Source organism: Sphaerospermopsis sp. LEGE 08334 (assembly GCF_015207205.1).
Taxonomy (GTDB): Bacteria; Cyanobacteriota; Cyanobacteriia; order Cyanobacteriales; family Nostocaceae; genus Sphaerospermopsis.
In genome coordinates, this window is record NZ_JADEXH010000004.1 from 115344 (window position 1) to 158236 (window position 42893).

35 protein-coding genes and 2 pseudogenes (1 of these 37 only partly in view) are annotated in these 42893 nt (G+C 37.4%); 15 read left to right on the plus strand and 22 right to left on the minus strand.

What is annotated here, in order from left to right; all coding sequences use genetic code 11:
- A protein-coding gene (locus IQ237_RS03670) for an NAD(P)/FAD-dependent oxidoreductase (RefSeq protein ID WP_194052433.1) crosses the window boundary here: on the plus strand, window positions 1–31 show its 3' portion. The gene continues 1421 nt to the left of window position 1, outside the view; the window shows 31 of its 1452 coding nt (coding positions 1422–1452); its start codon lies off the left edge, out of view; its stop codon occupies window positions 29–31.
- Here IQ237_RS03670 and IQ237_RS03675 read toward each other — a convergent pair whose 3' ends face one another.
- From IQ237_RS03675 to IQ237_RS03700, 6 genes are all read right to left on the minus strand, one after another.
- The gene (locus tag IQ237_RS03675; RefSeq protein ID WP_194052435.1) at window positions 32–514 is read right to left on the minus strand and encodes a DUF29 domain-containing protein; all 483 of its coding nucleotides are present in this window, start codon (window positions 512–514) and stop codon (window positions 32–34) included.
- Window positions 515–886: 372 nt separating this feature from the next.
- Window positions 887–3016, minus strand: coding sequence for a xanthine dehydrogenase family protein molybdopterin-binding subunit (locus IQ237_RS03680; RefSeq protein WP_194052437.1), 2130 nt, complete (start codon window positions 3014–3016; stop codon window positions 887–889).
- Window positions 3017–3018: 2 nt separating this feature from the next.
- Complete coding sequence (locus IQ237_RS03685) at window positions 3019–4011, minus strand: xanthine dehydrogenase family protein subunit M (protein WP_194052440.1); 993 nt, start codon at window positions 4009–4011, stop codon at window positions 3019–3021.
- Window positions 4008–4727: a 2Fe-2S iron-sulfur cluster-binding protein gene (locus tag IQ237_RS03690; RefSeq protein ID WP_194052442.1), complete on the minus strand. Its 720-nt coding sequence runs from the start codon at window positions 4725–4727 to the stop codon at window positions 4008–4010. Before IQ237_RS03690 ends, IQ237_RS03685 begins: the two co-directional genes overlap by 4 nt.
- Before the next feature lie 229 nt (window positions 4728–4956).
- On the minus strand, window positions 4957–5721 hold the full coding sequence (gene map, locus IQ237_RS03695; RefSeq protein WP_194052444.1) for a type I methionyl aminopeptidase: 765 nt from the start codon (window positions 5719–5721) through the stop codon (window positions 4957–4959).
- 4 nt (window positions 5722–5725) lie between these two features.
- The gene (locus IQ237_RS03700; protein WP_194052510.1) at window positions 5726–6727 is read right to left on the minus strand and encodes a Gfo/Idh/MocA family protein; all 1002 of its coding nucleotides are present in this window, start codon (window positions 6725–6727) and stop codon (window positions 5726–5728) included.
- A 367-nt stretch (window positions 6728–7094) separates the two neighbouring features.
- Here IQ237_RS03700 and IQ237_RS03705 point away from each other — a divergent pair, with 367 nt between their 5' ends.
- Window positions 7095–7394, plus strand: coding sequence for a ferredoxin (locus IQ237_RS03705; RefSeq protein ID WP_194052446.1), 300 nt, complete (start codon window positions 7095–7097; stop codon window positions 7392–7394).
- Between the two features lie 109 nt (window positions 7395–7503).
- On the opposite strand, the gene IQ237_RS03710 is transcribed toward IQ237_RS03705, so the two are convergent.
- Window positions 7504–9126 (minus strand): SpoIID/LytB domain-containing protein, encoded by a 1623-nt coding sequence (locus IQ237_RS03710; RefSeq protein WP_194052448.1) that lies wholly within the window; start codon window positions 9124–9126, stop codon window positions 7504–7506.
- A 183-nt stretch (window positions 9127–9309) separates the two neighbouring features.
- On the opposite strand from IQ237_RS03710, the gene IQ237_RS03715 reads away from it, so the two are divergent.
- Window positions 9310–9573, plus strand: a complete 264-nt coding sequence (locus tag IQ237_RS03715; protein ID WP_194052450.1) for a ParB N-terminal domain-containing protein — start codon at window positions 9310–9312, stop codon at window positions 9571–9573.
- A gap of 82 nt (window positions 9574–9655) precedes the next feature.
- Window positions 9656–10147 (plus strand): Dps family protein, encoded by a 492-nt coding sequence (locus tag IQ237_RS03720; RefSeq protein ID WP_187041034.1) that lies wholly within the window; start codon window positions 9656–9658, stop codon window positions 10145–10147.
- Window positions 10148–10235: 88 nt separating this feature from the next.
- Here IQ237_RS03720 and IQ237_RS03725 read toward each other — a convergent pair whose 3' ends face one another.
- The 3 genes from IQ237_RS03725 to IQ237_RS03735 all read right to left on the minus strand — a co-directional run bounded on the left by IQ237_RS03725 (window position 10236) and on the right by IQ237_RS03735 (window position 13250).
- Entirely contained in the window at window positions 10236–11429 is a 1194-nt protein-coding gene (locus IQ237_RS03725; protein WP_194052512.1) for a HetZ-related protein 2, read from the minus strand.
- A gap of 1099 nt (window positions 11430–12528) precedes the next feature.
- Complete coding sequence (locus tag IQ237_RS03730) at window positions 12529–12879, minus strand: carbon dioxide-concentrating mechanism protein CcmK (protein WP_096569894.1); 351 nt, start codon at window positions 12877–12879, stop codon at window positions 12529–12531.
- A gap of 59 nt (window positions 12880–12938) precedes the next feature.
- Window positions 12939–13250: a carbon dioxide-concentrating mechanism protein CcmK gene (locus IQ237_RS03735; protein ID WP_194052452.1), complete on the minus strand. Its 312-nt coding sequence runs from the start codon at window positions 13248–13250 to the stop codon at window positions 12939–12941.
- Between the two features lie 127 nt (window positions 13251–13377).
- Here IQ237_RS03735 and IQ237_RS03740 point away from each other — a divergent pair, with 127 nt between their 5' ends.
- Entirely contained in the window at window positions 13378–14262 is an 885-nt protein-coding gene (locus IQ237_RS03740; protein WP_194052454.1) for an alpha/beta fold hydrolase, read from the plus strand.
- A gap of 98 nt (window positions 14263–14360) precedes the next feature.
- Here IQ237_RS03740 and IQ237_RS03745 read toward each other — a convergent pair whose 3' ends face one another.
- From IQ237_RS03745 to IQ237_RS03755, 3 genes are all read right to left on the minus strand, one after another.
- Window positions 14361–14972, minus strand: coding sequence for a hypothetical protein (locus IQ237_RS03745; RefSeq protein ID WP_194052456.1), 612 nt, complete (start codon window positions 14970–14972; stop codon window positions 14361–14363).
- A gap of 226 nt (window positions 14973–15198) precedes the next feature.
- Window positions 15199–15624 carry a hypothetical protein gene (locus IQ237_RS03750; RefSeq protein ID WP_228019624.1) on the minus strand — a complete coding sequence of 142 codons (426 nt, stop codon included), beginning with the start codon at window positions 15622–15624 and terminating at the stop codon, window positions 15199–15201.
- 117 nt (window positions 15625–15741) lie between these two features.
- Window positions 15742–17550 carry an ABC transporter ATP-binding protein gene (locus IQ237_RS03755; RefSeq protein ID WP_194052458.1) on the minus strand — a complete coding sequence of 603 codons (1809 nt, stop codon included), beginning with the start codon at window positions 17548–17550 and terminating at the stop codon, window positions 15742–15744.
- Window positions 17551–17792: 242 nt separating this feature from the next.
- On the opposite strand from IQ237_RS03755, the gene IQ237_RS03760 reads away from it, so the two are divergent.
- From IQ237_RS03760 to IQ237_RS03770, 3 genes are all read left to right on the plus strand, one after another.
- On the plus strand, window positions 17793–18641 hold the full coding sequence (locus IQ237_RS03760) for a prohibitin family protein (RefSeq protein ID WP_194052460.1): 849 nt from the start codon (window positions 17793–17795) through the stop codon (window positions 18639–18641).
- Between the two features lie 357 nt (window positions 18642–18998).
- Window positions 18999–19418: a DUF1824 family protein gene (locus IQ237_RS03765; RefSeq protein ID WP_194052462.1), complete on the plus strand. Its 420-nt coding sequence runs from the start codon at window positions 18999–19001 to the stop codon at window positions 19416–19418.
- A 119-nt stretch (window positions 19419–19537) separates the two neighbouring features.
- Window positions 19538–21463 (plus strand): ABC-F family ATP-binding cassette domain-containing protein, encoded by a 1926-nt coding sequence (locus tag IQ237_RS03770; RefSeq protein WP_194052464.1) that lies wholly within the window; start codon window positions 19538–19540, stop codon window positions 21461–21463.
- Between the two features lie 123 nt (window positions 21464–21586).
- Here the strand turns inward: IQ237_RS03770 and IQ237_RS03775 are convergent, their stop codons facing one another.
- Window positions 21587–21961 (minus strand): hypothetical protein, encoded by a 375-nt coding sequence (locus IQ237_RS03775; RefSeq protein ID WP_194052466.1) that lies wholly within the window; start codon window positions 21959–21961, stop codon window positions 21587–21589.
- 626 nt (window positions 21962–22587) lie between these two features.
- On the opposite strand from IQ237_RS03775, the gene IQ237_RS03780 reads away from it, so the two are divergent.
- Window positions 22588–23811, plus strand: coding sequence for an RNA-guided endonuclease TnpB family protein (locus IQ237_RS03780; RefSeq protein WP_194052468.1), 1224 nt, complete (start codon window positions 22588–22590; stop codon window positions 23809–23811).
- 220 nt (window positions 23812–24031) lie between these two features.
- On the opposite strand, the gene IQ237_RS03785 is transcribed toward IQ237_RS03780, so the two are convergent.
- The 4 genes from IQ237_RS03785 to IQ237_RS03800 form a co-directional block, all read right to left on the minus strand.
- Entirely contained in the window at window positions 24032–24361 is a 330-nt protein-coding gene (locus IQ237_RS03785; RefSeq protein ID WP_194052470.1) for a ribulose bisphosphate carboxylase small subunit, read from the minus strand.
- A gap of 59 nt (window positions 24362–24420) precedes the next feature.
- On the minus strand, window positions 24421–24837 hold the full coding sequence (locus IQ237_RS03790) for a chaperonin family protein RbcX (protein ID WP_194052472.1): 417 nt from the start codon (window positions 24835–24837) through the stop codon (window positions 24421–24423).
- 98 nt (window positions 24838–24935) lie between these two features.
- On the minus strand, window positions 24936–26366 hold the full coding sequence (locus tag IQ237_RS03795; protein WP_194052474.1) for a form I ribulose bisphosphate carboxylase large subunit: 1431 nt from the start codon (window positions 26364–26366) through the stop codon (window positions 24936–24938).
- 803 nt (window positions 26367–27169) lie between these two features.
- Window positions 27170–31684, minus strand: coding sequence for an AAA domain-containing protein (locus IQ237_RS03800; protein WP_194052476.1), 4515 nt, complete (start codon window positions 31682–31684; stop codon window positions 27170–27172).
- A gap of 446 nt (window positions 31685–32130) precedes the next feature.
- On the opposite strand from IQ237_RS03800, the gene IQ237_RS03805 reads away from it, so the two are divergent.
- Complete coding sequence (locus IQ237_RS03805) at window positions 32131–33210, plus strand: two-component regulator propeller domain-containing protein (protein WP_194052478.1); 1080 nt, start codon at window positions 32131–32133, stop codon at window positions 33208–33210.
- 221 nt (window positions 33211–33431) lie between these two features.
- Window positions 33432–34205, plus strand: a complete 774-nt coding sequence (gene panB / locus IQ237_RS03810) for a 3-methyl-2-oxobutanoate hydroxymethyltransferase (RefSeq protein WP_194052479.1) — start codon at window positions 33432–33434, stop codon at window positions 34203–34205.
- Between the two features lie 117 nt (window positions 34206–34322).
- Here the strand turns inward: panB and IQ237_RS03815 are convergent, their stop codons facing one another.
- Entirely contained in the window at window positions 34323–35012 is a 690-nt protein-coding gene (locus IQ237_RS03815) for a Uma2 family endonuclease (protein ID WP_194052481.1), read from the minus strand.
- Between the two features lie 344 nt (window positions 35013–35356).
- Here IQ237_RS03815 and serA point away from each other — a divergent pair, with 344 nt between their 5' ends.
- Together serA and prmA are read left to right on the plus strand one after the other, a co-directional pair.
- Entirely contained in the window at window positions 35357–36937 is a 1581-nt protein-coding gene (gene serA, locus IQ237_RS03820; protein ID WP_194052483.1) for a phosphoglycerate dehydrogenase, read from the plus strand.
- Between the two features lie 124 nt (window positions 36938–37061).
- Window positions 37062–37982, plus strand: coding sequence for a 50S ribosomal protein L11 methyltransferase (prmA, locus tag IQ237_RS03825; RefSeq protein WP_194052485.1), 921 nt, complete (start codon window positions 37062–37064; stop codon window positions 37980–37982).
- Between the two features lie 146 nt (window positions 37983–38128).
- Here the strand turns inward: prmA and trxA are convergent, their stop codons facing one another.
- Complete coding sequence (gene trxA, locus IQ237_RS03830) at window positions 38129–38446, minus strand: thioredoxin (RefSeq protein WP_194052487.1); 318 nt, start codon at window positions 38444–38446, stop codon at window positions 38129–38131.
- A gap of 761 nt (window positions 38447–39207) precedes the next feature.
- On the opposite strand from trxA, the pseudogene IQ237_RS03835 reads away from it, so the two are divergent.
- Window positions 39208–39501 (plus strand): annotated as a pseudogene (locus tag IQ237_RS03835) (element excision factor XisH family protein); the annotation flags it as partial.
- Here the strand turns inward: IQ237_RS03835 and dcm are convergent.
- Window positions 39493–40608 (minus strand): DNA (cytosine-5-)-methyltransferase, encoded by a 1116-nt coding sequence (dcm, locus tag IQ237_RS03840; protein ID WP_194052491.1) that lies wholly within the window; start codon window positions 40606–40608, stop codon window positions 39493–39495. The pseudogene IQ237_RS03835 and the gene dcm sit on opposite strands and share 9 nt — an antisense overlap.
- A complete protein-coding gene (locus tag IQ237_RS03845) occupies window positions 40577–41851 on the minus strand; it encodes a hypothetical protein (RefSeq protein ID WP_194052500.1) in 1275 nt (424 codons plus the stop codon). Before IQ237_RS03845 ends, dcm begins: the two co-directional genes overlap by 32 nt.
- A gap of 544 nt (window positions 41852–42395) precedes the next feature.
- Between IQ237_RS03845 and IQ237_RS03855 the strand changes: the two are divergent.
- Window positions 42396–42764: pseudogene (locus IQ237_RS03855) on the plus strand (Uma2 family endonuclease); the annotation flags it as partial.
- Between the last annotated feature and the right edge of the window lie 129 nt (window positions 42765–42893).

Sequence of the window (42893 nt, forward strand, 5' to 3'; positions counted from 1 at the left end):
ATTGGGTATTTTGATGATTAACAAATTATAATTAATTCTTGCTTTTGTCTGAATCAGGAAAATAATCACTATTTAAAATTTGTTCAGGAGTAAAAGGACATTGTTCAGGAAAAGTTGCACTCGGTAAACCTGTTTTATTAATTGCTTGTTTTCTGGCTTTGAGATAAACCGAGTCTAAACAACCCAAAAAATAATTATACAGTGTTTTAGAACGACAAGAAAATTCTAATTCATCTCGAAAATTAGCAATTTCATTTTTCCAACCGCGCTGACAAAATTCTCGTTCACTTTCCCAATAACAATACAGCAGAAGATGAATTAATAACTGCTTCAGGTAACTTTCTACTTTTCGTCTTTGTTCAATTCCCAATGCTTCAATCTCTTCTGCTAAATGTTGCCAATCTAAATTTTCAATATCTTGATTTTGTATTTGTTTGAGTGTGGTTTCTATCCACAAATAATAATCTTCTTCATACAGGTTAGGTTCAATAGTTAATAATGTCTTGTTTGTCATACCTAAACCTTAAATACAATATACATTGAATTTTAACATTTTTTGTCAGAATCAAGATATCCAGGATTTAAGGATGTGCAGGATGTATAGGATGCGATCGCCAAATTTCAATACTCACAGAAAAAATCTCTCAAACTCTCTTACCTTCGTGTCCTTTGCGTCCTTCGTGGTTCATTCCCTGAAAAAATTAAACTTGAGTTTTTCAAAACCCGTTATATATGGGCGCACTCTTTCCCACCCATAACATAAGCATACAACATCAATAAAATCTTGTCAAGTCTTAACAACATTTTTCTAAAAAACTCCGTTCCTCTTCCTCTGCGCCTCTGCGTCTCTGCGTGAGAAAAAAGAAAATTTCCCACACAGACACAACTAAACCAACTTATCCGGTGTAATAGGTAACTCCCGCAACCGCTTACCCGTAGCATGAAAAACAGCATTACAAATAGCCGCAGAAACACCAGTAATACCAATTTCACCCACACCACGCACCCCAGCCCGGTTAAAATTCAAATCAGGATCACCCACAAAAGTTACATCAATTCTGGGAATATCTGCATGGGTAGGATAATGATAAGTAGCCAGATCATAAACCACCGGATAACCGATCTGAGGATCAAACAGACACTCCTCCATCAAAGCATGACCAATACCCATAATCACACCACCACGGATCTGAGAAGCGGCGGTTTTAGCATTCATAACTTTGCCAATATTCATCACCGACACCCAGCGCGTCACCTGTAAACGCCCAATTTCCTCATCCACGCTCACCTCACAGAAATGAGCGCCCCAAGACTGAAAAGCCCATTTCCTAGCCGCTTGACTACCAGCAGAAGTACCCGTAGCTTCAAAAGCAACCCGTTGAGACTGACGCAGAGTTGCAAACGCTTCCTGAGCATTTTTCGCCTGAGCAGTTTTCAGCACTTCCTCACAAGCAGTCATCACCGCAGGTATCAAATTTGCTGTCATCTGTGAACCACCAGCAATACCACCATTAGGAAACAACGAGTCACCTAATTCTACCTTCACTTTTTCCACCGGTAGCCCCAAAAACTCCGCCGCCGTAGCAGCCACAATAGTATATGCACCAGTACCCATATCATTACCACTGGTGAGAACATGGGCAGTACCATCAGCTAAAAGCCTGACTTTTACCGTTGCTGTACTTTGTAAACCGGGAAAAGTTGATGCAGCCATACCCCAGCCTATCAGTTTACCATCACGGTTGAGCGATCGCACCTTTTTCGGTCTATTTTGCCAACCAAACTTCTCTGCACCCACCCGCAGACATTGGGCAAAATGTTTAGCAGAGAAAGGTAAACCCCGACTTTGATGTTCCTTAGTTTCATTCCTTAACCGTAATTCTACCGGATCTATCTCCAACTCCCAAGCTAACTCATCCATAGCCGACTCTAAAGCATACATACCGGGGGTTTCTCCAGGCGCACGCATAAAAGTCGGTGTACCCACATTCAACACTCCCAATAATTGCTGAGTTCGCAAATTTGGAGTAGCATACATCACTGGCGTAATATTTGTACAAGGTTCAGCAAAAACATCAACCTCAGATGTAAAAGATTTTGCTGTATGTTCAATTCCCTGTAAACTCCCATCCGCATTAGCAGCTAAACTCACTGTTTGCTCAGTTTGCGAACGGTGTCCAGAATTTGCCGTCATTTGTCTTCGACTAAGAACTACTTTTAGCGGACGTTGTAATTTACGTGCTGCTGCTGCACAAAGAATACCATGAGGCCAAGGAAATGCTTTAGAACCAAAACCACCACCCAAAAAAGGCGTAATAATTCTTACCTGTTCCGCTGCTAGTCCGAAAAGTTCTGAATAGGTGCGTTGACTACCCCCTACCCACTGACTAGGTTCATAAATAGTCAGCGAGTTGGAATTTTGCCACTGGGCGATAATGGCATGAGGTTCCATTGGGGCGTGTAGTTCCGTGGAAGTTTTATAATTCGCTGTAACTTTCGCTGCTGCACCTGTCATCGCATCTGTAGAATTACCAGTAGCAAAGCTCCCTTTTTCAAATTTCAAGTCTTCCCCAAACATGGAAGGAGCATTTTTCAAAGAGACTTTTTCCGGGTCTAAATTCGGTGTATCTTTGATATATTCAACCTTGACTAAATGGGCTGCGTCTCTAGCTCGTTCAAAGGTATCCGCTACTACCAGACCTATTATTTGCCCTGCGTAATGAATTTGCTCATCTGCTAAAGGTAGACGAGCTTCGTAAATTTTGGAATTGATAAAATTGTTACTAGGTTTAGAAATTTGCGGGGCGTTTTTATGGGTGAAAACTGCTATCACACCTTTTGCTTTTGCTGCTGCTTGGGTATCAATATTTTTGATCCGTCCTTTGGCAATACTAGCAGTGACTAAATAACCGTGTACTAAATTAGGTATTTGGTGTTCTGCCGCGTAGGTTGCTGCACCTGTTACTTTTGCTAGTCCATCTTTGCGGTTAATGCCAGTTCCTATAACCTTATTCATAACTATACTATACCTCCACCTTGAGCAGAAACCATGAGGGCGCGACGAATTGCCCGTTTTGTCATTTCTATTTTGTAACCGTTGTGAGCTAAAGGTTTCGCTCCTTGTAAGGCGATATTTGCAGCTTGGGTAAATGTGTTAATATCCGCAGGTTTACCAATTAAAAACTTTTCTGCTTCGTTAGCACGCCAAGGTTTATGTGCTACTCCACCCATTGCCAAGCGTACATCTTTTATTTTGTCACCCGCAACTTCTAAAGCTGCTGCCACAGATATTAAAGCAAAAGAGTAGGAAGTGCGATCGCGCAGTTTTAAATAAACTCCTGATTTTGCCCAGGATAAAGGCGGTAAAATGATGGCAGTGATTAATTCCCCCGCTTCTAAATTACTATCTTTTTGGGGTGTGTTTTCTGGTAAACGGTGAAAATTAACAAAAGGTATTTGTCGTTTTCCTTTTGGTCCTTCAACTTCTACCACCGCATCTAAAGCAGACAAAGCTACACACATATCTGAAGGATGTACAGCTACACATTGTTCACTTGCACCGAGAATAGCGTGCATCCGATTTATCCCCGTTGCTGCTGGACAACCGCTTCTCGGTTCACGTTTATTACAAGCAAAAGCAGTATCGTAATAATAAGGGCAGCGAGTTCTTTGTAAGAGATTACCACCCACAGTAGCCACGTTGCGAATTTGTTGCGATGCACCAGAAAGAATTGCTCTGGATAAAAAAGGATAATTGCGGCGAATTTCCGGATGATCAGCCAATGCTGTATTTGTTACCAAAGCTCCCACCCGCCAACCATTAGCTATCTTTTCTATACTTTGCATCTGCAAGCGAGAAATATCTATCAGTTGGGATGGTTCATCTAGAAAGGCTTTGAGTCGATCAACCACATTTGTTCCCCCACCAATAAACAGGGAATTTTTATCACTCGTTGCTTGTTGAACGGCATCTTTTACAGAGGTAGCGCGAGTATAGGTAAAGTTATTCATGATGCTTGCACCTCCTGATATTCACTGGCCATAATATGGGCGTTGGGAGAAGGGGGTTTTTGTCCTGTTACCTGTTGGACAGCGGCGACAATGCCATTATAAGCACTACATCGGCAAAGATTACCACTTAATCTTTCTCTTATTTCTGTTTCTGAAAGTTCTGCTAATTGTGGTGGTTTGTTTAAATCAGCCGTAACATAACTAACACAACCCTTTTTAACTTCTTCTAATAAAGCCACAGAGGCGCAAATTTGACCAGGGGTACAGTAACCACACTGAAAACCGTCATTTTCAATAAAAGCGGTTTGCATGGGATGGAGAGTATCACCCTTTGCTAGTCCTTCTATGGTGACTATTTCCTTTCCTTCCTGCATCACTGCCAAAGACAGACAAGAATAAACTCGTTGACCATCTATAAGAACTGTACAAGCTCCACATTGTCCATGATCACAGCCTTTTTTACTACCTACTAATCCCATGTTTTCCCGTAGAGCATCCAGGAGGGTGACACGGGGTTCAATGGTTAAAGATTGGGTTTTACCATTGATTTTGAGTGTGATATTCATGTCACCCGTGTTGGAATGGGTAGTATTTTTGGCTACATTAGTTTGAGGTATTAAGGCTGGTGCTGCTATGACTGTACCAGCTGTAGTTAATGCCTTTCCCAAAAAACCACGTCGAGAGGTTTTTCCACGTTCATGCTGAGGTTTTTCCATAGTAATAGCGGTATACAAATTGATATACTAAAACATTTTTAACTCTGTTCCCTGGGGAGCATCCCAAATGTTTAAGTTTATTTTCAACTGGGGAAATAAAATGATCCAAGGGACTGATATGATTGAACCGCAAAGGACGCAAAGGACACAAAGGTAAGAGGTTTTAAGAGATTTTTTAGTGTTGCTGCGGTTATTTTTTCAAAATTGGGCTGTTCCCGTTCCCTATTTCCTATTCCGGTAAAGTCAGTATTTCTACTCCATCTTCTGTTACAGCAATGGTATGCTCAAATTGGGCGGAAAGTTTGCGATCGCGTGTAACCGCAGTCCAACCATCAGCTAACATTTCCATTTCCTGAGTACCTTCATTGATCATCGGTTCAATGGTAAACACCATTCCGGGTCTTAACCGTTTACCTTTACCCCTTGTACCAAAATGGGGAATATCTGGGGCAGTGTGAAAAATATTACTAATTCCATGTCCCACAAACTCCCGCACCACGGAAAAACCCTCAACTTCAGCATACTCTTGAATAGCCGCACCAATATCACCTATTTTCGCCCCTGGTTTTACTTCCGCAATACCCAAATAAAGACATTTTTCGGTTACTTCTACCAATTTCTGCGCTTTCGGTCTAGTATTACCAACAATAAATGTCTTGGATGTATCGCCATGATAACCATCCACGATAGGTGTCACATCAATATTAATAATGTCCCCTTCTTTGAGAATTTGTCTAGCATGGGGAATACCATGACAAATAACTTCATTTACACTGGTACAAATTGACTTAGGAAAACCTTTATAACCTAGAGGTGCGCTTTTAGCCCCCTGTGCTTGTGTCCATCTTTCTGCTTCATCATTGAGTTGCTGGGTACTTACCCCTGGTTTAACCATCGGTTCTAGATGCTGTAACAGTTTTGCTGCTAAACGTCCAGCCCGACGCATTTTTTCTATTTCTCTTTCGGATAAAATAACAATTTGTTCAGTTCTCATCTATCTAGTCTTTTGTTAGAAATATAGTTAAACCTGTTTGGGCAGCTTTACGAGTAGCATCTGCCACTTTTAAAGTATACAAACTTTGTTCCGGGGTGACATACAAAGGCGTACCATAAAAAAGATGGTCTAATGCCATTGTCGTATCTTTAGCAAATAATCCCCGACGAGTACCCATATCTATCAATGTTGTTTTTTCTGGCTGTACGAAAATTCCTGTGTTACCATCGAGGATTAAACCGCCTTTTTCACCGTGAATTTCAAACTTTCGTTCTGACTGCCAGATGGTTTCACCTTTACCATAAATCACTTGTGCTAACAAACCATTACTAAAGCACAACTGCGCTACACAGATACAGCTTTGATAATAGTTTGTTTCTGTTTCCCAATATCGCTGATGACAGTTAACAGATAACACCTCACCAAACAAGTCAGTTAGACGATGTAAGCGAGATAACGCCCCCATTAAAGGAAACCCAAATTGTTCATGGTTGTAAGTCCACTTGCGGGGTGCAGGGTTTTCAGGTTTAACGGTACTTTGACGAACATAAAACAAAGAACCCAGTTGCTCTAAATGTTGTTTTAAAGCTTGATGCCAACCGCCTAAAAGTTCAATGTGTTCAACGTGCAGCAGTTTATTTTTTGCTTTTGCTAAGGCGATCAGTGCTTCTGCTTCCTTGACATCCAGAGACAGAGGATACTCGACAATTACGTGTTTACCTTTTGTCAGGGCAGCTTGAGTTATTTTACCATGATCCTGATTAATCGAGGAGATTACTACTAAATCTAAGTCTTCCCGTTCTATTAACTGTAGCCAAGAATTCATCACTTCTGCTTGATATTCCTGAGCAAAAGCAGTGGTTTTTTCAGGAGTATGACCAGCGATCGCTACTAACTGTGTCCTCGGATCTTGCTGTAATGCCTCAGCCCTCAATTTTGCTGCATACCCAGTCCCAACTAAACCCACCCGCATAATTTGATTTAAAGGTGGCTCGAAATTATACATCATTTTCATAAGTTTAATTGTCAGTTATTAATTAACATTGGTAATTGGTAATTGGGAAAAATAAAATTTATTACCCAGTCAAGGATCCCCAGTCAAGAGTCACCAGTCCAATGCAACCAAAAAAATCATACCCTCAAAGATGCTGTCGCCATCTGTCTCAATGAGGATTTTACATAACTAAAACTTATTGGTAATAAGTAACTAAATTTCATTACTAATCGTGGTCAAATTTCCGTTACAAGGTTGAGATTTTCCCGTAGTATCAGAATTGAAGCAAATAAAAATCAACGGTTCATCCTTTCAGGTCAGCCGCCAATTTTGCTGAAATATAGCTTATACTGCCGTTGTAACAAGAGAGGAATACTAAATGGCTACTTACAAAGTTACTTTAATCAACGAAACTGAAGGCACAACAGAAACCATTGACGTTAAAGACGATGAATATATTCTAGACGCTGCTGAAGAAAAGGGTCTTGACCTGCCTTACTCTTGCCGCGCTGGTGCTTGCTCTACCTGTGCTGGTAAAATCGTTTCTGGTACAATTGACCAATCTGATCAATCATTCTTAGATGATGATCAAATCGAAGCTGGATATGTTTTGACTTGTGTTGCATACCCAACTTCTGACTGTACAATCCAAACTCACAAAGAAGAAGAACTTTACTAAAAGTCGGGCTTTACTTTTTTGACAGCCTCCCACCGCCTTACTGTTACAGCAGTACCGCGGTGGATGTCTTGTATCAATTTCTTCTCTTGTGATTTCTAGCTTAACGCAATTATTTACCTGTTTTGCTATCTGAAGATGTTAAGAAAGGTTGAATTTCGTTACCAAGTATTTTAAGTTCTGTACCCGGATAATAGAACTGAAGAATTCTAGCACTTGGCCAGCCGAGTTTGGCTAAGTTTTGAGCGCCTGTTTGACTTAACCCTACTCCATGTCCTAAACCTCCACCAATAAAAGCGTATCCCCAGATCCCTGGTGTACCTTTGTTGAGAGGTTGTAAATAAAATAGTGTACTGCGGGGAGCCGCAAAGGCGCTGCGAACTTCATCTTTATGTAAGGTGAAAACGCCAATATCTGTTTTTACAGCTAGTTCTAAAATTCTACCGCTGTTGCTACGCTTGGTAACAGCTATAGCTTCAATGGTTTTAAATTTGCTATATGGACTCTTTTTTGCCCGCAAAAATTTTTGTAAGTCTTTGGTAATATCTTCTAAGCTGGTTTGTTTGCTCCAGCGGAATACATCCCATTTACTTTCATTAAATCCTTGTTGTAGGTTAATAAACTGCCGCAAATTATTTTCGTCTGCTAAATTCTTTTTTGACAAGTCCCAAATATTTGTAGCTGCATCCACAACTGGGCGTAAATAAGGACGATCTTCTCCATTCCACACATCGCTAAAGTAAGCTGTAACACCACCTGTAGTTGAAGAATAGAGGGCATCGACTAATTCGTTATTATAGGTTAATACCATGCCCCTGGTGGCAGCGATCGCTTGATCTGTGGTTTTTGCCACGCCATTTAGTCCATCATAAACCTGGCAGTGTGTATCCGCACATAATTGATAGTTATCAACTTCAAATCTGCGTACATTCCGCAGGGCATAGGTGCGGGCAATTATAGCCTGAGCTTCTAGGGACGCTTGGGGCGCTCTTGTGCCAATTTCATAAGGTAAAACTCCCCGTAAATATGTTTCTAAAGGAACTTGATTGACTAAGGAGTAGCTACCATAAGCATTGGGCTGTAATTTCAATCTCCCTGGGAAAAGACGAGCATTTTCTGGCTTTGTGCCTGTATTCAACCGAATTAAATTTTTATCTGTGGTAATTTCTAAATAATTATTGCTGTATCGCTTCCCATTAATTTCCCAACTGACACGCGGTACTTGTTGCAGAATTTGTGTATCTAAATATGGCAGTGTCTGTCCTGATGCTTGTATGTTCTGTAACAACAAACGCCGTAATAAAGGGCTGCTGTAAACTTCTCGTTTTGCCCATACTTGCCAGCGTTCGGGTTGAGCTATTTCCACTTCTACACCTTGAGAACGCCAATTTCTGGCGCTGTCTTCTGCTGTTTCAAAGGTGCGATAGTTGCCTAAAACTACTACCTCCTGCACTTTTGCTTGAGGCAAAGTCTCCATGACTGTTTCCAGTTGGATGGGGTTGGCAGTTACTAAGGTTTGCTGCTGATTACCTTCTTGCCATTTTAGCTTTAGGCGATCGCCTTTGGTCGGTGTCAATTTTAATTTAGCAGTAGGTGTAGATCCAAATCGCTGGACAATACCAATTTTCAGTTCCACATCTGGGTTATTGTTGACAGGAGTTGATGCAGCAGTCAGTCCCAGTAAACAGAATGTGGTGAGTATTTTGTAAGAAGAACGCCAGAAAAAGATTTTCATGAAAACCTGATTTTGCTACCACAGTGAGGCTTGAAGGCAAATTTTAAGGAATTTTGTAGCGATTTTGCTTTGTTGTTGATGCCATTCAATCATATCATTACCTTTTTTTTCTCAAATAGTTGCAAATCGAAGTCATAATGATTATGATTTAGTTAGGATAGAAAACTCATCAGCAGAACTTCTATGGTAAAAATTCAAGAAATTCCTTTAAATCAAATTCAACGCCCATTACCGCGTCAGAACGAGCCAGGGAAAGTTAAGCAACTAATGGAATCAATAGCAGAAATTGGGCAACAAGAACCGATAGACGTTCTAGAGGTGGATGGACGCTATTATGGCTTTTCTGGTTGCCATCGTTATGAAGCTTGTCAGCGTCTAGGCAAAGAAACGATTTTAGCTAGAGTCAGAAAAGCTACTCCGAGTGTGCTGAAGATGCACCTAGCATAAATAGGGGTGTAGGCTTCGAGTAGGATAGCGAAAGAACGAATCACAACCAGCACTTTAATCTAGTTATTGGGAGCAAAAAATTATGTCATCGACAACAAATGTCAAAAATCTAAATATTGGTATTGATGAGGAGAGTAGAGGCAAAATTGCTGAGGGCTTGTCTCGCTTATTAGCTGACACTTACTCACTGTATCTAAAAACTCATAATTTTCATTGGAACGTCACAGGTCCAATGTTCCAAACATTGCATTTGATGTTTGAGACCCAGTATACAGAATTAGCCTTAGCAGTTGATTTAATAGCTGAAAGAATTAGGGCGCTTGGCTATCCCGCACCAGGAACTTATAGCGAATACGCCAAACTCAGTTCCATTCCAGAAACTCCAGGAGTGCCGAAAGCCAAAGAAATGATCCAGTTATTAGTAGAAGGACAAGAAGCTGTGGTCAGAACTGCAAGATCAATCTTTCCTTTGGTAGATGAAGTTAATGACGAACCTAGTGCAGATTTGTTAACTCAAAGAATGCAAGTGCATGAAAAAACAGCTTGGATGTTAAGAAGTTTATTAGATGAATAAAGATTGAGGAAAGGGGGTATAATAAACAACAAAAATCTATACCCCTTACCTTATGCCTGATGAAGATTTCACCCCAAAGTTGCGAAATTTAAAGAGAATCTTTTGTTCTTAAAGTTTGAGCAGCCAGATAGACTTTAGTCCATTCACCCATAACCTGATGGGTTTTGAGTTGTAAATTTTGGGCTATTGCTTCTATAGAGTGACCGGCTCTGCGTAACTGGAGAATCTGTCTGCCCAGATTGGTGACTTTTTCTTCCAACTGCTGCCATTGGTTTGGTGTTAAACCGAAATTGTGTTCTTGTAAGGAAATTGAGAGCCAGCTTTCTACCAGTTCTGATTGACCTTTGATGGCAAAAACGCGGACAGCATGGTAGCTAATTTTTTCACGCAGTCGATATACTTCCTTAATTGGCTTATTGAGTTTTTTGGCAATCTCTTCTTGAGTTTTGCCTTGGAGGTATAATTGCAGCCAATCTACTGCGGTTTGTCCCAGATTTTCCAGTAAGTATTGGGCAAATTCTTGATATACAGCTTGACGTAGTGATTGTTGCTCTTCTAATTTTTGTGCTTCTTGATATTGGGCGATCGCCTGATTATCTACCAAGTTCAGGGGGTTATCTGTATCTTCTGTTAGCACTTCATCAGAAACCAATCGAATCAAGTCGTTAGCTGGAACTTGGGTTAGCCCACCACGCTGAACCCGTCGCAAGTAGTTAACAAAACGATAAGCCAAGAGGGGTTGGTTACGTACTGGACGCAAACAATATTCTTCGATGCTGGCAAATAGTAAGGTATCCTGTAATCTTCTATCTGTGGTGACATCGGCAATGGCAGACATTTGTTGCTGCATATATGAATCACTTTGCAGCAGTTCTTGGAGAACTTCTTGTAGTACATCAACTACACTGCGCTGGCGATCGCGACTTAAAGACACCCAAGTTTGAATTTTATTTCTCAGTGTCATCACGCTTCCCAAGCGATTAATCAGGTTACGATAAGCACGTTCTCGCCCCATTCCTAAGTATCGCTGCTGTAAAATCCGACAGCGATATTCCATTGCTTGTTTAGCTATTTCCAGTTCTTTTGGGGTGAGTAAATCAAATCTTTTGACATCTGATCCCAAAAGCCAAAGCAAAATACTATGTCTAGCGCCCTCACTTTGTTCTGGACATTCAGCAGCGAGTCGCTTTTGCCAATATTGCGCTAAGTGTGCCGTATCCGTTTCCATAGTGAGATTGCGCTCCTCGAAACTCGGCTTTAAAGTTTGCATTACAACCCCTATACCCACTTAAATTACTAACCAATAGCTGCCCTTGTTCTCAAAATACGCAAACTACTTCTCAAAAAATCTTGCTGATTGATTTTTGATCAGAAAGCTGAATCTTTAGTTTAGGTATTTCACTTTGTTAGTCCAAAGGTAAGTATTCAGCTATCAGTAATCAGTAATCAGCTTTCAGATGTAAATAGACTGGTTGTTAATAAAATCATAATTTTACTAGATTACCAGGCTTTGAGCAGAGAAATTCACAGGCTGATATTTGTGTTCTTTGTTACTTTTGCTGACTGCTGACAGCTAACGGCTGAATGCTTACTTCCAAAGGTAAAAAAGATTAATTATGAGTCTCTGACGAAAATTAACCTGTCTAAGTTTCAGCTTTCTCTCGTTATTTTTGCGTTCACTTCTTTACCAGTCTTGATATTTATTAGACAATAAGAAAAGTCAAGTCAGAAAAGTCAAGTAGTTTTGCAGTTTACACATCTTTCATAAAAACAAAGATTATTTGGATATGCTCACAATTACAATTATTTCTCCCCAGGGAAACTATTGAGTAAAATTAATCAAAGCTTTAGATTTTTGTATCCAAATATCATTTCTTTACAAAAGTCAGGAGCTATTTTGGTAAAAGGGCAGAACAGGGCAGAACTGCTACTCAATTCAGTATTCAGAATATTACTATAAATAGCTTATAGGTTTACTGTTACTGAGATCACTGAGTTTAAGTAGGGTTTGCTGAAAAAGTTATCTGTGAGGGGCTAGGAGTATGGCTACGCTACGCTTCGCTATCAAGGAGTTTTTTTTGATTTGGAAATTGTGCAAACACCAACAAAGTGCAAGCTTTCTTAGGCTCACAGTACCTAAAACCTTGCACAATTTTAATTTTAATCATTCTCAATCCCTTGATTTATCTGGGTTTTACATTTATTCAGCATCCCCTAAGTAATTATTTCTGGATATGGCAGTAAGAGAACTAAAAATTTATTGCTTTTGAATACATATCTATTAGTCCGTAGTCAATTATCGGGTGTGGGGTGTAGGGTGTAGGATTGGGGGAGAATCTTTTTCTTCCTGTCACCTGTCACCTGTCACCTTTTCCCTGTATTTATCTACCGCTGGATGATCTGACGATGGGATTTTCTACAGAGTCTCGATATTGCTGAACTTGGTCTGTATAAGCAATGGGTAAAACAGCTTCTACGTTTTCATGGGGACGGGGGATGATCACCCAAGATTCTAAAGTACCACCATAGACGTTTTCTGCTGCTTCCACACCAGCGGCCATAGCGGTTTTAACTTCAGAAACATCACCACGAATATTCACTGTAAACCGGGCGCTACCTACTCGGATATAACCAACTAAGGTAACTCGTCCAGCTTTTACCATCGCGTCTGCTGCTGCTAGGACTGCGGGAAAACCCTTTGTTTCTAAAGATCCAACGGCCTGTAGTGACATTATTAATCTCCTTTATGAATAAAATTATCTGCTACAAGTTAATTTGATAGCAAATTTGCTTAAAAAATCCGAAAAGGTTCAGATTTGGAAGTGAAGTGGATGGGTAGAATCGTTTCCACATTTTCCGGGGGGTTGGGAACTATGTAATGAGTGATCACTTGTCCACCAAAAACTTCTTCTCCAGAAGCTATTCCCGCTGCAACTGCTGTTTTAACTTCCGCCACCTGTCCCCTGACGGCGACTAACAAGCGTCCGCTTTCTGCGATGCCATAATATACGATTGTGACAGCGGCAGATTTAACCATCGCGTCTGCTGCTGCGAGTACACAGGGAAAACCTAAAGTTTCGATTACGCCAACTGCCATTGGCATGGCTTGACTCTCCAGAAATCCAGAATAAGTGATTTTTATTGTACGAGGCTTTGGTCCCCATTTTTTCATTTGGGGAAATTTTATTTTTGTCAGTAGTAGGTAGTGAAGATGATGTAAACTGATGTTTATGTTTCCAAGTTTTTTACCCGCTGCTGTTGACAAGCTGACAGAACCAGCTTCTATTGCCTTGGCTCAAAGTATCCAAAGTCAAGACATTGCTACTCCTTTAAGTCCTGAACTTATTACCACTACTTACGTACATCAAGGTAGTAGCGGTACTCCGATTTTATTAGTTCATGGTTTTGATAGTTCGATTTTAGAGTATCGCCGACTTTTACCCCTGCTGGCTGAAAAAAATGAAACTTGGGCAGTAGATTTACTGGGTTTTGGTTTTACAGACAGACAACCGGATATTGCTTATAGTCCCTTAGCTATTAAAACTCATCTCTATTATTTCTGGAAAACCCTGATTAACCAACCTGTGATTTTGGTTGGTGCTTCTATGGGTGGTGCTGCGGCGATAGATTTTACCCTCACTTACCCGGAAGTGGTGCAAAAATTGATATTAATTGATAGTGCTGGGTTGAAAGGTGGTTCAGCATTAAGTAAATTAATGATTCCCCAGTTATATAATTTAGCAGCGGAGTTTTTACGTAATCCCAAAGTGCGCGATCGCATTTGTCGCAGTGCTTATAAAAACCCAGATTTAATCAATGCGGATGCTTTATGTTGTGGGGATTTACACTTAAAAATGCCTAATTGGAGTCAAGCTTTAATTGCTTTTACTAAAAGCGGTGGTTACAGTGCTTTTACATTTCCGCAATTGGCAAAAATTCAACAGGCAACCCTAATTTTATGGGGTGATAGTGATAAAATTTTAGGAACTAAGGATGCTCCCAAATTTAAAAAAGCTATTCCCCAAAGTCAGCTAATCTGGATTAAAGATTGTGGTCATATTCCCCACTTGGAAAAAGCAGAAATTACAGCAGAACATATTTTAGAATTTAGGTAAGGAGTCAGGAGAAAGAATTAGAAGCAGCTAAAAATATTTTCTTTGGGGTAAAGTATTCTGAATCCTTGCTAACTGCGGTAGGATGTGGAGCTTAAATTCTAATCATACAACCAAGTATTATTAGAAAAATCATCTTTCTTTGTATCTGGTTTAGATTTTTCTACAATTATTTCTGGTGGTTTGTAGGATTTTCTGGGATTAACAGATAACGATTTAGTAATTTCTTTTGCAGGTTGTTTTACGGTTTCTTTCACAGGTTCTTTCACAGATTCTGTCACTGTTTGCTTTTTAAATTCATTATTTTCTTCTATAAGTTGAGAATTAGATTCAGCTAATTTTAATGCTGTTTTTTTAGTTTCATAAAGTTCTTTACCTAGTTTTTCTGATAAAGCTTTCTGTTCAGATAATGCGGTTTTTAATTCAGTGATTTCTTGTTTTAGCGCAGTTTCTTGATTTTGAGATTTTTCCAAAGATTCCTGTAAGTTTTTCATGGTAATTTCTAATTCTGCTTTAGTAGGATTTGCGCGTTTAGCGGTGGTTTCCAAGGGTGTTTTAACCGTGGTTTCCTCAGATGTAGAAATTTCTGTTTCTGCTGTTTCTTCTGTATCTAAGACTTTTTCTGCTGTAACTTCAATCGCAGTTTCATCTGGAGATGGGGTAAATTTTTGAGCTTCTTCTTGTAATAATTCAGTCAGACGTTTTCTAGGCATTATTTTCTCCTATTTGATCATTTTCTTATTTCTAAATTGGCGATTTTCTGCTTTCTTAATTTGGGAGCATCCTAAATGTGTAAATTTATTTTTATCTATGGAAATAATATGCACCAAGGCTGAATATGATTGAACCGCAAAGAGCGCAAAGGACACAAAGGTAAGAGAGTTTCAGAGAGTTTTTGGTGTGGCTGTGTTTATTTTTTTCAAAATTGGGATGCTCCCCTTAAATTACTAACTGTTCACTCATCTTTTGTTCCAATACGTCTAATAAAGTATCCACATCTTTACCAGCTTGTTCAAAACACTTTTGCGGTGTTGGTTCAGGTGCAAATTGAATTAATTTGACTTCTCCTTTACCGATACCAATCATTAAAACTTCTGTTTCCGGTTTATTATTATCAATAATTCCTAGAAGTTCCTGTAGTCGGTTTTCCACTCGCTCATTTAATTTTTCTACCGCTTCTTTAGGACAATAAACAAAATGCGGCTGGGGTTGTAGATCAATACCAATAGTTCCTTGACTATCGCCATTTTCTAACCACAATCCCCAAAATAAAGCAGCTAATTCTTGCTGATTTTCTTTGACAAATTTATCTAATTGTCTCCGCCATTTAGTATCCCCTGTTTCTGGTTTTGCACTGCTAAACATAATTGATTGGTAATGGGTAATTGGTAATTGGTGATAAATAGAAATATTTTTTTATTAAAATTCTGAACTCCTGACTCCTTGAACTCCTGACTCCTTGAACTCCTGACTCCTGAAAATCTATCTTAACCCCGATTGTACACGCCAGAGACTTGAGTAAACACCATTTTTTTCTAACAGTTGTTCATGAGTTCCTGATTCTACTAATTGTCCATGTTCCATGACATAAATACAATCAGCATTGCGGATGGTAGATAGACGGTGAGCGATCGCAATTGTTGTCCGATTTACTGTTATCCTTTCTAGAGAACGCTGAATAGCCGCTTCTGTTTCATTATCCACTGCTGATGTCGCTTCATCCAAGATTAAAATGGGTGGATTTTTCAAAACTGCACGAGCTATAGCTATTCGTTGTTTCTGTCCACCAGATAACTTTTGCCCCCTTTCTCCCACAATTGTCTCATAACCTTGGGGCAAACGCATAATAAAATCATCGGCTTCTGCTACTTTCGCCGCCATGATAATATCATCCTGGGAAGCGTCAAATGTGCCATAAGCAATATTTTCCGCTACAGTACCATGAAACAGAAACACATCCTGACTAACCAAACCAATACAACGGCGTAAATCTCGTAAATTTAAACTTTGTAAATTCACACCATCAAGAGTAATTTTACCATGTTGGGCTTCATAAAATCTCAGCAAAAGTTTAACTAATGTGCTTTTTCCTGAACCTGTTGAACCCACAATAGCAATGGTATTTCCTGCTGGAATTTCTAAAGATAAATTTTTAATGACTGGTGGTCTATCTTTATAAGCAAAAGTCACATTTTTAAATTCTACTGCACCCCGCACCAATTCCACAGGTAAATTAATATTTCCTGTATGAATTTCAATGGTAGTATCTAACAAATCCATGACTCGATTAGTAGAAGCCATTGCCCTTTGATATAAATCAAAAGTATCTCCTAATCTGGTTAAAGGCCATAATAATAATTGCACCAAAAACACTAAAGAACTATAAGCTCCAACTGCTAGATTACCTGCTATGACTTGCATTCCTCCAAAAATTAACAATATTGTGAATGCTGCCAAAATAAACATTCTAATAATGGGAATATAAGCCGCAGAAAAAGCAATTGCTTTGGCATTACTAACCCGATAAGCATTACTTTCCGATGCTACCCGTGCTGCTTCATAGTCTTCGGATGTAAAACTTTTAATAGTAGTAATCCCACTCAGATTGTTAGATAATCTGCCATTAAGTAAACCCACCTTTTCCCGTACATTAGCATAGCGGGGAGCAAGTAATTTCTGAAAAGCTACAGAACCACCTAAAATAAAGGGCATAGGTAACATTGCCATCCATGCTACACTAGGCGCTAAAATAAAAAAGGTGCTGCTAATAATTAAAATAGTTGTAATCACTTGGATGAGATCATTTGCGCCCACATCCAAAAAACGCTCTAGTTGGTTAACATCATCATTGAGGATAGACATTAAACCACCCGTACTGCGTTCTTCAAAATAAGCTAATTCTAATTCTTGTAGGTGTTTATAAGCATCTAGACGTAAATTATGCTGAATATTCTGCCCCAAGTTGCGCCAAAGTAACTTATAGCGATACTCAAAAAATGACTCTAAGATCCAAGTAACGACCGTGAGAAAAGATAAAATAGCAAACTGGCCAGAAATATTTTTAATACCTAACCCAGCAATGATAGAATCTTGTTGTTTGACAACCACATCCACCGCAATACCAATTAAAGCCGGTGGTGCTAAGTCAAAAACTTTATTGAGGACAGAAGCACCAGTAGCTAACCAAATTTGTCGTTTATATTTATGTCCATAGTCAAACAGACGTTGCAGAGGATGTACAGAATGCCTACGCCTTCTTGATGCTTTGTAAGATTTGATTCCTGTAGCCACAGCCTTTTAAAATCGCGTGCAGCCAATATTACCATAAATCAGGTAATAAATCCTGCTTCCTGAGCAAGATTAGAATCATATTACTAGCAGTGTATTTTCAGAAACCTAATTAAAAACAGTTATTGGTCGGTTATTTTCAGGCAGAATGACATTAAAAATCTAAATAGTGGGCAAATATTAGTTTTAATTAACTTAATTTGTGTTATTTTACTCAAAAATCAGATATAAAAGGAGATATAACCTTGAAAAATCAACAACTTGGAAATTTACAAACTTCAATTATAGGAATAATAGCAGCAATATTAGTAATTTTGGGGTTAAATTCCTTTGTCATTATCAATCCTGGACAAGCGGGAGTAATTAGCATCTTGGGTAAAGCTAGAGACGGTGCTTTAACAGAAGGTATTCACATTAAACCACCATTTATCTCAGTGATAGATGTGTATGATTTAACGGTGCAGAAATTTGAAGTTCCCGCAGAAAGTTCTACCAAAGATTTGCAAAATTTAACTGCGAGATTTGCCATTAATTTTCGCCTTGATCCTGTACAAGTAGTACAAGTGAGAAGAAAACAAGGTACACTAGAAAATATAGTTTCTAAAATTATTGCTCCCCAAACCCAGGAAGCATTTAAAATAGCAGCAGCAAAACGTACAGTAGAAGAAGCAATTACCAAAAGAAGTGAATTAAAAGAAGATTTTGATACAGCATTAGGCGATCGCTTAGATAAATATGGGATAATCGTATTAGATACGAGCGTAGTTGACTTAACCTTTTCTCCAGAATTTGCGCGAGCAGTTGAGGAAAAACAAATTGCGGAACAGCGAGCGCAAAGAGCCGTCTATATAGCAAGAGAAGCCGAACAAGAAGCCCAAGCCGAAATTAACCGCGCTAAAGGTAAAGCCGAAGCTCAAAGACTGTTAGCAGAAACTCTCAAAGCTCAAGGAGGGCAATTGGTTTTACAAAAAGAAGCAATTGAAGCTTGGAAAACAGGAGGCGCACAAATGCCAAATGTGCTTGTTATGGGTGAAAATTCCCAAGGTAGTATTCCCTTTATTTTTAACTTGGGTAAAATCTCAAATCAATCTTGATTTGTATCAAAAATACAAGGAATCAGTCGTAGGGGCAACCCCCTGTGGTTGCCCTCTTGAGTCAGGAGTCAGGAGTGAGTAAAAAAGAAGAAAAGCATTAATAAGAGGCTGTAAATTGATATCATTAACACTGGTGTAATTTAACAAAACTGGAGCATCATTTTTATTAACTCAGCCTCACTAGAAACAAAAGCTGATTACTGATTACTGAATGCTGAATGCTTACTTACATCTATAAAATATAAAGGATGAAGATTTGATTTTTCAATTCACGAAATATACCTTAATCTTCTATAATTCTATTACCTTTTACCTTTTTCCTGTCTAGCCAAGTAAATTCACACTTCCAATTGCTATATGTCAACTTCTAATCGCACCAACCTCACCATTTCCGAAGCCAAAAAAATCCTCAACAAATTTAACTGCTTAGATATAGCACCCGTCCTCAAACCACTAGAAAAAGCCCTAACCCGTGAGGCAATAATTTTGCTTATTAAGCAGTCTGATTACCAAATTTTAGGCATTTGTGCTGATACAGCAGAAGAGGGAATTTTAGCCATGAAAACCTATTCTCAAGCTTTTGGTTATCAAGCACCAGATAATTTACCTCACCCAGAAGGTTCAGTTTATATCAAATTAAACGGTAAAAATGGACTGTGTTATTTAGATTCCTACGCTGGACATCATCGCGGAGTATTAGTTTCTTGTCAATCCTATTATGAAGGTGGAGTAAATGAAATGTATGGACATTTACCCCTGGATTTATTTGTTGGATAGGTGACAGGTGACAGGTGACAGGTGACAGGGAAGAGGGGTAATAGTAACCAATTACCCATTACCAATTACCAATTACCAATCACCAATTACCCATTACCCATTACCAATTACCAAATTTTATGAGTCTTATTACATTACAATCAGTTAAAAAAGATTTTGGGATCAAAGAAATATTAAAAGATGCCACATTTAGCATTGATGCCACTGATAAAGTTGGTTTAATCGGTACTAACGGTTCTGGTAAATCAACTTTATTAAAAATGATAGCCAGACTAGAACCAATAGATGGTGGACAAATTTTAACTAACTCTGGTGCAAAAATCATTTACTTACCTCAACAACCAGAATTAGATGAAAATCACACAGTTTTAGAACAGATATTTGCTGATAGTGGTGAACATACAAATTTAGTGCGGGAATATGAAGAACTAACGGATAAATTAGCTCATTATCCAGAAGATTCTGTATTAATGTCTCGCTTATCTCAGGTCATGCAGCAGATGGATGCTACTGGTGCATGGGAATTAGAAACTAATGCTAAAATAATTCTCACAAAATTAGGAATTGCTGACTTTGATGTGAAAGTTGGCACATTATCAGGAGGTTACAGAAAGCGGATAGCACTAGCAACAGCTTTGTTAGCTGAACCAGATGTATTATTGATGGATGAACCTACAAACCATCTGGATGCTTTATCTGTGGAATGGTTACAAAGTTACTTAAATCGCTTTCGTGGTGCATTATTTCTCATTACTCACGATCGCTATTTTTTGGACAAAGTTACTAATAGAATTATCGAAATTGATAGAGGTGATATTTACACCTATTCCGGTAATTATTCCTATTATTTAGAAAAGAAAGCTTTAACAGAAGAATCTGCTGTCAGTAGTCAACGTAAACATCAAGGTGTATTACGACGAGAATTAGAATGGTTAAAGAGAGGACCAAAAGCCAGAAGTACCAAACAAAAAGCCCGGATTCAACGTATTCAAGCAATGCGCGAAACTGAGTTTAAACAAGCTCAGGGTAAGGTTGATATTTCTACAGTTGGACGCAGAATTGGTAAAAAAGTTATTGAACTAACTAACATTACTAAAGCCTACAATGATAGAACATTAATTAATGATTTTACCTATGAATTTAGTCCCGAAGATAGAATCGGGATTATTGGTGGTAACGGTGCTGGAAAATCAACTTTAATGAATATCATCACCGGACGTACTCAACCAGATAGCGGTACTGTAGAAATTGGTAGTACAATACATATTGCTTATTTTGATCAACATTCTGAAGAATTGCTATCAGCAGTAAATGAAGATCAGCGCGTAATTGATTACGTTAAGGAAGAAGGGGAATTTATCAAAATTGCTGACGGCACAAAAATTACTGCTTCCCAAATGTTAGAGCGTTTTTTGTTCCCAGGAAATCAGCAATATGCACCCATTTATAAACTTTCTGGAGGAGAAAAACGGCGTTTATTTTTGTTACGCTTGCTCATTAGTGCGCCGAATGTTTTAATTTTAGATGAACCGACTAATGATTTGGATGTGCAAACGTTAGCAGTTTTGGAAGAATATTTAGAAGATTTTGCTGGGTGTGTAATTGTAGTTTCCCATGATCGGTATTTTTTAGATCGTACTGTAGATACTATTTTTGCACTAGAAGAAGGTGGGAATTTACGACAGTATCCGGGGAATTATTCAGTTTATTTAGATTACAAAAAAGCAGAAGAAGCTGCACAACAGGAAGCAGTTAATAGTAAAGAAAAGGCGAAAAATACCACCGAGGAAAAAACACCAACTCCAGAGACAGAAACTAAAAAACGTCGGCGTTTATCTAACTGGGAAAAACGGGAATTTGAGCAGTTAGAAGGTAAAATTGCCCAATTAGAAACAGAAAAAGCAGAAACAGAAAAAGCATTAGCAAATGTGCCGCCGGGAAATTATAGCCAAGTACAAAAGTTATATGAACAGGTAGAAACACTCAAGCAAGCTATAGATGTGGCTACAGAACGCTGGTTAGAATTAGCGGAAATGGATGTTTAGAGGAGTCAGGAGTTAGCAGAATTTTAGATTTTAGATTTTAGATTTTAGATTTTAGATTGGATTCATGAAATACAATCCAAAATCCAAAATCCAAAATTGTATACCCAGTCCCCAGTCACCTATTTAAGAATTATTGAGATCCTCTCCAGGCCAAGGTTGATCTACACTTATTACCCAAGGAATACCATTATTGACTGGTGAACTAATACTAATTTTGGCTTTATTAGCAAAACGCTTTAACTTATCTGCTAAATAGGGAACATTAATCATGATATTTTGGTAGCTTTCGATATCATGACAAACCATAATTAACATTAAAATACCACCATTAACTTTAAAATACCAATGACAACTAGATAAGACAATGCGTACAGTATTTTCACACGCTAGGAAAAAGCGTTTTTTAGTAACTTCTTCCAGTTGACTCATTAATAATTCGCTGATTTGCGTAGTTTTATAGGTAGGCAAATCATCTGGGGAAAGATGTGATTTAGTCATATAATTTCGTCCTTTTTGAAAAGAACAAGATACTGACGTAATCTCTATTATTCTTAATAATCAGAATCTTAAATTACGTCAAATTTTGAGATATTCCTATCTGACAACCGTTCACTCCCTTATGAATGTTTATATAGTTGATATTTGCTCTCATCTAATTTTCCACATATTTTCTTTATAAATTGAACTACAAAACTTTATGAAGTTTTGTTAATATTGGCAAATCTAGATGCAGAAAAGGTTTGAGAACCCGTTGAGTTTTTAAGTTTTTTCAGAAAATTTACATAAATACAGCAGTTTCGAGGTAAATGAGGTACAAGCTTAACAGGCAGGATGCCTGTTCCACAAGGGTTTTATCATTAACATCTGCACCTCAGAATACCGAAAACTGCTGTATATACAAATATACAATAAATCTCTCAATAAAATTTAGCAGAAAAATTTGTACTTAGCAAGCAAATTCGCATGATGTGATCATTGCCACTGACTAAAATAGTAAATTTTTAGTCTTGATTAATTTCTAAAAAATCAATTATTCAAAAATTTTGGGTGTTGTAAATATTCATTGATTTTCTAGCCAAATATACTCATAAATGGTAAAATATACTCATGGTTAGGGAATATACATGAAATTAGTTGAACGTCACATCATCAAAAAAACTCATCAATTCTATCAACAGATAGATGAGTTGTGTTGGCGTTCCAAAAATCTCTACAATTACGCTAACTACTTAGTCAGGCAATCATTTATTTTTGAATGCCTTTATTTAGATAATACAAAAATATACCATCAAGTAAAGCAGCATGAATCATACAAAGCACTACCCAGTAAAGTCAGCAATCAAGTTTTGATAGTTTTGCATCATAATTGGAAATCTTTTCTCCATGCTACAGAAGCTTATTATCAAGACCCATCTCTATTTTTAGGTAGACCAAAATTACCAAAATACAAGGATAAAACTCAAGGACGGAATATTCTGATTTATGAATTAGGTGCAATTTCTAAACCGGCTTTGAGAAAAGGAATCATTAAACTATCGCAAACAAATATACAATTTCCCACATCAGCAAGCAATATTAAACAAGTAAGAATTGTCCCCAGATGTGGGCAATATGTCATTGAAGTAGTTTATGAAAGGGAGGCTAAACCACAGCAATTAAATCCTAACCAGGTGGCAGGTATTGATATTGGATTAGATAATTTAGCGGCGTTAACTGCCAATCTACCAGGATTTAAACCTGTACTTATCAACGGAAAACCTTTAAAATCAATCAATCGTCATTACAATAAAGTTAAAGCTAAACTTCAATCTCAACTAGGGGGAAATGCTCACACATCTCACCGGATAAATGCACTAACTTGTAAACGGAATAATCAAATAGATAATTACTTGCATAATGCTAGTAGATGGATTATTAATTATTTAGTTAAAGCAGGAATTGGGACGCTAGTTATTGGCAAAAATGAGCAATGGAAGCAAGAAATAAATCTCGGTAAGACCACAAATCAGAACTTCGTTAGTATCCCTCATGCTCGGTTTATAGAGCAATTAAAATACAAGGCTGAGTTGGTAGGAATTACCGTGTTGATTAATGAAGAATCTTATACTTCTGCGGCTTCGTTTTTGGACTTAGACCCCATTCCTGTGTACAAAAAAGGAGAAACATACAATTTTAGTGGCAAGCGAATACAACGCGCTTGGTACAAATCTCAAGATGGTAGGCTGATTCATGCCGATGTTAATGCTAGTCTGAATATTGCTAGAAAAGTAGTCCCTGCGGCTTTTAGCTTAGGGATAGCGGGTATTGCAGTTTACCCATTCCGGGTAACACCGGGAAAAGTAGCTTGAGGACATTTGTCCATAAAATTACTAACTGTGTACTTTACTTACCCAAAATTAATTGACAATTTACCATTAAAGTTGGTAAAAGTCAACAGAAACTTTTAATACAACTGATCATTGCATCTGTGTTCACAACCGTGTCAGCGATACAAAAAAAGAGAGATAGAAAACTCTACCTCTCCCCAGGGTATGTATAAATTATTGAAACATTCAACCGAATCAGATTTTAGTATCTGCTGGGTTTGTGAACGATGAAGCTTAAAACTTGGCACTGTTTGATGTTGTCGAAACCAACAACACGAATATAGCAGTTACCATACTGAGAACGACAAGCTTGAACTTCGCTCAATACTTCACGGGTGGTTTTAGCACCAAACAAAGGTAACTTCCACATTGTCCAGAAAAGTTCGGTAGGTTCAGAAGTTTCGTTAAACTCAACTGCTGGGATATAACCTTGACTTAAAATGTACTGAACTTGCTTTTCAATTTGCGCGTCAGACAGAGGAGGAAGATAGGAAAGGGTTTCGTAACGACGCTCTTTTGGTAAAGTTTGCATAGCTGTTGTTAGTTAAGTGGCTATTTTTTACTACTTGGTTTTTGGCACTTGCACCTATCCTAATTAGATAAATTATCTAAATTATCTAAATTAGGATCTGAGATTGTCTGCTGTTCTGTTTTTGGGCTGGGACTTGATAAATCTAGTTGCGTGATGCGTTCGAGATGCTGGCGACGCTGTTTCATATTGGCTTCCTGAATGCCAGTACGCACCATTTCCGGTAAGAAATCGGTTACTTCCTCCGCTATGTGTTCCCGGACAGTCATTATCCGCAAAGCCAAATCTGACTTTACTAGAAACAGTTCCTCTATGTACGCTTCTCCGTCTTGAATTTTCCCGGCAGAAAAGTTTTGCAACCAATGTGCTAGAGGAGGATTAGTTTCGCCTAGCTGCGCCAAAACAGTCATAAGTGCCTGATAAGTCAGATAACTTTGGAGAGTTTTGGCTGTGTCTTTTGCAATTTGCTTTAGATCCATGCTTGACCCAGCCCCATAGATTTTAGATTTTGGATTTTGGATTTTGGATTTTTTTGATTAAATTGATCCAATATTCCAAAATCGCAAATCCTAAATCATCAGACGGTATCCATTGCTTCAAACTCGAACTTGATTTCTTTCCACAGTTCGCAAGCAACAGCTAACTCAGGAGACCACTTAGCAGCTTCGCGGATAATGTCGTTACCTTCACGAGCCAAGTTGCGTCCTTCGTTACGAGCTTGGATACAAGCTTCTAGAGCCACGCGGTTAGCTGTTGCACCAGGAGCGTTACCCCAGGGGTGTCCTAATGTACCACCACCAAATTGTAGTACGGAGTCATCACCAAAGATTTCTACCAATGCGGGCATATGCCATACGTGGATACCACCGGAAGCAACTGCCATTACACCAGGCATGGAAGCCCAATCTTGGGTAAAGTAGATACCGCGAGACTTGTCTTGCTCAACATAGTTTTCACGTAGCAAGTCAACGAAGCCCATTGTGATACCGCGTTCACCTTCCAATTTACCCACAACAGTACCAGTGTGGATGTGGTCACCACCAGACATACGTAAGGTTTTAGCCAATACACGGAAGTGGATACCGTGGTTCTTTTGACGGTCAATTACAGCGTGCATCGCGCGGTGGATGTGCAACAACAGACCGTTATCACGACACCAACGAGCCAAGGTTGTGTTAGCTGTGAAACCTGCGGTCAGGTAGTCGTGCATGATGATGGGCATTTCGAGTTCTTTAGCATACTCTGCACGCTTCAACATTTCTTCGCAGGTAGGCGCAGTTACGTTTAAGTAGTGACCTTTGATTTCGCCAGTTTCTGCTTGTGCTTTTTTGATAGCTTCTGCTACAAACAAGAAGCGATCGCGCCATCTTTGGAAAGGAGCAGAGTTGATGTTTTCGTCGTCTTTGGTGAAGTCCAAACCACCACGCAAACATTCATATACTGCACGTCCGTAGTTCTTAGCAGATAGACCTAATTTGGGCTTAATTGTACAACCCAACAAAGGACGACCATACTTGTTCAATTTGTCGCGCTCAACTTGAATACCGTGTGGAGGTCCTTGGAAGGTTTTCAAGTAAGCTACGGGAATGCGTAAGTCTTCCAAACGCAATGCACGTAAGGCTTTAAAACCAAATACGTTACCTACAATAGAGGTCAACATATTGGTTACAGAACCTTCTTCAAATAAGTCTAAAGGATAAGCTACGTAAGCAATATATTGGTTATCTTCACCAGGAACTGGTTCGATATCATAACAACGACCTTTGTAACGATCTAGGTCGGTTAACAAGTCTGTCCATACTGTTGTCCAAGTACCAGTGGAGGACTCAGCCGCTACAGCCGCACCAGCTTCTTCAGGAGGAACTCCGGGTTGGGGGGTCATCCGAAATGCTGCTAAAAGGTCTGTATCTTTAGGTGTGTAATCAGGTGTGTAATAAGTAAGTCTGTAATCTTTTACCCCAGCTTGATACCCAGATTTGCTCTGAGTCGAAGTTTGCGCGTAAGACATATTTTCCTTCCAAGAAGTCACTCTTTATTACTATCAAATCACGTTATGTGCAACTTCTTATCGCCCTTTTTCTTTCTCGTTTTCTCATGATAACTATAAGAAAAACTTATATAAAAGAGACGGAAGTGGGCGGATATAGCGTTATTAGTGCTACAAAAAGCTGTTAGCGGTTGCAATTTACCGCACATCATCTTTTATATGTAGGCGCACTGTGACACGCTTTTAATTTTTTCTTTACCCGCACACAAAGTATTTTCTATCTCTTATGCTAACCCTACTAAACCTGATTAGTTTTAGGGAAACTTCGGAACTTTACAGGCATTCTTGGAAGTTATCCCCTCCAAATCGGAACAATTCGGGTTTTTGGGCTATATAGCTTTTATTCCCGTTTTTCCTTTCCTGATATCTTGCCCTGACAGGAGAAAAAGATATGGAGGAAACTTTGTTAACTGTGGTTTAGCTCAAGGGTGAGCGCAGGATAAAAAATTGCACACGACGCAATTTGTAACTTGACTCACAATATATCAAGATTTGGATAAGTTATTCTTTGAAAGTTTTTAACTTTTATATTTGAATTTCTTATATAAGGAAAATTTTAACTTTTTGTTAAGATTGCTTTACAACTGTGTACATATCAGTGTATTACAAGTCATCTAAACTGCACTGCTGACAAACAGATACAATGTATTTATTGAGTATAATATTCAACTTTATATTGAAAGCATTTAACTGTACTCAGTTATTTGATGATCTTGGGGTTGATATTTGTGATGTTTTAACAAACAATTAAGATATACAATAAATTACAGTTTATTATTTACTATCTTAATTGCATCCCTAATAATATCGTCTATTTTTTTTCCTGAACGTTTAAATCCTAATTCAGATCGTGTTTCTTTCAGAAGTTCCTCATCTGTGGGCAAGTTTCCATCAGACAATATCCATTCAACGATTTTTATAATATCTTGAATATTATAGCTTTTTTCAGGAATATTTGGTTTAGGACAACGTATTTTCGCTTTGATATCATTAAGTATAGTATTGTGATTTAGATTCTCGTCTTGTTCATTATGATCTATACTTTTCTGAATAGATTGATTATTTGCATATTGAACAGCCTCCTCAAATGCTGTAATAGTCCTTTTAATTTCTTCCTGTTTATTATTAAACCAATCAATAGACCAAATTCTATGAAAACGCCATCCTAATGATTCTAACTGTTGTTGTCTTAAACGATCTCTTTCTCTGGCTGTTGGACTAGAATGATAAGTAGCACCATCGCATTCGATAGCTAATACAAATTCACCAGGTTTCTCTGGATGTTTTGCAACCATATCAATACGATAGTTAGATACTCCCCATTGAGGAATTAAAGAAATACCTTGATTAGTTAAATTATCAAAAATATCTTGTTCAAAAGGATTTAGAGGAATTTCAGAGATTCCTTTATCTCCCAATAATTTACCACCAGAAGCAGCATATTGAATATAGAACTTTAATAATTCTACTCCTCTAGCTTTGGTTTTGTTTAAATCAATATCATGATGGCTAAAGGAAGATACTAAAATCATACTTTTTCTGGCACGGGAAATAGCCACATTGAGACGACGTTCACCACCTTGATATAATAATGGTCCAAAGCGATGAGGTAAATTTCCAGAACGATCTTTTCCATATCCTATTGATAAAATAATGGTATCTCTTTCATCTCCTTGTACTTTTTCAATATTTTTGATAAAAAAATGTTCATAGTTATCTTCATTGAAAAATGGTGTTAACTCTGGTCTTTCTTTGAGTTGTTGTTCAAGCACAAATTCTATTTTTTGAGCGTGTTTAATTCCCATCGTAATAACACCTAAAGTTTCATTAGGTTTTTCCATAGCGTGCTTTAAAATAATTTCTACAACTTTTTCTACTTCATTTCTTGCACTTTCTTCCTGTCCATCTTGGTCTGGGATAGAAGGTACTAATACATGAGAAATTACATCGGCATTTTTGATTCCAGGAAATGTTATTAAGCGATCACCATAAATATGATGATTAGAAAAAGCAATTAATTCTTCTGAACGACTGCGATAATGCCATTGTAATTGCCAATCATTTAAAAACGATGAGGTTAAATCCAGAAAACTTTCAAACCCTTCTGTTGATGATATATCTTCTGTCATTTCATCTTCATCAGAATTAATTGTAAAAAAATTTGTAGGAGGTAATTGATAGCGATCACCTGCTACTATTAATTGTTCACCTCTCATTAATGCAGGTATTGTATCTTCTGGTAAAACTTGACTTGCTTCATCAAAAATTACTACATCAAAATAAGGTTTTGCATCTAATAGTTGACTAACAGATAAAGGACTCGTCATCCAACAAGGGCGTAAACTGGTTAATACATGGGGAGCTTTTTCTAAGAGTTTCCTTAATGGTAAGTGACGGGATTTTTTATTGGCTTCACGACGAACTAAACTTTCTTCTTGTGGGTATTTATTCATGGTTGAAATAGCTTTTTCAGCATGGTTTCTTTTCACTCTTAATTGAGCAATGTTTAATCTTTCCTGATCTAATTTCCTAAACTCAGATACTATTTGATTATGATTTTTTCCATGAAAAGTTCTTAAATACGGTTCTTCTATATATGCTTTTTCTAAACAAGAATATAACCAAGCATAGCGAAATTTTTTCAGCCATAAAGATGGATCTGATTTTGTATTTTTAAACTCTCTTAAAATATCATTAGCTCCACAGTTATTAATATTTTTTTCAATTTCTTGAAGAGTGGCTAATAATAATGGTAATTCTGAGTGATCACTTAATTCTTTAAATAAATTCTCTAACTCTTCCAAAGGTAAATTAATAAAGTTAATATTATTAAATTTAGATTCTATGAGTTTTAAATCTTTTAGTAAATCAGATAAGGTATCTTTTAATTTTTGATTATGTATAATTTTTTGAGGATATAAGAATGAAGAAGATAATAATCGCCATTGTTGTAATAGCTCATTAGCTTGTTCAAGTTCTTTAATTATTTGATTAATAGAATTAGAAGAAGAATATCTTAATTTACGAAGGTCTGAAAATACATCCCAAAAGTGCTTGCTCAATAAAATTTCTTTTAATTGATAATTATTATCTGATAGCAGATAGATTTTTTCTGGAAAAGATTTATGAGGAAATAATTTTGTCCATTTTCTTAATTGTTCTAAAGCTCGTTTCGTCTCTACAATTAAATCTTGATCAGAAATGTCAGTAGAAAAACGCAGTTTTTTAATTTTGCTTCTGGCGTTATTTAGCTTTTCATTAAAAAAGTTTAAAATACCAAAAAAACCTGAATCCCCAGAAGATAAATCTTTAATAATCGTCTCTAAATCTTCTTTAAATATTTTTTCATTATATATAGATAGAGTTCTATTTATTTCTGATGATAATTTTATGAAATCATCTAATTTTTGCATAAATTGATCAGAACATAAATCAGAACCTGAATTTAATAAATAAATAATTGTATCAAATTTTCTTGCGTCTTCATAATTTTGCAAAGGATATAAGATTTGGAGGTATTCCTGTAAATTATGGTCAAATAAATCCGCGTTATATAAAGAATAAAAATTATTGATTTTATCCGAAATTTCTATTAGAGATATTATATCTTGAATATTTTTTACAGAATTAATCCCATATTCTAGACTGATGGAAAATACAGGATCTAAAATATTTAACCTTAATATTTGATTAATTTTCGTAACTAAATCACCAATTTTTATAGCATCTTCCCTAGAAGAAAAATTTATTTTTAACCAAGGAGATGAAGTTTCTTCTAAGAAAAGAGGTAGTAAATTAGGAGACATTAATTGAGTTAATAAATTTTCTATCTGGCTTAAATTAGACGTAATTTTCTCTAAAATATGGCCTCTAAACCTGGTCAAACATTGTAATTCTGGTTTATCCTGGAAAAATAATATTTCTGCTTGAAGTTCATAAACACTTTTTTGATAAGGCTGACGTTTAATATGAATTAGTCGAACATGATTATTAAGATTATTTCGTTTATCTATAAAATTATTGTGAATAAGATCAGTATTAATAGGTGAACTATTACGAATTAATGTTAAACTTTCTGCTATTTGCTCCATAACTAATTTACGAGAAATATCAGAACCATGTAAATCTAGTAGTAAATGACCTAAATCTTTTTGTTCCAAGCGTTTTTTCACTACTTCTAAAGCTGCTCTTTTTTCTGCAACAAAAAGGACTTTTTTACCTTGTGCAGCAAAAGAAACAATTAAGTTAGCAATAGTTTGGCTTTTTCCTGTTCCTGGTGGACCCTGAATTACAATATTATTACCTTTAAGAGCAGTATAAATAACTCTTTGTTGACTAGAATCAGCATCAAATACTAAGAATTCATCATCAGGTTTAATCTGATCCAATTTGCTAGTATTATTAAGAATATCATCATAACTATTACCTCTAAGAGATTGTTGTGATGAAACATCTCCTGCTAAAGCTAGAATTAATTTATTATCAGACAAAACCCTAAAATTATCTCGTAAATCTCGCACCATTGACATTTTTTGAAATGCAAAATTACTTAATATAGCACGAGATTGATCAATAGTAAAACTTGGTATATTTTTGATAATGTTAGTAAATTTATCAGCAATATTTTGTAAATCTGGTACTTCATTTTCTGGAATATCAGAGTCACCATTTAATAATTGCTCTGAAGTAATTTGATAACCATATTCTTTTTCCAAAAAATAGAGTAAAACAGGGTTAATTTGTGCTTCTCCAGATCGGATTAATTTAATTTCTCCCTTCGTTTGAATTGATATAGGAATAAGAACTAAAGGTGCTTGAGGATTTCTACCACCATCATTTGCTGTCCAAGTAACCATTCCATAAGCTAAAAATAAAGTTCTTAATCCTCTTTCTTCTAAATTACTAATACTGCGTTTATAAATATTTTGGATTTTCTTGATAACTTCTGTATTTATCTCTCTATTTATTTCAGGATAGTCTTTTATAATTGGTAATATGAGTTTGTATAATCCACTAAAGGAAAACAGCATTATGGTATAAATTAATACTTGTTGTTTAAAATGAATTTCATTACATTTATTTGGAAATAGGTCATTGGCAGAAACAGGTTTTCCTAGTAAAAGCTCATCAAAAGCTTGAATATTGACATCAATTAATTCAATTGTTCCGTTTTTTAATTCACGGTAATACACTAAATTATTACGGCGGGATAAATCTGTTAGTCTTTGTATCCATTTATTCTGTGCTTGTTCAATTCGGTTATGATTTTGTTTTTGCATTTTCTTTGACTAATTGCTTATTTGCTTGATGCTTGATACTTGTAATAGGTTCTTCTCAAGGTGATTTTATTAAAAAATTAAACCATACGTCAATCTTGAGAAGAGGAGTTATACAATCCAGTTTTTGAAATTGCTTGAACTTTTATAGTCTTGATCATCCTCATTTCCGTCAGTGGTTGCGGGAAAAAATCGAATTGAGTGAGTAAATTGAGTAAAAATTACATTAGATATCTCCGAAAATTAACTATGTGTAACCTGAAACCATTGATTTTTTTTTACATTTCTTTGTATTTCAATCTTGAAAGCTGATAGCTGATAGCTGACTGCTGATGACTGAATACTTCTGAATTTTTTCCACTTTGCTACATTATAACCAATTAATGGAAGAATATGGTAAGAATACAGCCATAAGACATTAGTAAAATTAACTAGAAAGGAATATAACCGTGGTCATATTTCACAAACATACTCATTTATTGATAATATCCGCGCTTTTGGGGTTAATATCTGTACCCTGGTTAGAAAATTCTGCACTAGGACAAAATAACCCTGATCCAAAACTCAGTAATGCAACTACTTACCCAGTTGCACCCCCACCAAAAAGAGTAGACCCTTTACCCGATGAACGGGATGTCCTAGAGAGAGAAACAGAAACAGATTATCGGATCAGTAACTTATTAAAGGATTTTTCTGGTAATTTGTGGGTTGGTTCTTGGCGGGGTTTATCACGCATTGACCCGAATACAGGTAATATTATTGCCCGTGTCAGTCTACCAAATGTGACTATTACTGCTTTAGCTGAAGATAAAGTTGGTCGGTTGTGGGTCGGTAACTATGAAGGTTTAACGCGAGTAGACCCCCGAACTAATGAAATTACCGCACAAAATTTATTACTACCTTCCAAACGAGTATTATCTTTGTTGGTTGATAGACGTGGTTATTTGTGGGCTGGTATGGATGCAGGTTTAGCTTTGGTTAGTCCCGATCAAGGCTTAATTATGACAACTTTGAAAAATCTACCTGGTGTGAGTGCTAACGCCATGACCTTAGATGCAGATGGTCAGTTGTGGGTAGGAACTTTAGATGGACTGGTCAGGGTAAATACTGCCAGTGCTTTGATAATGAAGAGGATAAATAATTTACCAGGGGCGACAGTACAAACTTTAGCCATCAGTCCTGAAGGGTTAATTTGGGCGGGAATGCCAAATCAATTATTAGTAATAAACCCCAAAAATGGGATTGTGTTAAGGTCTGTAACTCCTCTGCGCGGCAAAAATGTCACTTCAGTTCATTTTGCTGAAGATGGTAGTGTGTGGGTGGGAACCAACAACGGTTTGTTACGATTAAATCCAGATACCGGAGCTTTATTAGACCAAGTAACAGGTTTGCCTTCTCGTAAGGTGTTGACTCTTGCCCCTGATGTGGGTAACAAGTTATGGGTGGGAACCAGCGAGGGGTTAGCGTGGTTAATGCCTACAATGGATAAAGCACGGCCTCATTTTGGTTTTGGGCGGAGTGTGAAGTAAGGTGACAGGTAACAGGTGACAGGTGACAGGTGACAGTGTAGTAGGTAATAGGGAACAGGAAACAGGGAACAGGTAATATTGATTCTTTATCCTGACTCCTGACTCCTGACTCCTGACTCAAGAGGGCAACCACAGGGGGTTGCCCCTACGACTGACTCCTGACTCCTGACTCCTGACTCCTGCCTCCTGAATGAACTCCTTGAACTCCTGAACTCCTGATTATGCCAATTACTACCCAGCAATTAATACAATGGAAACAGCAAGGACGGGCAATTGTCGCTTTGACTGCTTGGGATTATGCGATCGCCCAACTGTTAGATGCAACTGGTGTAGATTTAATCTTGGTGGGTGATTCTCTGGCAGTTATGCTGGGATATGAAACCACTCTGCCAGTTACGTTAGAAGAAATGATCCACCATGCTAAAGCTGTGCGTCGTGCTGTAAAACGGGCTTTGGTGGTGGTAGATTTACCATTCTTAACTTATCAAGAAAGTGTTTCCCAAGCGATGCACTCTGCTGGCAGAATACTGAAAGAAACTGGCGCACAGGCGGTAAAATTAGAAGGTGGCTATCCGGCAATGGTTGAAACTGTAGCCCGGTTGGTACAAGCTGGTATTCCTGTCATGGGTCATGTGGGTTTAACACCGCAATCAGTACATCAACTCGGTTTGCGACAACAGGGTAAAACTCAGACCGCAGGAGAGCGCATTTTAAATGAGGCGATCGCTCTAGAACAAGCTGGTGTATTCTCCATAGTCTTAGAACATATCCCCGCCAATTTAGCATTAGAAATTACTCAAAAAGTACGTGTTCCTACCATCGGCATCGGTGCAGGTGTTGATTGTGATGGTCAAGTATTGGTGACTTCTGATGTTTTGGGGCTTTCAGAAAAACAACCACCATTTGCTAAAGTTTACACAAACCTGCGAGAACAAATCACCAATGCTGTACAAAGTTACTCGCTAGAAGTGCGCGGTGGTCAATTTCCTAATTAGTCATTAGTTATTAGTTATTGGTCATTAGTTATTAGTTATTGGTCATTAGTCATTAGTTTAATTTTACCCAATCACCAATCACCAATCACCAATCACCAATCACCAATCACCAATCACCTACTCAACATCTACACCCAATGCTTGTAATTTTGCTGCTAGTTGTTGCGATCGCTCTTCTGCCAATTGGGCGCGTTTTTGTGATTCCTTAATCTGTTCTTCTGGGGTAAGATACCGCTTGCCGTCTTGATCATACCAATAAAGCCATTCCCGGATTACCCCGCCATAATTGCCGCGTTCACAACCAATCCCTAACTCAATCGCTGGTAGCCAAACAGGGTTTCCTTCCAGTAATTCATACCTACCTTTCACTAGCTTATGAACTTCTAAACGAGGTTTGCGACGACGACGGGAAGAATAAATCACATAGTAAAGCACACCCAATGCGGCATATTCATCCAACTTAATGGTATACTCTTTACGGTAATTTGGGGAAACTACTTCCAGCACCAAAATCGGGACAACGTTTTCATCCCACAATACATAACTAGGGCGTAGTTCTTCATCATAACAACGTTCTACGCCCAAACTCAAAAAGCCATCTGGCACTATTGGTAGTTCATCGGGGTGATAATAAATACCCATGTCTACTCCAAAAAACCAATCCATGCGTTCTGCCCAAAGTATGAGCAGTGTCGATTTCAGCAATCCCGGTATTAATTCTTGCAGTTCGTTATCCACAGGCGTTTCATCCGAGTCGGGTAGTTCTTCAGCAGAGGGCAAGTACCTGGGCAGATTGAAATTTAACATCACTACTTTCCCCAACACTCACAACTATTATATGAAATTTGTCATTTAGGTACATCTGAGTAATTCCATTACTATAGAGTACGTAAGGCTGCTAGTTTGTTATAAAAACACATAATTTTTGCTGAATTGTTGCGGATAAGGACTAAACTTAAAAATCTTGTACAGCAAATTCGTAAGCAGTCAGGAGTCAGTGGTTCGACTTCGCTCACCTACCGGAGTCAGAATGTTTTATCAAACAGTAGATTATCAAATATATGATTTTGGACGTAACTGTTAAAAACCTGACTGCTGACCGCTAATAGCTAAATGCTTGCGGAAAACCTATAATTGTAAATGAAGTAATCATGTCTAAGGTTCTTGTTTCCGATCCCATTGACCAAGCTGGTATTGACATTCTTTCCCAAGTTGCCACGGTTGATGTCAAAACAAATCTAAAACCAGCAGAACTAATAGAAATTATTAGTGAGTATGACGCGCTGATGATTCGTTCTGGAACTCGCGTGACTCAAGAAATTATTGAAGCCAGTACCCAATTAAAAATTATTGGACGTGCTGGTGTGGGTGTGGATAATGTGGATGTTCCTGCTGCTACTCGCAAAGGTATTGTAGTTGTTAATTCCCCAGAAGGAAATACCATTGCGGCTGCCGAACACGCATTAGCAATGATGTTATCTTTATCTCGTCATATCCCCGATGCTAATGCTTCTGTAAAAAGGGGAGAATGGGACAGAAAAACTTTTGTTGGTGCGGAAGTCTATAAGAAAACCCTGGGTATTGTAGGGTTAGGGAAAATTGGTTCTCATGTTGCTCATGTAGCAAAAGCAATGGGGATGAAGCTATTAGCTTATGATCCCTTTATTTCTACAGAACGGGCAGAACAAATTGGTTGTCAGTTGGTAGATTTAGATTTATTATTCCAACAAGCAGACTATATCACTTTACACATTCCCAAAACTCCAGAAACTGCCAATTTAATCAATGCTAAAACTTTGGCAAAGATGAAACCCACTACCAGAATTATTAACTGTGCTAGGGGGGGAATTATTGATGAGGCAGCATTGGCAGCGGCGATTAAAGAAGGTAAAATTGCAGGTGCAGCTTTAGATGTATTCGACTCTGAACCTTTGGGAGAATCTGAGTTGCGATCGCTGGGTAAAGATATAATTCTCACACCCCATTTAGGTGCATCTACCGCCGAAGCCCAAGTAAACGTAGCCATAGACGTGGCAGAACAAATCCGCGATGTGTTGTTAGGACTACCAGCCCGTTCTGCGGTAAATATTCCAGGACTCGGACCCGATATCCTGGAAGAATTCAAACCTTATATGCAGTTGGCGGAAACCTTGGGTAACTTGGTTGGACAACTAGCAGGTGGCAGAGTGGAAACACTGAATGTCAAACTACAAGGGGATCTGGCTACTAATAAGAGTCAGCCTTTAGTAGTAGCGGCGCTCAAAGGTCTACTTTACCAAGCATTGCGGGAACGAGTAAATTATGTCAATGCCAGCATAGAAGCTAAAGAAAGAGGTATTCGGGTAATTGAAACGCGGGATGCTTCAGCAAGAGACTATGCAGGTTCGCTACATTTGGAAGCTACTGGTACTTTGGGTACTCATTCGGTGACAGGTGCTTTGTTGGGTGATAAGGAAATTCACTTAACCGATGTGGATGGTTTCCCCATTAATGTGCCACCTAGCAAATATATGCTGTTCACCTTACACCGGGATATGCCAGGAATTATCGGTAAACTCGGTTCTTTACTGGGCAGTTTTAACGTTAACATTGCCAGTATGCAGGTAGGAAGGAAAATCGTCCGTGGTGATGCAGTAATGGCTTTAAGTATTGATGATCCTTTACCAGATGGCATCTTGGATGAAATTAAACAAGTATCTGGTATTCGGGATGCTTATACAGTGACACTTTAAATTTTGGATTTTGGATTTTGGATTTTGGATTGAACACAGGTAATTAAGTTATTGTTTTTTTAATCGAGCAATCATAAATCACCTATAACCAATCTAAAATCTAAAATCTAAAATCTAAAATTTTATGGCAAATACTTGGTGGGAACTGAAAATTTTATGTGAACCAGACCTGGAAGATTCTATCTTTTGGCGACTGGAAACTTTTGGCTGTCGTGGTACTGCTATTGAAAGTAAAGGAAATTCATCGCTGTTAAAGGCTTATTTGCCTAGCTTTCAAGCACAATTATTAGATTTATCGGCGTTATCTTTATGGTTGCGTCAAGATGCTTTGTGTATCGGGTTGCCTTCTCCGCTGCTACACTGGAATTTGATTGATGAGGAAGACTGGTCTAGTAGTTGGAAACAGTATTGGCAACCTCAAGATATTGGCGATCGCTTCTTGATCAACCCCGCATGGCTACCATTACCTGCATCATCAGAACGGTTGGTGATTCGTCTTGATCCTGGTGTTGCTTTTGGTACAGGTAATCACGCCACAACTCAACTATGTCTAGAATCTTTGGAAATGCGCCTCAGTGCAATTCCTGATTCTTTCATAGGTACAGAGAATAAAAAAGATTCCCTAGTAATTGCGGATATTGGCTGCGGTTCGGGTATCCTTTCTGTAGGTGCTATACTCCTGGGGGCAAAAAAAGTTTATGCAGTTGATAATGATCCTTTGGCGGTAAAATCAACTTTGAGCAATCGCACCCTTAATGATATTAATTCAGAACGCTTGATTCCAGCCTTGGGTAGTGTGGACGTTTTGACAAAAATAATTGATCAGCCAGTTGATGGTATTGTTTGTAATATTTTGGCTGATGTCATTATTGAGTTAATTCCAGAAATGGGAGCTATTACTAAACCAAGTACCTGGGGTATTTTTAGTGGTATTTTATTAGAACAATCTAAAGCTGTTGCTGATGTTTTAGAACAAAATGGTTGGGTTGTGGCTACTCTCTGGAAACGCAAAGAATGGTGTTGTTTAAATGCACGTCGTTCTTAAATTAGGGAATAGGTGACAGGTGACAGGTGACAGGTGACAGGTGACAGTAATTAGAGAGTATAAAACAGTGAATAGGTTAAGAAGCAAAACCGAATTTGATTAACTTTCCCCAATCACCAATCACCAATCACCAATCACCAATCACCTTAAATAAAAGGTTGCAAGTGTTGAATTAACTCTCGTGCTTGAAATACACCTTCAATTCTATCTACAGGTTGACCATTCTTAAATAATACCAAGGTTGGTAGGGCTTCTATTTGATATTGAGTGGCTAATTGAGTGTATTTTTCGGTGTCAATTTTGACAATTCGTAAACAGTCTTTCAATTGAGCATTCACTTGTTCTAAAATTGGACCCATCATCTGACAGGGACCACACCATTCAGCGTAAAAGTCTACTAACACTGGTACATCTGAACCAGAGAGCATTTCTTCAAAGCTGTTAAACTGCTTTTTAGTTGTCATGATGGCACACACCTATTTTTATTCTTTGTTTTTTAATGGTAGTTCTTAGAAATTAGAATCGGTGGAATTTTATTTTTTCTTGAGAAATTTTGCGGTTTCTTGATATTGGTTGATGTTCTCAATAAATTTATTAAGTATTGTTTCTAAATTTAAACATTTTCTTTTTTTGTGGTGATCAAATCCGTATCGGCTCAATAAGTAGGGAAAAAAGAAAAAACGCTCAAAGTGAGCAAGGGAGACAAAGCGTTGTAGAATATGGGGCATGACGCAAAAACCGCAATAAGAAAAAAACACACAGCTAGACCATTGGTGAAAAGTTAAGGAAAAGGAGAAATTGTCAAGGGTGGTATTTGCAGTGAGCAAAAATAGTGGGAAACTCAATCTAGACAAGTAATTGAGCGATTGAGAACAGCCATGACTACCAGCAAAAAAACCAATAGAAACCACGCAAGAAAGAAACAGCGACCAATGGTGGAAGACGAAGTAATTGCAGAGCAACTGGAAAGATTACTGACACCAGCGATGACAAATTAAGAAAATTACTACAGAAAACTAGGACTCAGAGAACGGATACTGAATTTGCCGTTAGAAAGTTATTTCTGTACCTAGAAATCTTCAATTTGATGATTTAGTGACTTTAGTTGAAGCCTTTGGTTTTTCTTTATCACGTATCAACGGTAGTGATCACATTTTTACTCATCCAACTAGCATTACTTAAAAAATTAGGTATTATTTAAGACAATATATCACTTTAACTTTTTATGTCGGCGAGAGATATTTTTCACAATGCAGTTAGGTTAGCTTTAGAAAAAGATGGTTGGTTAATTACTGCTGATCCTTTAATATTTATAGTAGATACTATAGAATTTCGTATTGATTTAGGAGCAGAGCGACTTTTAGGAGCAGAAAAAGAAGGACAAAAAATCGCTGTTGAGATAAAATCTTTTTTAGAGAAATCGGCAATTAGTGAATTTCATACAGCTTTAGGACAAACACTTAATTACCGTTCTATTTTAAGAAAAGAAGAACCTGATCGTATTTTATATTTAGCAATTTGCATCTGGTAAATTAGCAAATGCTTCTCCCACAGTAACATAAGGTAATAATCCCAATAATTGACAACTAGGACTATGAGTAGGCAATGGTAAATCAATACTACCAATATCTTTTCTAGAACCAATAAAAAACAATCTTTTCCTTAATTGAGGAGTACCGAAATCAGCAGCTAAAAGTACACCTGATGATAAATTATAACCTAAATCAATCATACTATTACAAATTTCTTGATATAGCTTTCCACCTCCTAAACCCTTCAAATTAGAAACATTTTCCATCACAAAAAAAGCTGGTTGCAAACACTCCACAAACCGTAAAAAATCATAAATCATACTACCCCGTTGATCTTGCAACCCTCTTTGTTTACCTGCTTGACTAAAAGCTTGACAGGGAGGACCACCAAAAATAATATCAGGTTTATTTATTTCACCTGAAACATTTTGCCAAAAGCTTAACGGATCTGTAATCTGAGAAATATCCTCTTCTATAACCTGAATGCGATCGCCAAAATAACTATTTAAAGTTGCACAAGCATCTACCCAATTATCAACAGCTACCTTAGTTTTGATCCCTGCTATATCAGCACCAATATCCATACCTCCCGCACCACTAAATAAACTGAGTGCAGTCAAAGAACGATTTTCAAATCCTAATAAGTTAGCTTGTTTAACTAATTGTTCAAATACAGCTTTTGCAAGTGGAAAAGGTACAGCATTACCAACTTGAAGCTGACAACTGGTTAAAGTTCCCTGTAATTTTAAATCATCAGGTAATCCTTGTAAACGAGCCGCTTCACGCACAGTAATAAATCTGTTTTGATATGGGTGGACAAACTTATTAAAAACATAACCTGTTACTGTTAATGAAGGTTTTTCAGGATCAAGACGAATCATCCTTAAATTGGGTCCACCTTGCCGATTAGGATCATACTTCACATAAAATTTAAAGCTTTCATGCCAAAGTTCTTCCGGTAAATCTTGCATTTTTTGCCCGATTTTTAGAGCGTTGATTCTTTTTTGTACATCCACACCTACCCGTCTAGCAACGTGATTAGAAACCACTGTCAAAGAAATATTAAAATCTAAACTTTTGCTTAATCCATTCATCTCTTATATGACTTTCAGTAAAGGTTATTATACCATCAAACAGATTAAAAACTTCTTTTTCTGCTGGTAAATCAGCAACAGTTTTTGCTTGTCCAGTTTCATCTATAGTCCAAACAATATCTTGAAGTTCTAATAAATAATCATTATAGTGACGCACAGCATGAATATTAGATAATATAGCAGTTTTTACGCTTATTGTACTAGGCTTTGGCTTTTGGGAAGCAGCAATTTTTAATACTTGATAAATTCCTTTTTTAATATCATCAGTTCTATCCATTCCTACACTAGATTTACTATCAGAAATAGATTCATATCCTTCACCACTTCTTCTTTGCGGCCAATTTTCAGGTCTAGGAATCGGTTGTCCACAAGCATTAGTTAACCAATAAACAGGTTCTGGGAAATTTCCCCTACCCCTTGCAGCTTTGTTATATGCAGAAAAAGCTATACTCCAAAACTGGAAATAACGATGAAAAAGTTGATTATCATCATTAAAAGCTGCCCCCATTTGCTCATATACCCATACCGAAGATTTATTACTTCCTTTGATTCCTAAATTTATCAGTTCATATTTATATGTGTCATTTTCTAACTTTGGGAGAAGAATATGCAAATTAGATGCACTAATAAAAGAATTATCAGTAGGTGAATGTGAACGAGATAATAATTCACCTTCATTTCCCAATTCAGTTTGTATTTCAACAGGTACTGCTAGAGGTAAAGTAGTCAGTGGAGCAGCCTTAACTTCTGAAAGTAAAACTATATTCTCCTTTGAATCATAAATTATTACATCAATAGGTTCAATACCATGATATATTTCTAAATCTTGTGAATTGATTTTAAATAAGTGTTTTAAGAATACACATAGTAAACGACTTGTTGTTTTACCAATTGTTCCCGATGGTGGTTTATTTGCCTGATGAAATAAGAAATCACCTTGCAAAATACATCTTGGACAGGTGTTAGTATATGGATAAATTAACAGAGGTGAATTATCAATTGGACAGTAAAGCCATCTTTTATTAGTTAATTTTCCATAGTATTCAGCAGCAACGATTAAATCAAATGCAGCAGCTAGTGAAATTCCAGGAGCAGTAGAAGTCACTTGTGCATTTTCCAAAGCTTTCTGAATCAGAATTGTTGCTAATGCTTCTTCGTGAGCATATACTTCTACAGGCTTTACTCTTGCTAAAAGGTTGGCTATTTCATCAACTTTAACGGATTCATCCTGATTATTTTTCATGGTTATTCAAATAAACAATATACTAATCATATAATGAATATTCTTTTTTTACCTTCATGAAGGTTATGTTATGAGTCCCATCCCCAAAAGCGTAGTAGAAATAGTAAAGGGAATGACAACCAAAATCTTCATAAATTTATTGCGTTGGGTTGCGATGCGATGCAGCTTAACCTAACCTACGAATATAATAAAAGATTGAAATTACAATACCTTACATAAATTAAACCTGCTAGTATTTCCACCCATTAAACAGGAGATAGTTTTATGGAAAGAATAAATTATCCTGAATTAGTAAAAACCGTATTAGCAAGACATACCGAAAATCATAGATCAGAAGGAACAGAAAAAGAGTTAATTTTTGACAATGAAAGAAATCGCTATTAACTCATTTTCAGCAGGATGATCTGACAGAAAAAATCACACACCATTCTTACTTTGCGTTCTTCCTTTGTGTCTTAGCGTCTTTGCGTGAGATAAAAAATATTGATAATTGCTATACTCTAAACATGACCACAAACTTATTCCATACTAACAATAAAAATATATGACTCTTAGCCAATCTCACCAATATTTATCCCCAGAAGAATATTTAGAATTAGAAAAAACTAGCCCTATTAAACATGAATATATTCAAGGGCAAATTTACGCAATGGCAGGTGCTAGTGATTCTCATGTGACAATTACTACTAATTTAGTTGCTCTTTTAAGAAATCATATTCGCGCTACAGGATGCCGTCTTTATGTTGCTGATATGAAAGCCAGAATTGAAACTCTGGATATTTTTTATTCTCCTGATCTTATGGTAACTTGCGATTCAAGAGATACAGAATTTGAATATTTTAAACGCTATCCAAGTTTAATTATTGAAGTTTTATCACCTGCAACTGAAGCCTTTGATAGAGGAGATAAATTCATTAGACATCTCCGAAAACTATCTAACCTTCACCACAACTGCTTTTGAGGAAATGAAGGTAAAGTGCAAAGATACTCAGATTATACGCTAGAATCAGTGCTGAAGATGCCTGCTATTGGGAATTAGCCA

Coding starts and splice junctions, on each gene's coding strand:
- IQ237_RS03740 (WP_194052454.1), top strand. CDS start 13,378: ATGTTTCCAAGTTTTTTACCCGCTGCTGTTGACAAGCTGACAGAACCA.
- trxA (WP_194052487.1), bottom strand. CDS start 38,446: ATGACAACTAAAAAGCAGTTTAACAGCTTTGAAGAAATGCTCTCTGGT.
- IQ237_RS03775 (WP_194052466.1), bottom strand. CDS start 21,961: ATGACTAAATCACATCTTTCCCCAGATGATTTGCCTACCTATAAAACT.
- IQ237_RS03795 (WP_194052474.1), bottom strand. CDS start 26,366: ATGTCTTACGCGCAAACTTCGACTCAGAGCAAATCTGGGTATCAAGCT.
- IQ237_RS03790 (WP_194052472.1), bottom strand. CDS start 24,837: ATGGATCTAAAGCAAATTGCAAAAGACACAGCCAAAACTCTCCAAAGT.
- IQ237_RS03685 (WP_194052440.1), bottom strand. CDS start 4,011: ATGAATAACTTTACCTATACTCGCGCTACCTCTGTAAAAGATGCCGTT.
- IQ237_RS03815 (WP_194052481.1), bottom strand. CDS start 35,012: ATGTTAAATTTCAATCTGCCCAGGTACTTGCCCTCTGCTGAAGAACTA.
- IQ237_RS03690 (WP_194052442.1), bottom strand. CDS start 4,727: ATGGAAAAACCTCAGCATGAACGTGGAAAAACCTCTCGACGTGGTTTT.
- IQ237_RS03700 (WP_194052510.1), bottom strand. CDS start 6,727: ATGTATAATTTCGAGCCACCTTTAAATCAAATTATGCGGGTGGGTTTA.
- IQ237_RS03845 (WP_194052500.1), bottom strand. CDS start 41,851: ATGAAAAATAATCAGGATGAATCCGTTAAAGTTGATGAAATAGCCAAC.
- IQ237_RS03710 (WP_194052448.1), bottom strand. CDS start 9,126: ATGAAAATCTTTTTCTGGCGTTCTTCTTACAAAATACTCACCACATTC.
- IQ237_RS03770 (WP_194052464.1), top strand. CDS start 19,538: ATGAGTCTTATTACATTACAATCAGTTAAAAAAGATTTTGGGATCAAA.
- IQ237_RS03675 (WP_194052435.1), bottom strand. CDS start 514: ATGACAAACAAGACATTATTAACTATTGAACCTAACCTGTATGAAGAA.
- IQ237_RS03730 (WP_096569894.1), bottom strand. CDS start 12,879: ATGTCACTACAGGCCGTTGGATCTTTAGAAACAAAGGGTTTTCCCGCA.
- IQ237_RS03750 (WP_228019624.1), bottom strand. CDS start 15,624: ATGTTTAGCAGTGCAAAACCAGAAACAGGGGATACTAAATGGCGGAGA.
- IQ237_RS03715 (WP_194052450.1), top strand. CDS start 9,310: ATGGTAAAAATTCAAGAAATTCCTTTAAATCAAATTCAACGCCCATTA.
- IQ237_RS03780 (WP_194052468.1), top strand. CDS start 22,588: ATGAAATTAGTTGAACGTCACATCATCAAAAAAACTCATCAATTCTAT.
- map (WP_194052444.1), bottom strand. CDS start 5,721: ATGAGAACTGAACAAATTGTTATTTTATCCGAAAGAGAAATAGAAAAA.
- IQ237_RS03735 (WP_194052452.1), bottom strand. CDS start 13,250: ATGCCAATGGCAGTTGGCGTAATCGAAACTTTAGGTTTTCCCTGTGTA.
- dcm (WP_194052491.1), bottom strand. CDS start 40,608: ATGAATGGATTAAGCAAAAGTTTAGATTTTAATATTTCTTTGACAGTG.
- IQ237_RS03680 (WP_194052437.1), bottom strand. CDS start 3,016: ATGAATAAGGTTATAGGAACTGGCATTAACCGCAAAGATGGACTAGCA.
- serA (WP_194052483.1), top strand. CDS start 35,357: ATGTCTAAGGTTCTTGTTTCCGATCCCATTGACCAAGCTGGTATTGAC.
- IQ237_RS03765 (WP_194052462.1), top strand. CDS start 18,999: ATGTCAACTTCTAATCGCACCAACCTCACCATTTCCGAAGCCAAAAAA.
- IQ237_RS03785 (WP_194052470.1), bottom strand. CDS start 24,361: ATGCAAACTTTACCAAAAGAGCGTCGTTACGAAACCCTTTCCTATCTT.
- prmA (WP_194052485.1), top strand. CDS start 37,062: ATGGCAAATACTTGGTGGGAACTGAAAATTTTATGTGAACCAGACCTG.
- IQ237_RS03705 (WP_194052446.1), top strand. CDS start 7,095: ATGGCTACTTACAAAGTTACTTTAATCAACGAAACTGAAGGCACAACA.
- IQ237_RS03745 (WP_194052456.1), bottom strand. CDS start 14,972: ATGCCTAGAAAACGTCTGACTGAATTATTACAAGAAGAAGCTCAAAAA.
- IQ237_RS03800 (WP_194052476.1), bottom strand. CDS start 31,684: ATGCAAAAACAAAATCATAACCGAATTGAACAAGCACAGAATAAATGG.
- IQ237_RS03720 (WP_187041034.1), top strand. CDS start 9,656: ATGTCATCGACAACAAATGTCAAAAATCTAAATATTGGTATTGATGAG.
- panB (WP_194052479.1), top strand. CDS start 33,432: ATGCCAATTACTACCCAGCAATTAATACAATGGAAACAGCAAGGACGG.